Source organism: Rhodopirellula europaea 6C, from assembly GCF_000338295.1.
Taxonomy (GTDB): domain Bacteria; phylum Planctomycetota; class Planctomycetia; order Pirellulales; family Pirellulaceae; genus Rhodopirellula; species Rhodopirellula europaea.
The window spans coordinates 173,015-230,685 of record NZ_ANMO01000097.1 but is presented as its reverse complement, the minus strand read 5'-3'; the positions used below and the strand labels follow the sequence as shown (position 1 = coordinate 230,685).

Below are 57,671 nucleotides of genomic sequence, written 5' to 3'. Positions count from 1 at the left end.
ACCCACGACTGGTCGCCGAGGGTCATGACTTGCACGAACTACACGCTTTGATGGCACCGCGTCCGTTTCTCGTCTCGGGTGGGTCGGCTGATCCGATTCATCGCTGGATGGCACTGAATCATTCCGTCGCGGTCAACGCTTTGCTCGGACACGATGATCGAGTCGCAATGACCAACCGTGCCGATCACTCGCCGAACGAGGATTCCAACTCGGTCTTGTACGCATTCTTCGAAAAACACTTGGCGTCACAAGACACTTCCTTGTGACGGATGCCCCGGGGCGGACCAGCGAATCGAACCACGATTCCGTAAATCCCGTTTCTTCGTCACAGTCGAACCGCACGAACTGTTGCGTCGCGTTTGCTTGAGACCGCACTCGAAAAGACGCACACATCCGAGTGATCCGTGACCAACGCTTCGAAATACAAAGCCTGCAGGCCAGGTCATTTCGAATCAGTTGGATTGTGGAAGACAAATCGATGAATTGCGGATCATGCGGTGCCCCCGTCACACGAATGGGACGATCTGGACGTTACTACTGCGACTATTGCGAATGCGCCGCGGTCGCGAATCCGCTGAATGATTCCATCGATGGGCTCGTGCTGACCGGCACCACCACAGAAACACCCTGTTTGACCTGCGACCACACTCATCTAGAACTCGGATCGCTCGGCAAGCATCCCATCCAAGGATGCAGACGGTGCCAGGGCGTCCTGCTGAATCGCTCCACATTCGCCATGTTGATTCGCGAGCGACGAGAATCTTACGAAGGCCCCGATCGAACCGGCGAGTTTGATCCCGCGTTGGATGGTCCCCGCGATCACCATTCCCGGTTGAATTGTCCCAAGTGCTGCACACTGATGGACTCGTTCTTTTACGCCGGCCCCGGGCGCGTCGCCATTGACTCATGCAGTCGATGCGAAAGCGTTTGGCTTGACTGCGGCGAGATCACATCCATCACCGAAGCCCCCGGACTTCGCTGAGACGACCTGTTTGCGAACGTCTCAACTGAAGCCGCCTGGGCCTTCGCGAGTGGTGAGACAGGCCGTCAGGCACAACCACACTCGCAACCCGGCAGCCAGTCAATCGCGGATCGCTTTACTCTTCGATCCGATAGATCGCATCGGCGGTACGGATGAACAAAGCGTTTCCGTCAACCGCCGCAGATGCAAGCGTGCGTTCTCCAAGATCATTCTCCGCCAAAACCTTGTAGTCAGGCCCCGCCGCGATGACGGTCGTCAGTCCTGATTCGTTGGTGTAGTAGATCTTGTCGTCGACCATCACGGGCGAAGCCGAAAAGCCTCCGCCGACACGCTTTTTGTAAACGATGTCACCGGTGGCGGCCTCCACGCACATCGCGATTCCATCGTCGCTGATGGAATAGATCCATTCCTCATCAGCCAACATGGATGGTGTGTGCGGAACGTTCTTTTTGAGAGACCACTTGAGATGCGTGTCCGTGACATCACCTTCGCCGGTTGGATCGATCGCAAGCATGCTGGGTGTGTCGTAGCTGGTCGACAGGAAAACCAATCCATTGTGATAGATCGGTTTGGGAATCACCGAGTACCCGGAATACAACAATTGCCAAATCACTCGCCCATCGTCGGGAGAGATCGATAGCACGCAGTCGCTTCCTGGTGCGATGACTTGCGTTTGACCATTCACGGAAATCAAAGCCGGAGTGCAGAAAGAAAACTTTCGGCTCGCATCGTTCGGGCGATCCACCTCCCAAACAACCTCGCCCGTGTTTGCATCCAACGCGACCACCTTCGGATCGCTTGCACCATCGCAGGTGAAGATCAACTTGTCATCAACCAACACCGGCGTGCCACCGTTGCCGTGAACCGGTTTGAAGAACAGATCCCGATTCTTCCAAATGACGTTGCCTTCTAAATCAACGCAAGCCGTCCCCTGGTAACCAAAGTGCACAAAAACGCGCTCACCATCAACGATGGGAGTCGGGCTGGCGTGCGAATTCTTCTTGTGAATCTTCGGGCTCTTCTCAGCCGTCTGCCGCATCAGCGAAACGGTCTTCAAGACATCGCCGTTCTTCGCATCCAAAACGATCAATGACAAATCAAAGTCAGGCGATTTGGAATCACCGGCCTCACCAGCCGGGATTGCAGCGGACAAATAAATTCGTCCGTCCGAGACAACCGGCGATGACCAACCCTGGCCGGGCAACGGAGTTCGGAATGCAATGTTCGTATCACGCGACCATTCAGTCGGAACGTTGGAGGTCGCTTCAGCGATCCCGTTGCCAGACGGACCTCGAAATCTCGACCATCCCTCAGCAGCAACCTGAGAGCTGGGCGATCCGAGAATGCCGAAGGAAATCAACAATGAGAAGACAGAGGTTGCGAGATGGAATGAACGGATCTTGGTCATAGAAAGATGGCAGCAAGGATGTTGTAAATATGGAATCGCGAATCGTCGTTGCGAATGCTTCGAGTTCAACAAAAATCAAAACAGTTGGTCGAACCATCATAGCCGATGTTCGGTCGGGTAGAATCAGCATCCCGAGCAAGGAAACATCGCTGCGGGCAGCATTGACCGACACCCCAGTTCAAAAGAATGCTTGATGAGTAAAGAAGCAAACCCGAACGAATCCGTGCCACTGACTCGGCGAAGTTGGTTGCTGGCGACCGCGGCCAGTGGCAGCGTACTGTTGCAAGGAAGCGACGCTGTTTCGGCGGACAACACAGAATTATCTTCGACGCCTCACTTCTGGTACCGGTTGGCGCCCGAGGGGCCCTACATCGATTCCCAAAGAGACAACAAGGCATTTGGATTTGGTCAAGGCAAGATCTACTTGTCCGAAGACAACGGTCACACTTGGCCGCACGACGCCATTTTTCGCGATGCGGAAAACATCACGTTCAGTTGCATCCTCGGGAACGGAAACGTCCTGTTCGCGACACGAACGCGATTGTTTCTCAGCACCGACAAACTGAAAACGTACAAGGAAGTTGTCGTTCAAGACACCGACGGCAGCGACTACGTTCCCCATCAACCGCTCGTTCCGGCAAATCCGGGCTGGTACTTTCATCCGCTCGATGGAGTTCATACCTGGGACGTGAACGGATCGGAAATGTTGGTGTGGGGCAATTACTGCAATGTTCTAGGCGGCGCCGTTCCGGTCAACATTTACTATTCGACTGATCAAGGCGAGACCGTCAAAATTGCCTACTCATTCGGTCAGAGTCCAACGTTCCAACAACCCGGCGCTGGTCCTGACGATCTACTCGGCGATCCAGACAATCCGGTCGTCTGCCGGCATATCCACTGTGTGACTTACAATCCTGCCGAGAACGCTTTCTACGCCTGCACGGGCGACCACGATCGCACCGATGCCGCCGGCAACAACCACCAGGAATGCCACTGGCTTCGCGGCACCTACGACGCAACGAACGATGCGTGGGATTGGACGGTGTTGGTGTCCGTCAATTCGAACTCTCGATACAAATCCGGCGGAATCAACTTCGTCGACGGGCAACTCCACTGGGCCGCCGATGCCAACGGAAAGAACGGCACGATGCCGCACGACCGCGGCATCTTCCGTTGTGCGCCGGAGGATCTCGCGGATCCAACTAAACACGAACTGCTGTTCAACCCGCACTACGAATCCGCCAACATGATCATCGAAGATGGCGTGATCCTGTCGGCCCACTACGCTCCCGCATCGCCTTACGCAACGGGAATCATCTATTCACCGGACTTGGGCAAGACATGGGTTCAATACGACCTCAAAGAGTTCGGCCAAAGAAGTGCAATCCGGTTCCACAAGAAAAACAGCGACGACTGGTTTCGCGTCGATTTACGGAAAGGCTGGATCGAACGCGGCGAAGTCCTGTTCATCAAACCCAAAACAATTTGACGCCGTTCCGGAAAATCTTCCCTGCATCCGAACCACACAAGCGAACCCGATCAGATGGGATTCAAACCTTCCCACCGAACCATGGCAAGAACGGCCTTTGCGTTTCTCGTCTCATTCGCACTCACCTGGCCGATGTTTGCCCATGCGCAAACAGACATCGTCACGTTCGATTCTGTTCCCGACAATCGTGATTCGATCGATGCCGACGAGCCGATCGCGGAATCGTTCTCTGCCAAACAAGCGGCAATCTATCTTGATCGTGCTTCGCTGACTTGGCAGAAAGAAAAGAAGTGTGTCACCTGCCACACCAACATGCCCTACATGTTCGCCCGTCCCGCATTGGCATCGGTGCAAAAGGATTCCGGCGAAGTCCGTGAGTTCTTTGAACGGTATCGAACCGAGCGTTGGAAGAAGAAGGCACCCATGGAAGGACAAGGATTCTGGGTGATCGTTGTGGCCGCCGGGTTGACGTTCAGCGACATGCAAACGACCGGGCACCTGAGCCCGATCACGCGCGATTTGCTCGACTTTTTATGGACCACGCAACGCGCCGATGGCGGATGGGACTGGCCCGATTGCGACTACGCTCCGATGGAGATCGATGATCACTTTGGAGTTACGCTGGCGGCGCTGACCGTTGGCATCGCACCTGACGGATACGCGGAAACGGAAGCCGCGAAGGCGGGCATTGCGAAGTTGCGAACCTACTTCAACAACAACCCGCCAAAGTCGCTGCACCATCGTGCGATGATCGCATGGTGTTCCCGGCGAATCGACGGCCTCATGACTGCGGACGACCGGCAAAGAACCGTGGAGGAATTGCTCTCGAAACAGTTGCCGGACGGCGGCTGGTCCACGGCCGGCTTCTTAACTGATTGGAATGGACTGGAACGCAACGACGGCGAACCACTCGACACACAAATTAGCGACGGATACGGGACCGGATTGGTGATCGTGATCAGTCGGGAATTGGGAAGTCCCGCCAGCGATCGACGCTTGGAGAAGGGAATCCAATGGTTGCTCGCCAATCAACGTCAAAGTGGAAAGTGGTTCACTCGCTCGCCCGTCAACGACGCCGGCAATCTGATTTCCAACACAGGAACTGCCTACGCGGTCCTCGCACTTCAAAGCTGCGGTGAGCTCCCCGGCTGGCCGTTTGAATCTCCAACGTCCATTCCCTCAACGAATTGAACGAGAGCCCAACGTTTTTGCGAATTTTCCGCGAAGGTGGCTTTCGCCCCCATCGTTGTTTTTGCGATTGTCTTGGTTAGGAATCGTGGTAGCCTGCAACGTTGGCCTGCGCGAAGCGTGCATTTAGGTGCCGCCAGCTGTTTCATCGCATCCGCGACTGCAAACTCCCTTTTCGCGATCCGCAGTTCGTTTTTGTCGTAGATTCTCTACGCCAGACAAGCCGCAGCAGGCCTATCGATGGCCTAAGGAGGCGATCTTAGTGGATGGTACTTCCAACACACCACGCTATGTCTTGAACGACGCAGCGTTTCCAGCCTGTCCCTCTCTGACGGAAACTTCGCCGCAGGACCACCCGATCGTCATCTATGGGTTCTCCAACAAGTCCCAATATGACGTCTTCCTCAAAGCGAGCTCATTGGCATTGACGCCATATCCGTTGGTCAAACGTTTTCTAGAAAAGCATGTCGACCAGAACGCGGACGAGATGAAGCTGGTTGTGGTCGACGCAGACTCACCGACTCAGCCGTCCGTCCACGCCGCAACCTTCCAAAATGTTCTCGAAGCGATTCGGCTCGGATCTGAAACGGTCAACCTTACTCATAAGTTGATCCTGGACCCAACAGCCTCGACGTATCGAGTGGAGTCATTCTCGCTCACCGCTTCAAGTGAGCCAGCGGCGTGAACGGCAAACATGCCGCTCATCTTCGGCCCGAAGAACCAGCAAATATGCTGAACCAATCGATCGAACGAATCCGCTCGGTTTGCTTGGCATTGCGTTTGAGCGATCGAAGGTAAGCGTTGATCGAATTCATCGGCGGGCCGTTCGACGGACATCAGCAACCATCGGCACATGGTTTACACGCATCCGAAATCCTGTGTTTCATCACGAAAGACACGTTTAGGCAACTTCATCGCTCTGAAAATCGCGAATCGTCAAGCGGTAGTACGCTGACGAGCGTTGCCCTGTACGAACTCGATGCGGTCTCCGATCCGCCGACTTATCGGCACGCTGGCTCCATCGGCGGCCAATCCTTCGCTGAAGTGATCGCCGAACTCAGTTGATACGAGCACGACTGGCCGCATCAGAATCTCATAGGAAAAATGGAATGGAACGCATGGAAGGGAACTCGCTATCGACCGGACTCGCCAAAGGAGTCGCTGTCGTATTGGGCTATGAACTGCAACGCACGATCACGCTGCCGACAGAGAACACGTCTGACTCCATTTCACGGTCCAAAGTTTCCGACGAATGCGACCGAATGGACGATGCACTTGAAAAGTCCAAACAAGATCTCGACGACCTCAAGTCGATCGCCACAGACAGAACCTCCATCTCGTCGGCAATTGACTTGGTCTCCGCCCATGCGTCGATGGCGGGTGAGATCGCGTCATTGGTTAAAGATCGAATCTCCCACGATCTCGTCGGCGTCGAAGGTGCATTGGACTCTGTGATCTGCCAAACCGTCGGACGATTGGCCAAAATCGACAACGACTACCTTCGCGAACGTGAGACGGACGTGCGTGACATTGGTCAACGCATGAAACGGCATCTCATGGGGATGACAGCGCCCCACCTGGATGCACTTCCCAAAGATGCGATCATCGTCACTCAAGAGCTTGCACCATCCGATGCGATTGCGTTGGCAGACTCAGGGATCGTCACTCAAGTCGGCGGCAATCTCGGGCACACCGCGATCATCGCTCGATCGATGGGAATTCCTGCCGTCTCGGGGATCGCCAACGCGACTCAGCGAATCACGAGCGGGATGATGCTCTTGATCGATGGCGAGGCGGGCATCGTCATCGCCAATCCTGGTGAACAGGAACTGTCTGAATTCGATTCGCGATTGGCTGAAGCGGACCGCGACCTGGATGCACTTCAATCCAATCATTCCGACCCGGCTTCCATTTCTACATGCCAAACGCTCGACGGCATGGAGATAACACTCTATGGCAACGTTGGACTGTCCTCCGATCTCGACCAAGTTCTTGCTCACGGGCTGGCAGGAGTCGGCCTGTTCCGCACCGAATTTCTCTACCTGCAATCTGAACACCGACCAGACACCGAATCCCAACGTCGTATCTATGCGCAGATGTCCGATCGTTTGGGCGACCGACCATTGGTCATCCGGACGTTTGATTTTGGAGGCGACAAGCTGCCTCCGTTTTTGTCGAAAGACGAAAACGTGGATGCATCCAGTCTGAGTCTGCGCGGCCTCCGATTTTCGCTGGCAGAAAAGGATTTGCTGCGTTCCCAACTGAATGCGATCGTCCATGTCGCTCAACAGTCCGACGTCAGCATCTTGTTCCCGATGGTGATCGGGGGCCATGACTTTGCTCAAGCAATCGAGATGGTCGACGATGTTGTCGAAGCGTCCAATGCATTCAGGCGGCCTCAAATCGGTGCCATGATCGAAACGCCCGCAGCCTTGTTCTGCCTGGACGAGATCCTTGAACTGGCTGACTTCATTGCGATCGGCACCAACGACCTGACTCAGTACTTGCTGGCTGCTGATCGAGAGCTTTCGGCCGAAAGCGATCAGGTAACCGCGATGCACCCTGCTGTTTTGCGAGCGATCCATCAAATTGCCGCAGCTGCAAAACGCTGGGACCGGCCCATTTGTGTTTGCGGCGAAGAAGCCGGTGATCCTGAATTCGCTGAACTGCTGATCGGACTCGGAATCCGAGAACTCAGTGTCAGTGCCTCACGGTCCGAAAGTCTTCGAAAGGCCATTGCTCAAATCGATTCAACCAAAGCGTGCGATCTTGTTCAGCGGGCTCAAGACTGTCGCTCTTCAAATGAGGTTCGGAAACTGCTCAGATCAGCGAAACAATCCGAAACGTTTGAAGACTTAGACAGCCAGTCGATCGATGCGATCAAGGCGTGCTCATGATCGAGCGTCAAGCCGAAACCGTGATTCTGCGTCCCAGTGACATTCAACCATCGCAAGATGATCTTCGAGTCGTTGGCGTCTTCAATCCGGCAGTTACGTCGTTCGGCGATCGGCTTGTGATGCTAGCCCGGGTTGCTGAATCACCAACTGAAGTCCGAAAGGGCTGGACACCTTTGCCTCGTTTCGCCCCAACCGGAACAACGCAAATCGATTGGGTTAAGAACGATGACCTAGTGGTCGTTGATGCCCGAGTCGTTGGGATGAAGAGCAACGGTGACTTGCGTTTGACATCCGCTTCTCATTTGCAACTCTTTCAAACAACCAACCAAGACGGCGTGAACTGGCAATTTGTCACGACGATCTTCCCGGATAGTCGTTGGGAAGAATATGGCATCGAAGACGCGCGTTTGACACAAATTGGAAACACCTTTTGGATCACCTATGTCGCGGTCTCTCGATCGGGTGCCGCGACCGCACTGATGTCGTCGAACGACCTAGTGAACTTCCAACGGCACGGGATCATCTTCCCCAGCGAAAACAAGGATGTCGTGCTGTTTCCCGAATTGATTGGGGACGACTTCGTCGCATTGCACCGCCCGAATCCGCACTCCCACTTTCGCCCTCCGCAAATCTGGATGGCTCGTTCGCCTGACATGATTCACTGGGGCCGACACGAACTTGTTCTCGATGGTTTGCATGATTGGGAAGGTGACCGCGTCGGAAGCGGAACGCCACCAATTCTTTGCGACGAAGGTTGGCTGACGCTCTATCACGGTTGCACTCGCCCAAGCAAAGCCGGAACCGTGGGACGCTATTCTGCTGGAGCACTCCTGCTAGACCGCGAGTATCCCGATCGAGTTTTGGGCCGTTCCGCACAACCGGTCCTGCAACCTATCCGGCACCACGAACGCCACGGCTTTGTTCCCAACGTTGTCTTCCCCGCCGCAATGATGGATCTGGGCGACAACCTTCAAATCTTCTACGGAGCAGCCGACGCCTGTGTGGCATCGGTTCAGCTCTCAAAGCAATCCGTTTTGGATTCGCTCGAACGCAATCCCCACGAATAAACAATGTCAATGATTTCCAATGATCTTCCAAAAATAGCCTTCGTTGGCGACTACCTGCCACGAAAATGTGGCATCGCAACGTTCACACATGACCTGCGTCTCGGCGTTGCGAGAGAAACCTGCGCCGAATGCATCGTTGTGACACTCGACGACATCGAAGGCGGCTACGCTTATGAAAGCGAAGTCCAATTTCAAGTCGCCGATCAGGAACTGGATGAATACCAATCGGCCGCTGACTTTTTGAACTTCAGCAACGTGGATGTCATCTCGCTGCAGCATGAATTTGGCATCTTTGGTGGCCCCTGTGGCAGCCATATTCTCGCACTCCTGCAAGACGTCCGGATGCCGGTCGTCACAACCCTTCACACGGTTCTGTCCGAACCAAGCGAAGCCCAGCGTGCCGTGATGATGCAACTCATTCGTCTGTCCACTCGATTGGTCGTGATGACTGAACGAAGCCGACAAACATTGCTGGATACCTATTCGGTCGAAAGCGAACAGATCGACGTGATTGCTCACGGCATTCCGGACGCTCCTGAAACCGATCAAAGCGTTCTGAAGGAACAATTCGGTGTCGAAGACAAACCCGTCGCTCTGACTTTTGGGTTGTTGTCACCGGGAAAAGGGATCGAGCACGTACTCAAAGCCATCCCGGAAATCGTCGCCAAATTCCCGGACTTCATTTACATCATTTTGGGTGCCACTCATCCCAGTCTGCTCCGCGAACAAGGCGAACGCTATCGGATCAGCCTGGAGCGAATGGCAAAGGAACTGGGCGTTTCCAAACATGTCAGTTTCTACAACCGATTTGTCGAATTGGAGGAATTGACCGAATTCATTGGTGCCGCCGACCTGTACATCACGCCCTACCTGAACGTCGAACAAGCCGTCTCGGGAACGCTGGCGTACGCTTTCGGATGTGGTCAAGCGGTCATTTCGACACCCTATTGGCATGCCGAAGAATTGCTCGCCGATGGACGAGGAGTGCTGGTCCCCTTTGCGGATCCATCCGCGATTGCTCGCGAAGTGATCGGACTACTCAGCGATGACGAACGACGCTTGGCAATGCGTGACAAAGCCTACGATCTGGGGCGAGACATGACGTGGGAACACGTTTCTCAGCTATACATCGACTCATTCAACCGGGCTCGTGAACAACGAACTTCGTCGTTGAAACCCTTAGCCGTCCGCACCCTGGACGAGCAACCTTTGGCACTGCCGCAAATGCAGCTCGACCACTTGCAGCACCTCAGCGACTCGACCGGGATCGTCCAACATGCCATCTATTCGATTCCGGATCATGCGCACGGCTATTGCACCGATGACAACGCTCGGGCCCTGATCTTAACGGTGTTGCTAGAAGAACAAGGCAAAGACTCGACCGAAGTACGGTCGTTGGCTTCGCGCTACGCTGCCTTTCTCAACAACGCCTTCAATCGAGAAACCAATCGCTTTCGCAACTTTCTCAGCTTCGATCGGCAATGGTTGGAAACTGACGGTTCAGACGATTCCCAGGGCCGCGCCTTGTGGGCACTAGGAACATGCATTGGTCGATCAAGCAACGCTGGATTGGTTGCCTGGGCGCGAGAAGTGTTTCACCAAGCACTTCCGGCCTGTGAAAAAACCACCTCGCCGCGAACCTGGGCACTCGCGATCATCGGCATTCACGAATACCTCCGCCGTTACAGTGGCGATCGTGTTGCCGCGGCGATGAGCCAGCAGCTCGCTGAACGATTGGCCGACATGCATGACTCCACCGCCACCGACGCGTGGCCGTGGTTTGAAAAGATCGCAACCTACAACAATGCCAAAATTTCTCAGGCAATGATCACGCACGGGCGTTGGTTCGATCATCCACGAGTCGCGGACATTGGTATGAAGTCTTTGCGATGGCTCTGCGAAGTTCAGCTTTCACCACAAGGACGTTTTCGTCCGATCGGTTCGAACGGCTTCAGTCCCGAGGGCGGCGTCGCGGCCGTGTTCGACCAGCAAGCGATCGAGGCTCACGCCATGGTGTCCGCATCCATCGAAGCCTTCGCTGCCACCAAAGACAAGTTCTGGTCCGATCAAGCGCACTTGGCATTCGATTGGTTCCTGGGACGCAATGATCTCGGCCAACCGATTTACGACCCTTCCACCGGCGGCTGCTTCGACGGATTGATGGAAAACCAAGTCAATGCGAATCAGGGTGCCGAATCAACACTCGCGTTTCTTCTTTCACTCGCCGAGATGCGAGGCCTTCATACCACCATGCGTGTCGTCGCCAACCCAACTCACTGAACTATCTTGCCAATCAAACGAACCGGAATCGTTCTCTCGCCCAATAGTCAACGCGTCGTACTGCGACCGTTCCAGCCAACGGGTGACGATCGCGTGCTGCGCATCATCGGACGTGTCTGCACGCTATCCGAATTGGAGGTCAGCCAACAAATCGCTCTCGTGTTGGAAGAGTTCCACGGTCGGCATCAAAAGCCTAAAGCTTACTTCGAACGAAGATTTCGTGACCTCAAGCATCATCTGCTGACCGACACGCCCATGAGTGAGAACCGGCGTTTGCTTTTGGGTGCGTACTTCACTCAAGAATACGCGTTGGAATCGGCTGCCCTGTTCAACCCCTCACTCGTTTGGCACCCCGACCAATCCGATTTGCCCTCCGGTTCGCGTCGCTTTGCGATGAGCCTGCGAGCGGTTGGCGAAGGCCACATTTCATCCATCGTCTTTCGAAGCGGCACCATCGATCGCAATCTTTCCATTGAGATCGACGAACCGGTGCGATTCGTCACGACACCCCGATACGTTCCTGACTCTTGCTACGAAAACGACCTCTTTCGACGCAAGCTGATCGAACTGGGACTCGGTAACACCTTCACCTACGAGGTACTAGCGGCCCTGCCGACCGAATTCACACTCGAGGAACTAGAAACGCGATTGCAAGCATCGCTGCGCGAACACCGTTCGATTCACAACGAACTGGCACCGCTGGTGGACCGCGTTGTGATGCTCGCAAAATCAAATTACGAAATCCAATACACACCGGATCACGAACTCTCCGAAAGGGTCGTTTTCCCATTCAGTCCAACGGAAAGCAATGGAATCGAAGACGCACGGTTCGTGCACTTCACGGAAGACGATGGCAGCACTCGGTATTACGCGACCTACAGTGCTTACGATGGGCAATTGGTACTGCCTCAGCTTTTGGAAACGAAGGATTTTCTTCGCTTCAAGATGCATACCCTCAACGGACCTGCCGTCGCCAACAAAGGCATGGCATTGTTCCCTCGAAAAATCAATGGTCACTACGCGATGTTGGGCCGGCAGGATGGGGAACATCTGTTCTTGATGTACTCCGACATGCTGTATTTCTGGCACACCAGCGAATTGATCATCAAACCGGCGGAACCTTGGGAATACGTCCAAATGGGCAATTGCGGATCACCCATTGAGACGGACGCCGGTTGGCTGGTCCTGACACACGGTGTCGGACCGATGCGAAAGTACTGCATCGGAGCGATGTTGCTGGACCTGAATGATCCATCAAAAGTCATCGCACGACTGCATGAACCCTTGGTCACTCCCAACGAACTCGAACGTGAAGGTTACGTGCCCAATGTGGTCTACACGTGTGGTGCGATCATTCATCAAGACCACCTGGTCATTCCCTACGCGATGTCGGACTACGCGACGACCTTCGCCACCATCGAAATCAATGAACTGCTCGCAATGATGAACTGACAAACTGGTTCTCGCTCGTGGCTACGCAGGCAGCTTGAATTCAGCCATCTCTGTAAAGCGTCTGGCAGCCAACAAGTTCCCGGATCTCACAACCAAGGCATTGCTTCACTATCACGACACAATCAACGATGACCGCCCCGTCACAACCAAGCACACATCGATGGTGGGAATCCGGTGTGATCTACCAAATCTATCCGCGTTCTTTCCAAGACAGCAACGCAGACGGAGTCGGCGATCTCGCGGGAATCGAGCGTCGATTGGACTATCTAGTGGGCCTTGGAGTCGATGCGGTATGGCTTTCACCGATCTTTCCCTCACCGATGATCGACTTCGGCTACGACGTTTCGGACTACTGCGACATCGATCCGCTGTTTGGCGATCTGAAGACTTTCGATCGCTTGCTCGCGGCCATGCATTCGCGTGGACTCAAACTTCTGATGGACTTTGTTCCGAATCATTCATCGGATCAACATCCATGGTTTATCGAGAGTCGTTCCTCTCGCGAAAATCCCAAACGGGACTGGTACATCTGGCGAGATGCTTCGGACGATGGGGGCCCACCTAACAATTGGATCAGCGATTTCGGTGGCTCGTCATGGGAATGGGACGCCGCAACCAAGCAATACTACTTGCACGCCTTCCTTCCTCAGCAACCCGATCTCAATTGGCGTCACCCCGGGCTTCGTGAAGCGATGCTGGACGTGTTGCAGTTCTGGTTGGACCGAGGTGTCGACGGATTTCGTATCGACGTTCTTTGGCACATTATCAAGGACGCTGCCCTTCGAGACAATCCAATCAATCCAGATTGGACTCCGGACCGCACTCAGCGAGATCAGCTGATTCAATTGAACTCAACTGACCAACCTGAAGCCCACCATATCGCGGCGGAGCTTCGCTCGCTCGCGGACAGCTATGGTGATCGCGTTCTGATCGGCGAAATCAGTTTGCCCGACGATCGACTCGCCCGTTGGTTTGGCACAGAGAAACAACCGGAAGTGCATTTGCCGGTCAACTTTCATCTCATCGAAAGCAATTGGAACGCTCAATCCCTCGGTCAAATGATCGTTGACTACGAGGCCTCTCTTCCGAAACATGGATGGCCGAACTGGGTCTTCGGCAGTCACGACGCACCGCGCATCGCCGCCCGAGTCGGTGACGCACAATCTCGAGTCGCCGCCATGTTGCTGCTGACCCTTCGCGGCACACCGACGCTCTATCAAGGCGACGAGATTGGCATCGGCGAGGTCCCCATTCCTCGCGATCGAATTCGCGATCCTCAGCATTTGCTGCAACCAGAACTGAATATCGGTCGAGATCGATCCCGCACGCCGATGCCGTGGGACGATTCCCCATCAGCCGGTTTCAGTTCCGCCGAACCGTGGCTACCGCTCAACCCCGATTCGCGACGGCGAAACATTGCAACCCAGGAACGGGAACCGAATTCATTGTTGAATTTGTACAAAGCACTGCTCTCGCTGCGGCGACGCCAAGCTGCTTTGTCAATCGGCAACTTCACACTCCTCAAAACCGGTGATGATGTGCTCGCTTTCGAAAGAAGGCATGGCGACGAACACCTGTTGATCGCGTTGAACCTCGGCGATCAAGCCCGGTCGTTGCCGGTGCCTTCAACAGCAGGCCTAGTCACGGTGCTCTGTTCCACCGCGACGCCTCGTGCAATTGACGGTACTCTCGCACCCCACGAAGGCCTCATTTTGCAATTGGTAGACAGCGAAGATCAGTCCTCGCGAATTTCATGACCGCAAGGTCGAGCAGCACCGAATCTGTTCCGTGAACGCATGGGGTTTCCCGTTGCTTGCATCTCATAAACTTCTTCGCCCCGAATCCGAAAGCAAACCTCCGATGCGAATTGCCATGCTGGCTCCCATTGCTTGGAGAACACCACCGCGAGCATATGGTCCATGGGAACTGGTCACCAGCATGCTGACCGAAGCACTCGTGAAACGTGGCGTCGATGTGACACTTTTCGCCACGCTCGATAGCGAGACATCAGGCAAACTCGATGGGGTTGTTCCGGCCCCGTACAGCGAAGATCCGTCGATCGACGCGAAGGTTTGGGAGTTTCGACATCTTGCCCACCTGTTCGAACAAGCCGACCAGTTTGACTTGATCCACAATCAAGCAGACTTTCCCGCCCACGCTTTTGCCCGACTGATCGACACGCCGATCGTTACCACCATTCATGGATTCTCATCGGATCGCATTCTACCGATGTATCAGGAATACCAAGATCTGGTTCACTACATTGCGATCAGTGATGCCGATCGCCACCCGAGCCTTCGATACGAAGCAACGATTCACCACGGAATTCCGATCGATGACTTCCCGTTCCAACCCAATCGCGGCGAAGACCTTCTTTTCTTTGGAAGGATTCATCCTGACAAGGGAGCGGCAGAAGCAATCGAGGCGGCACGTTTCAGCAAACGACCGCTCCACATGTACGGGATCGTGCAAGACGAACACTACCACGACATGCATGTCGCACCCGCGGACGACGGCGTCAGCGTGATCTATCACGGTGTCGCCGGCGGTTCGGAACGACTGAATGCATTGGGCGACGCTCGTGCTTTGTTGCACCTGATCAACTTCGATGAACCGTTTGGGCTTTCCGTCATCGAAGCCATGGCTTGCGGCACGCCCGTCATCGCGACCAATCGCGGATCGATGCCAGAATTGATCGAACACGGCGTGACGGGTTTCTTGGTCAACACTGCCCAAGAAGCGGTCCAGGCAATCGAACGCATCGACGACATTGATCGTTTCGCCGTTCGCCAATCCGTCATCGATCGTTTCTCAATCGACCGAATGGCCGACAACTACCTAACCGTCTATCAGCGCATCTGCGATAGACCACAAACGACAGACAATCAGATCGAATGTTGACCGCTTTGGTTCGCCGCGTGCTTGCGTCCAAATTGCTTGGAAATTTGCACGCGATCGTGTAGGTGATTCTGATCGAGTTGCAAAACCTTACGCTGTGGCAATCCCCCATCCCAATTTCCTAACCCAATCCTTCATAGCGCCGAGTACAGAAAATAGCGGCATCCCACAATTGCCCAAGCAAACGGCAGTAGCCTGACGAATGATGCTAGGAAAGTTGGTTCAAATGCCGCCGCAACTGCCGAACTCTTGCAAAAATGTCATGCAATACCAGTCTTTCCCGTCGTATCGGTAGCGAGATTGCGTTTGGAATGGAACACCGGGCCCCGATTGCGAAATTGCCGTGCCAGTGCACTTCAACTCGAACGATTGGGCGTTGTCGACCGCGTTGCTGAATCTAACTTGGGTACGCGCGTCCGAGTAAGGTTTCGACTTGGCGACTGCGAAGGTGCGATCTGAAATTGACTGATTCGCGGCAAGTAGCAATTTGCGCTGCCCATCCGGGTACACCATTTCAATCGAATCGAAAATGGCGGCCTCGAAGTTGGGTGCCCCATCTTGAGACTTCTGATTGTAAAGGTCGATCACCAAATCATGCGGTAAACGCCGATTGTCGATCCGCACAAACGGAAGATAAACCCGGGATAAGCCGCGTTCAATAGTCGCTTCGGTTACGACCGATGGAGATTGTCGAGCCACCTCGTTTGAAGAACGTTTCTCAAGCACAAACTTGTCATTCAAATCCACAGTCATGCAACCGGAACTGAGTGTGGCCAAAAACGCGATGGCACTCATCAACGGTTTTCCCATCACAAGCTCCTTTTGATAGACAAAAGGATTGGTATGGAAAAACGATCGGGACTGTCAAGACAGCATCGTTTGCGTCAGACCGGGCTTCCAGGTACTAGGCTCATTGAGTTTCACGCTGTTGTGTCGCATTCACATCCGAATGTTAAAGATATACTGTACGGTTTGAATGGGGCGAGCCGATGCTGGCTCGTCGCAGATTCAAATCGTTTGCGATCGCTCCACCGTATGGCGGCGGTTGGCTTTCGACAGAGGCCGAATTCAATGTGGTCCAAGATTGGTTGGTCACTGACCTCGCTGCCGCCCGTTCCGTTTTTGATTGCGATGATTCGATGGACATTGACCAACTGAAGTACTTTCAAAGCGTTGCGGAAACAAAAAGCTTCACCGAATCAGCCACGCGAATGAATCTCTCGCAGCCTGCCTTAAGTCGCTCAATCCAGCGACTCGAAGAAGAATTCGGGCAACCATTCTTTGAACGCAAACCTCGCTCGGTCGAACTGACCGACGCGGGGCTGCTGTTTCAGCGCAGTGCCACGCAGATCCTTCGAATCCTGGAAGACACGCGGGCCGAAATCACGGACGACGGTGAAACCGGCAAGATCCGCATTGGGGCGATCCCAACAATCGCACCCTACTTTTTGCCCAACCTGCTAAAGCAATTCTCGAACGCCTTTCCTCGATCGCAACTGATCGTTCACGAAAACACCACCGACGAACTACTCAAGCGAATCAAACAGGGCGAAATCGATCTCGCGATCCTTGCCGAGCCGATCTCAGAGAAGTACGTCGAAGTCAAACCGCTGATGGTAGAAGAACTGTGCTTGCTTCTTCCGCCCGATCATCCGCTCTGCGACAAAGAACGGATTAGCATGAAGGACGTGGAAGAAGAACCGTTCGTAATGCTGGACGAAGCCCATTGCTTGTCCGAGAACATTCATTCGTTTTGCCGGCAGCGTTCGTTCTTGCCCGTCGCGGTCGAACGAGCCAACCAATTGGCCACGGTTCAAGAGTTGGTTTCGCTATCGCACGGAATCTCGATGATCCCCGACATGGCCCGACGCTTGGATCGCAGCAAACGACGAGTCTACAAGTCGTTCGTCAGTCCTCGCCCCACCCGACGCATCGTGTGCGTGACCAACCCATATCGTTTCCAAAGTCGTCTGTTCGCGGAATTTCGCGATCGACTTTGCGAATACTCAAAGAACTTCTGACGCGTAATCCTACGCGTCTTCCGCGGTTTGCTTGTGTTCGACCAAGCGGCGGTTGTAGGCCGCGATCGTTTCCTTGCGACGCAGCATCCCAAGCAACTTGCCCGGCTCATTGATATCAATCACCGGCAACTCTTCCAGGTTCAATGAAGTGAACCGCTTCAGCGCCGTGTTCAGGTCGTCGTCCGGTGTGACACTGACCAAGTCGGTTGTCATGACATCGTTGGCAACGGCCAGTCGCCAAATGGAATCGTTGTACAAGTAGGTCCGCACGTCATCATCGCTGAAGATGCCGACAATTCGCTTCTGCTTGTCCACCACCGGAAAATAATGCTGCTGGTTGTCCGCCAAACAATGAACGATCTCGTCCAAGGTTGTGGCTTCCGGGATTAGCAAGACCTTTCGATCCGGGTCAAACACATCGCCCACCTTCAATCCTTCGAGAACGTCAACGATGAAATCACCACGATGAGCCTTCGAATCCATTCGCGTGGGAACTTGCCAGTGATACAAACGCCACCGGCTGCACATGACAAAGCTCAACGTCGTCACCAACATCGTGGGCACCAGCAACCCAAAGTCACCCGTCAAAGCACGGACCATGATGATCGTTGAAATCGGGGCTCGCGCGACGCCGGCAAAAAAGCCCGCCGTGCCGACCACCGCGTACGCTTCTGGCTGAGTCACAACGCTCGGGAACATCGTTTGAAAACCAAGACCAATCGCGGCGCCCAAGCAACCTCCGATCACCATCGACGGACCAAACACACCACCGGACCCACCCGAACCAATCGTCAATGCGGTGGTCACGATCTTTGCAAACACAATGATCAGCAACATCGGTATACCGAGCTCCGCCGCATTCGTCAGTGCCATCTGCAGCGTTCCGTATCCGGTTCCCAAGACACCCAGCGCGTGCATGTTGTTACCGACCATGCGGAACAATCCGATGCCAACTAAACCGGCCAGCCCAGCTCCGATGGCCGGTTTGATATGCGGCCACAGTGGCAAATCCAAGAACCGCCGTCGCGTGCCAGAAAACAATTTGACGTAGATCACGCCAACGATCGTCACCGCGATTGCCAAGAACGCGTAAGGCAACAACTCCAATGGCGAAGTCAGCGTGTGATGCAGATCGTCACCAAACAACGGCAGATACCGATACTCGATCGGCAACGCTTGAGTGAACAAGCTGTAGGCAACAATCGACGCGGTCGCCGACGGCACGATCACATCGGCTTCCATGTCCGAATCGCTGTACAGAATCTCCGCGGCGAAAACAGCACCCGCCAACGGGGCACGAAAAATTGCACCGACGCCGGCTCCCATTCCCGCGGCCATCAGAATCCGTCGGTCACGCGGTGACAGCTTCAACCGGTCGGCCAACACCGATCCCAAGCCAGCACCGATTTGCGAAATCGGTCCCTCTCGACCGCCCGAACCACCGGTCCCTAGCGTGATTGCCGACGCGATGGTTTTGACCAACGGGATCCGAGCCCGCATTTTCCCGCGACGATTATGGAACGCATCGATGACCGCATCCGCCCCCGAACCTTCCGCTTCCGGAGCGAACCAGTACACGATCGCTCCGGATACCAGTCCCCCCAGGGTCATCACCAGCACCAACATCCATGGCGAGAACACCGAGTCGGGCGGCATCATCACGGCTTCTTCGCCGGCAGCTTCCATCGGGGCGTACCCGGTGAACTGAGCCATCGCGAAACGCACGACGACTCGGCCCAAGCGATCAAAGACGATCGCACCGATGCCGACCAATACACCCACCATGGACGCCAGCACGATCCACTTTCCAGACGATTGCCCGAAGACTTCTAGAAACTCGCGGATCTTTTTCACAAGGCAGTCGGGGTGGTTGTCTCACGGGGGAAAGGACACAAAGTGCGAGCTAGGTGCGTTCCCATCAAAGACAATTCAAGGCTCACCCCAAGCGGCGTTCATTAAACGGCCCCAAGCCAAAATTTTCCAGTGACGCTTTGCGAAACTTATGAAATGAGTCCTCGCCGACATCGCTCGCGGTCACTGTGCCACATCCGCAGCAGCAAACGCATTCGCCCAAGATCAGATCTCCGCCACCCGCCCGAAATCCAACAACGGCCAACGGCTGCGACTATCGATACTGCTCGTGGCAAGCCGCGCAGCTTTGCGACACATCACCGACCGACGCACGCACCCCGTCCCAATCTTGGCGTTCAATTGCACTGACCACCCCGCTGCTGCTTTTCGTCATCGCTCGGCTCAGTTCGGCGTAGTCCGGGTCGTCGTAGTCATCCATTCCTTCTTGCACCAACACTTCGCCCAACATGGCCAGCAACTCCGCTTCGCGTTTGACCGCGTCCAGGTTGTCTTGCGTGGTGGTGGCGTCCCGAGTGTGGTCGCCCAAGGTATCGAGCAACTGTTCCGCGTATTCCATCAACGGCGAACGGTCCGCGATCATATGCCACTCGTTCAGCTTCTCTGATTTCTGCGTCGCTGTGATGCCGGCTCCGCTGACCAGATCTTGCAAATCCGCTTTGCGAAGTTTCGCTTCGTTGTAGACCTGGGTCGATCCCGCCGCGCTGTTGCGAGCGGTTCGGGCCATCACGTCGCGGGCCGTGTGAGCATCCGACTTCCAACGCACATCCTCTTTGTGATCCGAAACGACAGCAAACAACGTCGCCAGCACGGTCAAATTCAATCGAGCGTCTTGATAGCCGCCGCCGTTGAATGCCCCCGGAGTCGTGATGACCGAATCGTATCGCAGCTTGATTCGCTTGATCTCGTCTTCCAACGAAAGAGGCGAAACGAGGTTGCCCCACTTCGCCCCGCCACCCGAACTCTCGTCGGCGGCGGCTTCCGCTTGTGCCATCACCTTTTCAGCACCCGCGTCTCGAAGATTCGCCAGCGACGGTCGCTCGCCTCGAAACGCGGCAGCTGGATCGGCAAAGAAAACTCGCGAAACTTCGTCGGCGTCAAACTTTGGCGGACGAGCCCGCTGTTCCTGAGCGACGGCATCGGATCCCAAACATGCCAAGATTCCAAAAGCGACCAGGATGGTTGGCAAACGATGAAAGCAGCGCGATCGCATGGGGTCTCGATGAAAAAAGAATTTCGAAAAGAGAATTTCGATGAACGGAATCTTTGTCGCTGGTTTCAACCAGACTGTTTCGCGGCCAAGTGATCGGCAACCGCGGCCAGCAACGGATCGATCGTTTGCGACTGAATCTGATGCGGAGGCGACCAGGGCCACCATCGCGACATCTCGTGCTCGGTCAGTTCAATTTTAACGACTTGCGGTAAGAACGCCAAAAAATACCGGACGTGCTTTTGAAACGTTTTGTCTGGTTGCTTGCGATAGGTGACCGGGTAGTGCAGATCAAACTGAAAATCCGGATCAAATTCGCACTCTTCGGCGTCAATCCCGGTCTCTTCAACCAACTCACGTTTGGCCGCCGTCAGAAAATCCTCGCCTTCATCGCAATGTCCCTTCGGCAGGTCCCATCGGTCAGGATGCCGCATCAACAGAAAACGCGGCGACGATTCGCGAGTCAACAACAACACACCAGCCGCACACACCATTTGCGGTGCCGGTTCTTTCTTCCCACTTGCCATCTTGCTCCAATGCAAAACCGGTTCGGGTCGCGGAAGCAGCTCCACGGCATCCAAACCTCGCCTTATCCATTCGTTCAATCAGTCCGATCGCCAAACCAGTCCGAAAAGCGTTCAACCCCGAACAACGTTCAACGGCTCGGTCAACGACCAACGATCATCCTGACCTTCATCCCATCACTGCCACGCAACCATCACGCAACGAATCATGAAAATCTACACTCGCACGGGCGACTCCGGGACCACAGGTTTGTTTGGTGGACCACGGGTGGCGAAGGACGACACTCGCATCGAAGCGTACGGAACGGTGGATGAGCTGAACGCGACGCTTGGCCAAGTTCGCTCGGCTCTGAAAGAACCCGCGGGCCAAACATTGAAAGCAAACGACGGATTGAGCGAACTGGACGCCCGAATCGCCCAAGTTCAACACGAACTCTTTTCGATCGGCGCCGAACTCGCATCGCCGCATCCGGACCAATTCGATCTACGCGTCATCGGCCAACCTCACATTCAACGGATCGAAGATTGGATCGACGACGCTGAGCAGCAGTTGCCGCCGCTAAAGCAATTCATTCTTCCGGGAGGCTCGGTTTTGGCGTCCCATGTGCACCTTTCGCGAGCGGTTTGCCGACGTGCGGAACGGCGGGTCATTTCGCTGGCCGACGCCGTTCAAACGGAAACTCCGATCAGCGACTCCGTGATCATCTACCTGAATCGATTGAGTGACTGGTTGTTCGTTGTGTCCCGATTGGTGAACCAAATTCTGAATGTTCCGGATCAAATCTGGGAAAAACCCTGAGATTGCTCGTCTTCTCCTTGCCCGTCTGGTTCAATGACGTGGCGAGTGTACAATGATCTGAAATTCTCTGTTCGCATGTTTGTCGGAGCCGCTCCTGTGAAAAAAGTCGAAGCCATTGTTCGTCACTTCAAACTCGAAGACGTCAAGAATGCGTTGACCGAGCAGGGGATTCACGGAATGACCGTCAGCGAAGTTCGCGGGTTCGGTCGCCAAAAAGGCCACACCGAAATCTACCGCGGCACCGAGTACGCCATCGATTTCGTCCCCAAGGTCAAAATCGAAGTCGTTTGCACCAGTGACAACCTGCAAACGGTGATCGACACGATTCTGCAAACTGCCCAAACCGGACAAATTGGCGACGGAAAAATCTTCGTCACCAACCTGGAAGACTCAGTTCGCATCCGCACCGGCGAGCGTGGCGAAGAAGCGCTATAAGCTTCCCTGATGGCGTCCTCTGGTTCACTTCCTTCGTTGGCACGGCAATGTCGTGACCGACTGAATGATGGACGCGGTCGTATCGAGTCTCGATTTCGAGCCGGTTTGCCCAGTGTTCAGACGGCAACCGCGCTGACGGATCTCTATGACGATGTCATCGAGAAAATTTGGCAGGATTCGCTTGAGCGTGCCTCCTCGAGTGTCAAAGCTTCGCAACTTTCTCAACTGAGTTTGGTTGCCCACGGCGGCTATGGTCGTCGTGATCTTTCGCCATACAGCGACGCCGATTTGATGTTGCTGACCACTCGGCGAAGTGCAGCCGCCGCGGCTCAAGTCGCCAGCACATTCGTTCGTGACATCACCGATGCCGGCATTGATTGCGGCTTCTCCGTTCGCACGCCTCGCGAATGTTGCACGCTGGCGTGGGCCGACGCGAAAATTTACACGTCGCTGACTGAGTCGCGATTGTGCTTCGGCAACGAACAAACCTATGACCGCTACTTCGATCGTTTTCGCGCCGGTGCCCGTCGCCGCCGAAACTATCTGAATCATCAATCGCTGATGGCTCGTCGAGAAGAACGGCAAAAGTGGGGCGAGACCAACTACTTGTTGCGTCCCAACGTCAAACGCTCTCGCGGTGGCCTGCGAGACATCCAATTGGTTCGCTGGCTCGGGTTTGCAACCCACGGCGCAACCAGTTTGGAACAACTGAACAAACTAAACGCCTTATCGGACGAAGACTACGGAACGTTGCGACGAGCCCACGCGTTCATGCTGCGACTTCGTCATGAACTGCACTTCCGCACCAAACGAGCCCAAGACGTTTTAGATCGGCCAACCCAATTGGACATCGCCGAAGATTGGGGATACCAAGGTCGCTCGGGTGTGTTGCCGGTCGAAGACTTCATGCAGGACTACTTCGAACACACTCGCGGCGTTCGTTACGTCGCCGCTTACTTCCACGACGACACCCGCATCCGTTCGCGCGCCGCCGGCGCAGTGGAATCGGTCATGTCGCGACGGATTGACGAAGACATTCGCATGGGACCGACCCACATCTGGGTCAAATCCAACACACTCGAACGTTTCGCACAAAGCCTGCCGGACGTTCTTCGATTGATTCAATTGGCGAACCATCATTCGCGCCGGATCGCTCACCCGACTTGGCAAGCGATTCGCAAATCGATGCAGGATCGCGAAGCGACTCCGCCGGATCAACCCGCCGTCGATGCGTTCATGGAATTGTTGAAAGATCCAGGACGACTCGCTTCGCTGCTTCGACGATTGCACGAACTTCGCATCCTCGACCAACTGATCCCCGCGATGGGGCGTTGTCGCGGTTTGCTGCAATTCAATGCTTATCACAAATACACCGTCGACGCTCACTGCATTCGAGCGGTCGAAGCGGCAACGGATTTCATCGACGCTGAAAATTCCATGGGCCGTCGTTACCGGCGACTCAAAGACAAAGCCCTGTTGCACCTCGCGTTGCTGATTCACGACCTTGGCAAAGGCTACGAGGAAGATCACAGCGAAGTGGGCCGCCGAATCGCGGGCGACGTCGCCGATCTCTTCCACCTCAGTGCGGACGACAAAGACACGCTGCAGTGGCTGATTCACAAGCACTTGCTAGTCAACGAAGTCGCGTTTCGTCATGACTTGAACGACCCCGAAGTGGTCCACAAATTTGCCGCAGAAGTCGGCTCGATCTCCCGGCTGGAATTGCTGCTCATCCACACGGTCGCTGACTTGCAAGCCGTCGGCCCTGACGTGCTGAACGATTGGAAAATGGGGCTCATCGAAGACTTGTATCTTCGCGCCCGTCGCTACTTCGAAACCGGAAACCTGCCCGGCGAAAACGAAGCCGACTTGGATTCCAAGATCGAACAAGTCAAAGAATCACTCGCCGAGAAGAAGCTCGATCCGTCGTTGATCGAATTCGCCAAAGACATGCCTTTGTCATTGCTGCGGCAACACTCGACTGACGATCTGATTCACGAGATGTATCAAGTCGGCGAATGGTTGACCCAGAACCCCGGGTGTTATTGCGCCGGTGCGGTCGACCCGGCCGCCTCCGCCGTTCGGTACACGATCGTGCTTCGTCAGGGCGAACGACGGGTCGGCGTGTTCGCACGCATCACCGCGGCGTTCAGCGCTTGTGGCCTTTCGATCATGCGAGCCAACGTCGAAACGGTCGGCGAAGACCTGCTGTGGGATCAATTCTGGGTCAACGATCCAGAACTCAAACAACGCCAACCCGAATCGCGGATCGAAGAGGTTTGTCGCGTTGTGACCAAAGCTCTCGACGATCCCGATTCAGTCATGCCGACCCCACGACGAGTCTGGCAGACGCAGGGTTCAAAGGAACCTTCCAGCGTGCTGTTGCTGCCGACCAAAGTGCTCTTTGACAACGACACCTTTGACCATCAAACCATTCTTTCGATGTTTACCTACGATCGCCCCAGTCTGTTGTCAGACATCTCCGGGACGTTGTCGCAGCTCGACGTCGTGATTCAATTCGCAAAGATCGACACGCACCTCGATCAGATTGCCGACGTGTTCTACGTCACCAACTTGGACGGCAGCCCCATCACGGATTCAGACCGACAAGAAACCATCCGAAACGCCCTGGTCGACGCCGTCCGCAAACCAGTCCCCTAAACCTGTTAATCTATAGCACGGTGGTCCCCCACCGTGAATGTGCGCTCGACTTGCTGGGGGCCCCAGCAAGCTACAGATTCCTCCTCGCATAGGAGGTCGTGCAGTTTATCGAGGCCGCGTTTTAGCGGGTTTCAGCATTTGAGAACCTCTCCCGAAACGAAGTTTTTGGGGGAGGTCGAGCGACGCCGTTCAGGCGTACGTGAGGGAGGGGGCCGAGCATGGGAAGCGGCGCGGATTGCCCTCCTCCGGAAATCTCACTGAACGCTCGTTTTCAGACCCCTCCCGCTGCTCGGGCGGGGTTCTTAAGGCGTTACTGGCAGGGCACTTAAAAACTGCACAACCTCATAGCTCGGAGGGATCACAGTCATCCAACCTTTTGCTCGTCGTCCAACTGTAGCTCGGTGCTCCCCCACCGAGACCCAACCAACGTCCCCTCAAACCTCAAGCGCCCCGCGCAGCTCATCCAAGTGCCCTGGAAGAGCCTCCAACACATCAGCGTCTTCGTATTCCAACACCACGTAGCCCTGATAACCCGAGTCACGAAGAATTTTCGCGATGCGTCCGTAGTCCGCCGGAGTCTTCTCGCCCGAAGGCGACTTCGTCACCGGTTTAACTTGCACGTTGACCGCATAAGGAGCACAGGCTTCCAAGTCGCCATACGGATCGTCTGACTCAAAATTGCCCGTGTCGAGATTGATGCCCACCCATGGCGAATCGACCCGATCCATGATTTCCAGCATCTGCGTCGCCGTCAGACGCCCGTGGTTCTCCACGCCCAGAAAGACACCCTTCTTCGCCGCGTGTTCCGCGCATCGATTCACCGCCGCAACGGCTTCATCCATCCGCGTGGGTGACTTGGCAAGCTGAGCCGCTGTACCGGCGAAGAAACGAATGTGCGGTGCTCCCAAAGTCGCCGCCAAATCGATCCAACGGATCGCATCGCGAACCTCTTGCTCATAGCGTTCCCCCAAACCGACCGTGAAGTTATTACCGATCGCGGTTCCGCTGATAACAACACCACGCGTGAACGCTTGCCGGCGAAGTTCGAGCAATGACGCTTCCGTGGGAAAACCATCCGGCCCCGGCGTCATGAAGTAACCGGTCAACTCGGCCGCTTCGACGCCCATCGAAACGCAGTAGTCCAAGAAATCAGTTTGAGTCAAACCGCCGGACACGTCTCGGTCGGTGAACGAAACGTCGTCCGGAATCGGCCGAAACGTTTGTTCCTTGCCCTTCATATAGCGAAAGTAAGGGCGGAGAGAATAACCCGCGATTCCGATTCGAAATCGCGGCGGACCAGAACGCTCAATCGGCCCGCGAGCCTGCGCGATGGACGATGCAGAATGTCCGGCGAGGGTCGCCAGAGTCGCCGCGGCGGTGGTTTTCAAAAACGCACGCCGCTGTGTGACGGCCCCTAAGCTTTGCGTTCGGCGATCAAGACTCGGAACAGAGACAGCGGGTTGGACTTTTGGCATCGCATGACCTGGATTGGCAATTCGTTGAGCAATTCATCGACATTCAAATCCGTCCGCCATCCCAAGTGACGGGTCAAGCTGCCCGCCGAATCAACAACGCGAGCGATCAGTGGGTTCGGGCTTCGGAAATGATTGATGACCAAGATTTTACCACCCGGGCGACACACACGCACAAGTTCTCGCATCATTCGTTCGGGATGCGAAACAACGCTGATCGTGTGAAACGATGTCACCAAATCAAAGCTCGCGTCCTCGAACGTCAACTCCTCGGCGTTCATCGGCTGGACGGAAACATGTTTCCATCCGCGTTGCTCGATCAACTCCTCCGCTTCCGCCAACATGGACTCAGACAAATCCACCCCGGTGACATTCGCGTGCTCGGGATACGCGTCCAACGACAACCCGGTGCCAACCCCGACTTCCAAGACCTTCGTGCCCGCCGCGATGTTCAGCGAATTCAGGTTGTGCTGAATCCGGCGACGAGCCACCGCCGGCCAAAGAGCCTGATAGGCCGGAACGAGATTGTCGTAAAGCTTACTTTCGTGCGGCTTGGGTTTCGCCCCACGCGATTTCTTGGTGGTTCCGCTGCTCATCTTCCCATTTCGATCGCGAACACCCTCCCGAGCGGCCGTGCCCGCCTGGGGTCCCGTCTCCGACGCCTGATTCGAATGTGACTCGGAATCCAACTCTAACATTTCAACCTCGTCCTCAGCGAATCGACCGCGATCCTCAGACTTCCTGCTGAAATCACGAGTTGCAATCGAAAATGAACTTGAATCACCACAGCAGTTTCGCAGATTTCAAACCGCTGTCATGCCCGAACCTTCCCTTGGAGCCCAAAACCTGACGAATTTTGCGCCACAATTACATGAGTTCTTCTTCTAGCAAATGACAGTACGCGTCGTAACGCCGCGCGTCGATTCGTGCGTCGGCCACTGCGTTCTTCACCGCACAATCATCTTCGGCGAGGTGCAAGCAGTCCGGATAGCGACAGCCGCTCACGTAGGGCCTCAGATCGGGCATCAGGCCAGCCACCTCGCTCGCACTGATGTCCCACAACTGAAATTGCCGAATTCCTGGTGTGTCAAAGACCGCCCCACCATCGGCCAACGGAATCAATTGAGACGCCGTGGTGGTGTGTTTTCCCTTGTCGTTGTCACTGCTGACCGCACCGATCGCCAATCCCAAACCCGGCTGAACGGCGTTCAACAGACTGCTTTTGCCAACGCCGCTCTGACCAGCCAAAGCGGTTTGCCGGTTTTTCAACAAAGCCCGCAGGTAGTCGACGTTCTGGCCTGTCTCCGCCGACGTTGGCAAAACGCGATAGCCGAGCGACGAATAGACACCGATCAAAGGCTGCAGATCAACCAAATCAATCAAGTCAACTTTGTTGATGATCACGATCGGTTCGATCTGGCACTGGTGAGCCGTCAGGATCATTCGGTCAATCAACGCCGGCTTGATGCCCGGTTGCTCCGCACTGGCGATGATCAACATCGCGTCAATGTTCGAAACCAACACATGCTGACGACCACGGCTTGTCCGGCTGATCATTCCCGTCCGCGGTTCAACCCGCTCGATCATCCCGTCGGCTTCCGACTTCAGCGACACGCCATCGCGAGACTCCGACCGAAACCAAACCCGATCCCCCGCAACGATCACATTGCGTTGACTGGTGCTCAGCGATTTCAAAACCTGACGAACCGCACACGCATACAAAACGCCGTTGTCGCCCAGCACCTTGCTTTGCAACCCGTGAACACTCAGCACGCGGCCTTGCAACAAGTTGTCTTCATCGACCGACAACTGCACATGCATTCCCGCGGCTGACTCCGGCGTCGAATCCGCACCTTGAATCGTGCGTTTTCGGGTCAGCTCTCCTTTGCCGCTCAGCCGTTCGGATTGAACGGCGTCGTCTTGAGAATCACCTTCGCGAAAATCACGAGTCAAATCACCACGCCGCACTCGGCCCTGGTGCTTCTTACGAAAATTTGCTCGGAGGTTTCCGCTTCGCTTCTTTGCCAAGGGTCAGTCTTCGCGTCGTGCGGAAGCGTTCGAAGACCGCTCGGCGGCCCCTTCGGGAGCCATGATCTGTTCGACCTTGCCCTCTTCGTCGCCCAAACGTTTGTGAATCGAAGGACCAATCAGTTCCGTCAATTCAGCCTCGTTCAGCTCTTCACGATCCAGCAACTCACGCGTGATCGTCTCCAACTGACCGCGATGTTCTCGCAACAGTTGCTCAGCCTTCTGATCCGCTTCCATCAAGATTCGCGCCACCTCTTCATCGATCAATTCTTGCGTGTGTTCGCTGAACTGACGTTGTTGATGAATCTCGCGCCCCAAGAACGGATCTTCGTCGCTCGTCTTGTAACTGACCGGACCAATCTTTGGACTCATGCCCCAGTGCGTGACCATTCGCCGCGCGATACTGGTCGCTCGTTCCAAGTCATTTTCCGCACCCACACAAGTCTCCGTGTAGATGATCTTCTCCGCCGCACGGCCACCGAGCAACACGATCAATTGATGCTCAAGCTCTCGCTTGCTCATGCTCAATCGGTCCTCATTCGGCACATACTGAGTCACACCCAACGCTCGTCCGCGCGGAATGATCGTGACCTTGTGAACGATGTGCGAACCTTCCAAGTGCCAAGCCGTCAACGTGTGTCCGGCTTCGTGATAAGCGGTCTTTTCCTTCTCGCTTTCCAGCAAAACCTCTTCACGCTTCGCACCCATCAAAATCTTGTCGCGAGCGTAATCGAAGTCGCTCATCTCGACGATTTTCTTGTCGCCACGTGCCGCCCAAAGAGCCGCCTCGTTGACCATGTTGCGAATGTCAGCACCCGTCAGTCCAACGGTGCCAGCTGCCAAGCGATGCAAATCAACATCATCACCCAGCGGCACGTCGCGAACGTGAACTTTGAAGATCTCTTCGCGGCCCTTCATCGTCGGACGACCAACCGTCACGTGACGGTCAAAACGTCCCGGACGAAGCAGCGCCGGATCCAGCACGTCGGGTCGGTTCGTCGCCGCGATCACGATGACCGCTTGAGCCCCACCGAATCCGTCCATCTCGCCGAGGATCTGATTCAACGTCTGTTCGCGTTCATCGTGTCCGCCGCCCAAACCAGCCCCACGCTGACGACCGACCGCATCGATTTCGTCAATGAAGATGATCGATGGTGACTGCTCCTTTGCCGTCTTGAACAAATCACGCACACGGCTGGCACCAACGCCAACAAACATCTGGATGAATTCACTACCATTGACGCTGAAAAACGGCACGTCCGCCTCACCCGCAACGGCGCGAGCCAGCAACGTTTTCCCCGTTCCCGGAGGACCATTCAGCAAAACGCCTTTGGGAACTTGCCCGCCAAGCTTTTGAAACTTCTCCGGCGTCTTTAGGAAATCAACGATCTCCTGAAGGTCAGCTTTGACGCCTTCCAAACCAGCAACATCGTTGAACGTGATGACTTTGTCGGTCGCTTCAAATCGTTTCGCCGGACTCTTGCTGAACCCCGACAAAAATCCGCCGCCCATCATGTCATTTCGCGTGCGGCGAATCATCATGAAGATAAAGAAGAAAATCGCCAGCGGCAAACCAACCAGGATCAACAAATTCAAGATCGCAGCGGTGTTGTCCGGCGGCGAGAATTTCCAATCCTTGATGTTCCGCTTCTCGAGGTCTTCGGACAATTGCACGGCGTAATCCGCTCCCGCGGGACGCGTGAACCGAAAACGCTTCAGCAATTCCTTCGGTTTCTCGTCGCCGTCAGCCGATTCACTGGCCGGCATCTGCGGACGAGTCTTGAACGTTCCCGAAACCTCGATGTCGCCGATTTCCACCGACTCGATGTTGTTCTTTTCAAGCTGACTTCGGAAAAAGCTCGCCGAAATCAAAGAGGATGGCTCGGGCTGATTGAAAAACAGCATCGCGGCCAGCACGGTGATCACCAAAGCGATGATCATCGGATTGCCACCACGGCGTCCCGTCGAGAGCTCTTCCTTGTTGGATTTGTCCGAAGAGTTCGATTCGGAATCCTTTTTCATACCGTTTTATCCTCAATAGTCACTGTTCGTTGGCACTGGCGATGGCGAGTTGCGTCTCGCCAGTGCAAGGAGTGTACCGCGATGGCGGATCGTTGCCTAACCGGATGACTCGAGTCGGCCGCTCTGCCTGTCGCATTCCGTCCAACACCGGCCAATTCTCGCAAAAACCAGCGAATGCCGCTGTTCCAAACCAATTCGCGAAACTGAAGTCTAGCCCTCAAACCGCCTGGTTCGCCCAGCCAACCGATTTTTGCAGGGCGATTTCGACCGCCTGCGACAGTTATTCCAAAAGTTGTCATTGAACCGGCTTGAGACGCCGCGCCACATTGGCAGCCACCAGCGGCTGCTATGTCACATTCGCCGACCGTCAACCACCCCAAACAGAACGTTCTGATACACAACCTGTTTCCAGACACTTCAGTCGCAATCGTTCAAGCTCGCTGAGCGTCCTGTTACCTACGTCCACCCAAATCACTTCGTTCGACGATCCGACCGACAGCGGCCGAATGCCGCTGCCCCAATGACGCTCGCCAAATCGATCAACGAGTCAACTTGTAGAGATGGCTTTTCGTCCGCAGCAACAATCCGTCGGCAAACGGTACCGGGCTGGCAACGGTAAATTGCTCGTCATCGTCGACTTGGTTGGTGTGGATCAATTTCGGCTCCGAGTCACCACCGATGTTCTCCAACACCGAAGTCGTTCCCGACTCATCAGTAACGTAGAGACGGTCACCGATGACCAACGGCGAACTGCTGTAACTCGATCGAGTCCGTTCCAAAGAAGAGTCCCAAAGCGTTTCACCGGTCTCTGCCGACAGAGCCAACAACTTCCCTTTGGACTGCTTGCCATCCGAGATCAAATACACGATGCCATCGCGAGCGGCAGGCGTCGGTACATCAGACCCCACATCGTCACGCATCCACAAGATTGCATCATCGGCTGCGTTCTTGTCACTTCCCGCCTCAATCAGCTTGGCCATGTCCACCCCGGTCAATGTCGCGCCCCGAGAGTAAGGGCAAACGATGACGTTGCCCGTGATCACCGGCGACGCAATCGAACGAAAGAACTTCTCTTGACCCGGATTAAAACCACCGAGCGTTCCCAACCGCTTGCCGGTTTTGGCATCGGTCAACGTCAAGTGATCAGCCCCCAACACGGCGACGACCTTCTTGCCATCGACTTCTGTCGCGAGAGGCGTCGAATAACTTTGTGCCGCTTCTTCGGGCGCCGGAACCATCCGGTCGTCTTTCCAAACCACTTCGCCCGATTCAATGTCAATGGCGACGATGTAACTGGGACCGGTTTGCATCACCGCAACGACCACCAAATTATCCACGATCATCGGGGAAGATCCCAAATCCCACCAAAGCGTGTCCTCGCCAAACTGTTCTTGCAAATTGGTGTGCCAGAGTGGCTTTCCATCAACATCACAACACGCCAAATCACCGCTGCGAAAATAAGCCACCACGTTCTTGCCATCCGTCACAGCGGACGGGTTGCTTCCGCTGCCTTTGCGGTGCTTGTTGCCGCGGTCATCGCCCAGCGGCGTTTGAAAAGCGATCTCCATCGAATCGATGTCCACGCCCAACAAGTGATTCTGACCATCAATCCCACTGGTCAAAAACGCGCGGTTGCCCACGATCACGGGAGTACTCGCACCGCTGCCTGGAATCTTGCACCGAGTCGCTTTTTCCTCCGACCACTCCACCGGATAGTCGCCTTCGGGTGCAACGCCCTGTTGCGATCCACCTCGCCACTGCGGCCAAATCACGTCAGCGTTCTTTGAATCGACGGAAAACGATTCCGCCGCTCCAACCGTTGCGGTCGAGCCAACCGGAATTCCCAAACAAACAACCACGGCGCTCAAATGGGCCAACGAAAGCGATGCCAGAAAATGGGGCAGGGACATCAAACGGTCTCCACAAAAATGGACGGAAGGGGCGGGGCGGGAAACGTCATTGTGAAGCACCCAGCGCGCAAATGAAACCACGCAGGCCCGCTGTTCAAAGCAAATCATTCGCGCGGCCGAGGATTATTCACCGAAGTGCGTTCGCACCGGTTTCAACGAGGCAGACGGAACAAACAGCGATCGGCTCATCACCGCGCGTCTAAAAAGTAGTTTGCTCACTTCCGATGCTTCCTAAAGAATCCACCCAATCCCCACTTCCTCCAGCAGTCACACGCCGACCGCCCAATCTTCGCTTGTGGCTTCGGTTTCCCCCTCAATGATACCCCGCCGAACCTCGATGCTGATGGACACATCATTTAATCCGCTTGACCCGCATGAAAGGCGACTGCATGATCGGGAACGAATGCGTCCGTAGCGGATTCAATGCGTCGGGGCGAGCTGCGATCTTTCGATTCCTGAAGTTTGCTTTCCACAATGAACCGCGGGTTCAATGATGTCGATGTGCTCCGCGCACTCAAGGTGGTCAAACGCTGTTCCCGAACCGAATGGTTGCCAAATCATCGGCGGACCACCCTGGCTGCACACGGAGCAGGGATTGCAGCGGGATCTGAAATATTAAACTCCCCTGACCTCGGACGGTGACCACAAAATTTACCCGAATGCACAACTGCAAAGGATTGGTGGATGTCAATCATTTCACTGGTGATCGCCATCTCGATTGGGGCCCCGCCTCAACTCTCCGACAACAGAAATTTGCTTCAGAGGTTCGAGAAAGCCGGAATACAAATCCAAGGACGCGACCCGTTTGACGGCACTGGGTTATGCGGTGCATCGCTGCCCGTCCGCGTGCCGCGTGACGTCTATTACGTCTCGCTGCCGGTCCGTGGATTTACCGATGACCATCTTCGCCTTCTGGGGCGTTTCCCTCATCTCATTCAGGTGCGATGCCAGCGCCCCGTTACTGAGGTGGAGCACGAACTGATTGAATTAAACGTGCCGACGGGGGCGTGGCTGCTGTACGATGTTCGTCTCGATACTGGAGATCTAAAACAGCGGCGTTCGTTCCGCCGCGGCTATCGACTCGTTGATGAGGACGTCAACGGCGATGGAATCATTGACGAGGAAGACGGGGAAATCCTTGATGCAACAAACGTCGAGTAACAAAGTGACGCACAAAGAGTGACGACTTCACATTGTCTGGAGTACTTCGCTTCTATTCGCCAGCGTTTGACCGCCAACGTTCACCAAAAACTCCTCAGCAGAGTCACCACCATGAAGACATGTATCCCGACTTTGCTCGTGTTGGCACTCGCCTCGTTCTCCGCCGCTGATGAACCGGCAACAGAGATCCCGCCGAAAGCCGACGCCGCAATCAGCGTCGCGGACTTTCAGTATGACGGAGTCTGGAAACCAAAAGGCGCAATGCTGAGCGGTACACTCTTGCCTCCACCCGCCCTCGATGCGATCACCCTCACGCTCGCGGACGAAAGCTATGAGGTAACCGTCTCGGGCGAGGATCACTCGGACAAGGGGATTTACATGCTCGACGAAACGGTCACCCCGATGCGGATGGCAATCAAGAGTACGTCTGGTCCTAATCAAGGAAGAATCATACTCGCGGTCTACGAGATCAAAGGGAAAGACGCGATGCGAGTCTGCTACGATCTCTCGGGTGCTTCCTTTCCGAAGGAATTCAAAGCACCGAAGGGATCCGGTCTCTATCTCGCTGGCTACCGGCGTCAGAAACTCGAACCTTCTGACAACCAACGCACTGGCCCAGAACAGAACCGCACCAAAGTCTTTAACGATAAATAAGCGGCACAAGGCCGCAAACCCTCGCGTGCACCGGAGCGACCGTGGCCATTCGATCGCGAAGACGATGGCCGCTTGCCCCGCCCAGTGATGCGGGACGCTGAACCTGAGTGGTTCACGATTGGGTTCTAAAAACGCGGTGGTCGCTGATGTGGTCCGTTCCCCGACTGGCAACCCACCAGACGTTGATCCATGAACAAACGTCGTTTGTTGATCGAGCTACTATCACGATTGGTGCTAGCGATCTTGGCAGTCGCTTTGTTCTCCGCGACACACCTAAGGACAAACCTGAGCGAGCTGCCTGGGATTGCTTGGTACGCTCCCGCCATGCTGCTTCGCGAACCCGTTCTCGTTGCCCCACTTGCCGTTGCCAACGTGGCACTGGTCGTATTGGTATTGATCGCAAAAGTCTCACAATTGCGGTCGATTCTTCGCTGCTACGTCTTTGCGGGCAATAGGCTATGCAATCGGGATCTATCTGATCGGAAACGGTTACGAATTCGCGTTGCCTGTTCCGTTCTACGGGCCTTTGATCGGCTGGGCCATCGCGGTTCTTCAAAACCATTTCGGACCAGCGATCTGGGCGTACATGGTGAACCGAACGCGAACGTCGACGACGAGACCTCGATGCCTGTAGTGATGATCACTTGCACAAGATTCGCCACGTAAACATTGCTGGTGGTTGAATGTAGAATGAGACGTCGAACACTCGCGATCGCTTTCATGCATCAGCCCGGGCTGGAGTAAATGTTTTTCCATATTGTTTTGGTATCCGCGACCCTTTTGTGCTCACTCGTTGCTGGGTTTCTATTTGCGTTTGCTGTCGTAGCGATGCCAGGAATCGGTCGACTTAACGACCGGTCATTCATTCGCGCGTTTCAAGTCATCGATGGCGTCATACAAGACAACCAGCCAATCTTCATGTTCGTTTGGGTTGGGTCTGTTGCCGCGATCGTTTTTGCGGCGGTCATCGGCTTCTCACAGATTGATGGTGCGAATCGATCGATCTTGATTGCCGCTGCGGTTGTTTACCTGTTGGGCGTCCAGCTCCCGACTGTTCGAATCAACATCCCGCTGAACAACAAGATCCAAGCGATTGACGTCGAACGGAAAAATGACCAAGAACTCTTGGCCGCAAGAGGTGAGTTCGAGGACAAGTGGAATCGATGGAACGTTTTCAGGACGGTCGTTTCCATTGCAATCGCGTTGTCGCTGCATGTATTGCTGTTGAGAATTTAAAGGCCGACTGCTGGTAGCAAGGTCTTCATCCGAACGCGACCCAACATTCCTACAAAAGTACTGGCGGATCCGGCTGTTGCGATACGATCTACACGGTCACTGGCCCCGAAGCCGCGTTCGAGAAATCCCCGGTGCATCGGAGGACGTCGTGAATGCTAGCCGCGGTACACTAGAAACTAGGTGGGCAATACTGAGACACGCACGACACAGCGTCTGCGACCGGATCTGAAGGGAACGCCATTGCCTCTTCAGTTGGATTTCGCTCGGACGACGGCAGCTATATTTTCACGCTCTTCGTTGCGGACAAATCAAGGTAGCCAAACTGCACACAACCTTGGATTGCACTAAGTTGGCCATGGACAGGCATTTCGCGGGTGGTTGCTCAGCTGCGATGACTCGGTCAACCTCGATATTCGCAGGAAAGAAGTCCGCCGGTTCGCGATCGAGGAATACCAGATCGATGAGGAAACCCTACACAACCGGTCCCGAAACAGCACGTCTCGAGCACCGTGCGTTTAACGTTGACGACGCCCCTGAGTTCTTTGCCCTCAACAGCAACCCGGAGGTGATGCGTTTGACTGGCGAACCGCTACTCCCATCGCTCGATGCAGCTAAAGAGGCAATCGTGCAATATCCCGATTTTGACGAAGTGGGCTATGGACGTTGGGCCTGCGTTCTTAAACAGACACGGGAAATCATTGGATTTTGCGGTCTGAAGTACCTGCCCGAAATAGACGCGGTCGACCTTGGATATCGCTTCCGTCCTGAATACTGGGGTCACGGCTTCGCAACCGAAGCTTGCGAAGCCTGCCTTGAATTCGGTTTCGACACTCTTCTTCTTCGCGAAATTTTTGGGTTTGTGCATCCAGAGAACGTCGCATCCATCCGTGTGCTAGAAAAGGTTGGAATGCAGTCAGATGGAGACGTGATATACGACGGGTTGCAGGCGCTGCGGTACGTCAAACACGCCCCAGAAATCGGCGGATGACCGTGTGCAATAGCCAACGTCTGACGATTGTTGCGTAACGAAGTTTTCGTCTCACGACAGCAACTCGAAGTACGCTCACAATTGTCAAATGCCGAACCTGGTCGTTCTTTAACGTCGTCCGCTGAACGCGTCTCGCGGCAACGTTGCCTGTCTATATTTGTTCGTGAATTTCGAAACGGGACTCTCTGTTCAATGTTGGTTTCGATTCCCACGACCTACGTGATGCGTGACTTTTTGGCTCGCGATTTCAACTGACGTTACAATCTTCCGATGCGCAGGGTGAGCTTCAAATGGGCAGGGTCGAGATCCTCGAGCTCACAACCTTGGAGATGCTACGATTTTCGCTTCAAGCAGGAGTGATCTCTTTGTGTGTCGTCACTCTTCCGTGGGCGGTCTCTGCGAACAGGGCAAGACTGCCTTCAGAGCTGAAGAGACGTCTGAATTGACACCCGCCAAAAATGATCGAACGTTGCCCGATACAAATCCCTACGAAACGCCAGATCACACCGCTTCCTCGAACTCGTTTTCCGGAGCGGCTGGCAGAGACGGAAGTCCAGGACGGTTTGGAGGCGTTCTCGGTGTCGCGTCGCTGATCGTAGCGATCAGTTTCGTTTGCTGGATGTTCATGCTGACCAGCGGCATGTCAGTCTTTGTCTTGGTCATTGGTGGACTGGTCGCTGCACCGTATCTGCTGATTTGGCTTGCCTGCCGGAGCCTCCGTTTTTGGGTCGCGCGTCTCGTGATCACAGTCGCTCTTGCTGGCTGCTGCTTGCTCGGATTTTATGCTTTCAGCACTGTTGCTGACGATGCTCAAGGCGGGCTCAACCTTCTCTTTGGCCCCGTTTATCAACTCGTTGGCGTGTTTGTTTTGCTGACCTTGGCTACCGCGATCCACCTCGTTTGGCAACGGTATTCAGTCCGTTCCGCGATTCGACGGAACGCCAAATGAACGTGATAAGATGGTGGCTCGATGACGAGCGATGTTTCCCGCGGGAAAGCCAAGCGTCACTCGCTCGCCACAACGTTTACTCAACGAAAAGCCTTTTCACGCATGCCGCAGATTCGCCAACTTTTCGATGCCGATTGGCCAAAGACCTGGGAGATGATCGAACCAGTGTTTCGTGCCGGGGATACCTTCCCATATCCAAGTGATATCACGATGGATGACGCGTTCGACATCTGGGTTTCGGATCCGGCGAAATCTTTCCTCGCAGTGGATGGTGCGGGTTCGGTTGTTGGAACCTACTACTTGAAAGCCAATCAGCCTGGTCAAGGTTCGCACGTGTGCACCTGCGGGTACATCGTTTCACCCGCAGCACGCGGAGTTGGTGTCGCGTCCGCGATGTGTCAGCACTCACAACGGGAAGCCATCGCGGAAGGTTACCGCGCGATGCAATACAATTTGGTCGTGGCGACCAACACCAACGCCCTTCGACTATGGCAGAAACTTGGGTTTGATATCGCCGGAACGCTTCCAGATGCGTTTGACCATCCGCAGTTGGGGTACGTCGACGCACACGTCATGTACAAACAACTCGTCTGAGTCTGGTGATTGAACAAGTTCTTCATTCGGATTGAGTAGGCACTGCGTGCTAGTATCATTCACTGCGGTAGTTCGATCGAAGATGTCCACGTGACCGAGACGAAGTTGGACCTCGCATTTGCGAGTGGCAAAGCGATTGGTCCGAGCAAAGTTCATCGGGCATATTGAAGTGAAGTGAATCGGAAAACCGGTACGCAACCGTGATTTCCATCGACACGACAGCCATTTTCGAAGGCGAAAAGCAACCTTGGTTCCATGTCGCTCAGCTGAATAGACCGATTGTCAGCTTCGAACGAGTCTCATGAAATGGCTTCGCAACGCTTCTGGGACGCCTGATGGATTTGGTGGTGGACTCGTTGCCTTGTCCACTACGTCTTGAAATACTCGCCACGTAGATGAGGGGATCGTTCATTGCTTCGTTATCGGTTGAGGACTCTACTCGTCGCGACATTGGTTGCCGCTGTATCGTTCTCGTATTTAATTTACGTGAAAAATCGCGATCAACGGCGACTGGAGACAATCCGAAGTGATTTCGTCGACTGGACGAAAAACACGGACTTTGGTGACGGGAAGATCCATACGTATACGCAACTCAATCGAGACATTGCACCAGATTCCGTTTCACAAATTCAAGACAAACGAACCTTCATCGTTTCCAACACAGCTGCAGTGCATTGGCCCACAGGGCTTTTCCATGATCCGAAAACCATCTCGCCAGATCCGGATCGGTTCTATCTGCTGCCGGCGAAGAAGTGGGTTTCGTCACCGGAAGAGGTGCTTGAAGAATGGGAACTCTGGCGTGCGAGAACCTTTTAGAATCGCCTTGCAAACCTCTTCGACCATTCATCGAGATGTCGATCGAGGAACTGAAAGACCTGCAAACGGTGGTGAATGCACGTTTGGCGGAACTGCAAGCTTAAGAACCTAACAACGAATGGTACAACCGGTCTCGCGACCGATGCTAAACACCGTCGTTGGTTCAATGCTCGCCATCGTTCGGCGAAGTAACGGGCTTTATGGATCGGCGGATCGCAAATAGCTGACGCGGCAACCATTCGGCGGCTGCTTGGCGGTTTAAAAGGATAATGAGACGCCGGCAGGTATTTCCGTGCTTGTGCAATTTTGCTGCGGTAGCACGGGATGCGGGCAAACTCGATCTCGCGAGTTGGCTTAGCGACGGAAGACGAAGAACGATCCGTTGTCAGCAACATTGAAGAGTGGGTTGCGGTAGCGTTGCTTTGGTCCAGTGACGCCCGGTCGGAATGCGAAGCCAATCGACAAGTTCCAACCTTCGGCTTCGTTTGCATCCAACGCCGCATCGTCACCGGGGCTGAAGTATGCCGATCCGACCAACAGCGACCAATTGGTTTGCAACGGGATCTCCATCTCGCTGCCCCAAATGAAGTGTTCTTCGCTGGTGCCACCGAGAAACGCGGTCATGTGTCCCGTCGTGCCCATCGCTCGGCGATAGAATGCTCGGTACTGGTCGACTGGTTCAATGGTCTCCGAACTGGTGAAGCCGCCGGCTTCCGTGGTCACGATCTGATCAGTGACTCCCGCCATGAATTGAAATCCGAATTCGTGGCAAGCGGAAACCTTCCAGCTCAACTCGCCGCGTAGTTGCAACAGATCACTTTGGTAGTACCAGTCTTGGTTCAGGTAGTCGACGACCAATCCGTATTGCAGGCCGTAGTCGACGCGACGAAACAGACCGCCGGTCACGAAGACTTGGTGCATCCGTCCGCTTGTGAACTCTTCGCCGTCCAGATTGGTTTGCGTGGCTCGCACACCGAGTTGCGCGGAGAGATCCAGCCCCAACCAGTTGCGAAGATCACGACCTTCGTTGAACCCTTGGTAGTAACCAAAACTTCCGCTGCCACCGCGAGGTTGGCCGGCAACGTCCAAAGCGGGGTAGTTCATAGGCGACTTGAATGCCTGCGATCCAGCGAAGAACGAGAAACGGCTCCAATCGACTCGCAAGATTGGCAGGAACAGCGGGAAGCAATCGATTTCGGCTCCGCCGCACATCCCATCGCATCCGCCATCGCAAAAGCCACTGTCGCAGCCCGACATCAAATCACCGCTGCACGCATCGCAACTGCAGACTCCGTATTCTTCGAGTCCACACCCGACCTCGAGTCCGCAGCTGGCTTCCATCCCGCAACCGGGGCCGCCGAGGACACCCGCCGAAGAGCATTCGGCGCAATCGCAACCACCGTCCAGGTAGCCGACTTGCTTGACCGATCCGTTCGCTGGCCGTGAAACCGAAGTCGGCTTGCGATTTGAAGCCGCTTGGTGTCGCTGGACCGACTGGCTGTTACCTTGTGGCGACCATCCGGAGTGCGTCGTCGAAGTCCGCGTCGCGACCGTGTTTCCCTGTGAAACGGGCCGGCTGCGAATCAATTGGTCTGCGGCTTCGGCTTGAGACAACGTCATCGACGCAATCGCACCAATGAAACAGGCGAACAAGCACAACAATCGACGGGGAATGGTTATCATGAGACGTCATTGCCGGAATTGGGACATGGAACTTCTTACTTATCGGACGTCATAACCCTCCCCATGAATAAATCTTGCCCAACCCGAATTTTCGATTTCATCTTCCCAAAAGCCCACCGCAACACCCCATCGTGTTTCACAGGATTTACTGAAGGTCGCTTTGGAAGCGTGCGTGGGCTGCTGATCGCTGCCATCGTTTCGGGAACTGTTCTGCAGGCTCACCCGGCGACTGCTCAAGACGCGGCGGAGACCGAAGCGGCCGCCGCAGAGACCACGGCCGAAGCCAAGACCGAGACCTACCCGGACGATTTTTGGACGGAAGCCGAGCGTCCCGTCTATCCGCGCGGTGCGGTGATGTCGGATGACAAGTTGTTCGTGCTCGATTCGGATGCTCCGGGCGTTTGGACGGTGCCATGGCCAGCGACGGAAGCGGCCAAGCCCGAGCGATTCGTGACCGGATCACGGTATCTTCGCAAGACAATGAATCGCCCTTACAGCGCCACGCCTCACCCCGGTGGCGGCGTCCTGGTTGGCGATTCGGCAACACGTGAGATCTATCACGTGACGCCCAACGCGGATGCTCCCGGCGGGCAAGATGCCAAACCGCTCAATGGTGGATTCCTTGGAATCCCGATGGCGCTGGCCGTTTCACCCGATGGCAAAACAATCTACGTCGGCGATGCCGAACGACGCGCCACGTTTGCATTGCCCATCGAAGGCGGCGAGCCCGAGTTGATCGTCCGCGTGAACGCCCGCGGTTTGGTCTTCGACGATGAGGGTGCCTTGTACGCAGTCACGCCTGATGCCGATGCGGTCGTGAAAATCAACGTCGCAGAGAAAACCAGCGAGCCGGTTGTCACGGATCGCCCCTACGGTTTCCCAGGCGGGATCGCTTGGCACGACGGCACCGGTTTCGTTTCCGACGTCTACGGGAAATGCATTTGGCAATTCACCGCCGATGGCAAAACCGAGAAATGGTTCGACGAAGAACTGTTGCTTGGCCCAGTTGGCTTGAGTGCGACCGCCGACGCGGTGATCGTTTCCGATCCGAAAGCCAAACAGGTATACCGGATCGATCGCGAATCGAAAGAAGTCACGAAGCTGTTGGCAGAGTGATTCGCAAGTGTCCCGGCGTGTCGATTGAGTCATCAACGAGGTTTTGAAGCAGGTAGGATGGGCACTCTTGCCCGTCCGAGTGGATGTCGGCCAAGAGTGGCCAACCTGCAGCAAATCCGACAAACCGGTCAGCGCGGGTCCAGCTCAATTCCACGACGGCCCCATCCGGGGCGAGGCAGGCAGATGCCGCCTGCGAGTGCTCTGACGGTGAGCCCGCCGTCTACTCTTGGTTGAACGGTTCCGGTTCGATTTCCGGCAACGGACTGTCGTCGCGGGCGAAGAACATCAGGTGCTGCCACGGCAAAGCGTTGTATTCGCGAACGAGCTTCAAATCCGAGGCTTTGTATTCCTGCATGATTTGCGACTTCGACATTTTGTGAAGCGGCTTGATTGGAACGGCTGGATCTTCGGCTCGGTATTCGAGCAGAGCGATCACGCCGTCGGGTTTGAGCGATTGTCGGATCGACCACAGCATCGATTCCGGATGCGAAAACTCGTGGTAAACATCAACCAAAAGAACCAAGTCGACCTTGCCGGCTGGCAACTTGGGATCGTCGATCGCACCGAGAATCGGTTGGATGTTGTCCAGTTTTGCTCGAGCGGCATTCCGCTGCAGCATCTGCAACATCTCTCGTTGGATGTCGACCGCCAAAACCTGACCATCCAGCGATTCAGCGTCATCATCCGCATCCGCCGCGTCGTTGGACTCCGCCGACGAAGCATCCGCGTCGGGTGAGTCGGCTTGTTTCTTGACCGCCACGGAACGAGCCATCGGGATGGTCCAGTAACCGTTGCCGCATCCGAGATCGACGACCGTCATGCCAGGCTTCAAGCCCAGGCGGTCAAATGATTCGCCGGCCTTCTCCTCGTCGTCTCGTTCCGGGCGAACCAACCAAGCGGCACCGCGGTGCGACATCGGTTGGGCGACGATCCGGCCCATGTAAGTTCGGCGAGCATTTTCCTTTGGCCGCGGCTTCTCGCTTTGGCGAGCGACATCGGTCGTCGCCTCGCCGGTTGTCGCCTCACCCGTACCCGCGTCAGCGGCGTTTACGTTTCCGACGTGGATGGTTGCCGAACCAATCAACATCCAAAGTGCGAGCAAGGAAGAGAAACGCATGATGCTTTTTCGCGGAGTGAAAGGAAGGAGCTTCGCGTTCGATTTCAATCAGTCCTCGTCGCTGAGAGCCAATTCGAACTTGGGTTGGAACGCGTTCTCAAAATCATAAACGTCGTCAAAATCTTCTCGGCGATCCGATTCGCTTTTTCGCATTTGCTCGATCCGGATCAGGTTGTAAACCAATTCACCGAAATCGCCGGTTCGTCGCAGGCCCCAATTCTCCAGCACCATTTGGGCTAGATAACCGAATTGGTCGATGGCGTACAAACGGCATGCCTCGCAGAGTTGTTGTCCGGTCAAATGACGCGGCGCGTCGCTGCTTGGGTCATCAGACGGACCAAATCCGAGCGGCCCGATCGCGTCCAAATTCTCGTGAGCGTATTGCAACGCTTCGCGAATGAATTGATACGCCTCGAGTTTGTATCGAGTGTCGTCTCGCAGGAGGTCCTGCATCGCTTTGACAGGAGATGGCATGGCGAAGGATCGAGGAAAAGAAAAGGAAGTGTTTCGAGTGGGCTCAGCGTTTACGTTGTTTAGTGGGTTCCCCGGAACCCCGCTTTGTCACGCTGACAACGTCACCCGCAGGAATCATAACGCGTCGATGGTCATCGGTCTTGACCACCAATTGCCCGGCCAAGATGTCTTGGGCGAGAACCTTGGCGGATCCATCACGGGTCAGAATTTCGCTGCCGATCGGGGGGAGCTCCTCTGCCATTTCCTCGTAGGTTTCGAATTCGTAACGCAGACAACATTTTAATCGCCCGCATCGTCCTGAGATTTTTGCCGGGTCCAACGAGGCCCGCTGCAGTTTTGCCATTTTCATCGAAACCGGCGGCATCTTGCTGAGAAAACGGCTGCAGCAGACCTTTTGCCCGCAATCGCCGTAATCGGCCAGCAATTTCGCCTCGTCCCGGATACCGATTTGACGCATTTCGATCCGCGTCTGAAATTCGCGGCCGACCAATTTGACCAATTCGCGAAAATCGACTCGGCCATCGGCGACGAAGTAAACAATCACACGCTCGCCGCCGAGCAATCGCTCAACATCGATCACTTGCATCGGAAGTTTCAGCTGGTCGACGCATTTCTTGGCCGCCAGCAGATCCTTGCGAGTCATTTCTGACATTTGCGACCAATCGCCTCGATCCGTCGTATCGAGCCGGCGAATGATTTTCCCCTGAACCGGCTCCGCGTTGCCCTTCGTGGGAACCTGCCCGACCGCTTCGTTGGTTGCCTCGCACAGCACGGTGGCAATCTCGGTGCCGCGATCGCTGCGGATCACGACTTCATCGCCATACCGAAAACACTCGGTCGCGGTCATCACGCCCATCAACCTCATGGAGCCATAACGGCACACGTACCCATCGCGGGGCACGGTCGGCCGATTCGTTTCGGCATCATTCGGTGGAGAGGTCGAGGATTTAATGGGTCGGTCCGTCGGTGGCGATGCAAATTGGATATCCCAATTGTACGCGATCGGACGGGCTCGCCTAGATTTGTTGTTCTTCAATCGCGTGGAACCCAAACGCCACGGACCGAAATGGCAAATCGGCGACAAACCAATCCGCGGAAAGTGATCCGCCAAGTGGATCGCCGCCGCTGACCAAGTCGCTCGTCCGTGAAAATTGAGAACGCGGACGAGCTATCGAGAAGACTCGTTTACTTGCGAGCGTGCTTGAGTGCGAGCAAGCAGTAAGCGGTGACGAGCTGGCGATCGCCTTCCATCCAACGCTCGGCTTCGCGGTTCACCCACGAGCCATCTTCTTGTTGCTCCGCTTCGAGCTTGTTGATCAGATCCGTTCGCCAATCTCGCGGTCCCGCATCGGTCGACTCGACCACTTCCAATCCAGCCACATCCAATGCTTTGGCAAATGTGTGGTAGTAGTAATACTGACCCTGGGCACCCATGCCTGGGTTGTTGTCCAAGGTGTAGTGATTGCGAATGAAATCGAGCGCGGCGTTGACGCGTGGATCCTCGGGTGTCAGCCCCGCATAGATCATGCTTTTCAAGCCAGCGTAAGTCATCGAGCCGTAACTTCGCAGGCCGCCGTCCGCGGACTCACCTGCTTTGCTTTGACCACCCGCGGCAGGTGTGTAATAGAAACCACCGTCGCCGATCTTGTCGGCATGTTGGGTATCGTTGCCGTGTTGAGTCAGGTTCTGAGTCCGGCTGACAAACACGAGAGCCTTTTGAATCGATTCGTCTTGAGGATCCGTTCCAAGATCGTGAAGGGCTTCGATCAAAAACGCGGTGTTTGACAAGTCGGGACGCGAGTGGCTGCCATAGCCGGCCCCGCCATACGCGGTGTCACCCGGTTCGGCACCTTCCTCTTCGTCCCACTGGATGTCTTTCAAAAAGTTCTTCGCCCGCTCAAGTTGGCTGTCGAAACGGCCGTCTTGGTTGGCTTTGTTCAAAGCCATCGCGGCGGTGGTGGTTTCGTAGTTCCGATGCTTTGACCCGGTCGCGTAGATGCCACCGTCAGGTTGGACTTTCGATTCCAAGTACTTGATCGCTTTCGCAATCACCGGGTCAGTCGAAATGGCTTCGGGGCGATGTTCCAAGATCGCTCGCACGCACAATCCCGTGACGGCAGCTCCGGTTTCACCACTGAATGCACCCTCGTCGCTCTGACCGCGAGTGCGCAAGAACTCGATTCCGCGATCGACCATTTGATCGATTCGCTGATCGGCCGTCCGTGTGTCTTTGGCCGCGGCTTCTTCCGCCATCACGGGCGATGTGACCACACCCGAAACGCAGAATGCGGAAGCGAACAACAACCCCATAGCGGTCAAGGCGAAAGTGCGAGTGGACGTTCGAGAGATCCAATCCAATTGCATGTTGGGTTTCCTACGAAGGTAGAGATGTGGGGAATTTTAGAACGCGAATGTGATCGCGAAATGTTTTTGAGCGCCGCCAAAAGAATCGGCCGAACACTCCTAATTGTCGCTGCTCGCCCATGAACGATCAATCGTCTTCCATCCCAACCGATGGATGGAAATAGCGTCACCGATGGCGGTTTCTTCACCACCTCGCGTATTCCTCGCGACCATGGAGAGCGCAGGACGTTGATTCAGTCAAACGACGACCGAGGTTGTCACCAATGCAACGGTCATGCCCAAGAGGACAGTGAAAGCTCTATCGTTTGACGCATCGATAAACAAACGCCGGTGGCATATTTCGCCAAACCGTCGGGCTGCGATGCACCTCGGTGAAAGCCCCTCGAAGCTTTTTCGAAAAACGCTGGCCCGCGGGCAAAACGACGCCCTGCCAATACGCAAAGGTCGCGAACTGACCACCGGGAGCCAACACGTCCAGAGTGGCTTCCAGGATGCTGGTTTGCAAACTGTCGGGAAAAGACGCCCAAGGCAAACCGCAGATGATCGCGTGGACCTGGTCGATCTGATTGTCCCGGCAAAGATCTGCAACCGACTCGGCCGAATCCTCGACCACATTGACTTGCGGGCAACGGCCTCGCGTGATCGCAGCCAGCTCGGGCGACCGCTCAATTGCAAAGAATTTTGCGTCTTCGTGCAGATGGTTCTGAATGGCTTCGGTGAAGACGCCGGTCCCAGGCCCGAATTCGACGACCCCGCGAGCGTTTTCCCAGTCAAACCATTCGACCATTCGTTTGACCAAACCGGGGCTGCTGGGCCAAACCGCCCCCACCTGGTTCGGGTTTCGGGCGAAATTTTTGACGAACGTCCAGGCACCACCACGCGGAACTTCGGGACAATCTGGCGTGTCTTGTGAAAGCGACGAGGAAGATTCCGAAGTCATGCAATTTTTCGCGTGAAAAACAAATGTAGAATTTGCACTACGATAGTGGTCTGGAACCGTCGTGACTATCTCGCTCATCTCATTCTCCCATGCGTTCACCCAGCCAATCCATTCAAAACGGTCGTCGGGTGGACGAGATCAACATGACACCGATGATCGATGTCGTGTTTCTGCTGATCATCTTCTTCCTCGTTTCCAGTCACTTGGCTCGCCAAGAAAACCGGCATGCCGTCGACTTGCCATCAGCCCAGTCATCGATCGAAAGTGATCCCAACGCGGCGCCGATCAATCTGACCATGGACTCATCCCATCAGCTGTGGCTGGGAGCGACCCAGGTGAACCTGGACGAGATGATCACTCGGCTCAGTCAAACCAAATCGATCGTTGAGACGCCCGTTCGTCTGCGAGTTGATCAAAGCGTTGCGTATCAATTTGTCGAACCAGTGCTGCATCGCATCAACCAAATCGGTATCCGCGACTTATCAATCGCGACGTTGCCATCATCCAGTCGGCCGGGAGCGTCACGATGAAGCGACCCGCCATCCGAAGCAATTCACAACAGAGCGTCGGGATGACTTCGATGATCGATGTCGTTTTTCTGTTGCTGGTGTTCTTTGTCTGGACCAGTAGTTTCGATGCGCCCGAGCAAGACATGCCGGGCGGGTTGGCAGTTGCTGCGGAGTCGACGTCCGTTTCGTCCGAGACACTGCCTCCCGAAGAAACGACCGATGTTCCGATGGAGGAACTGATTCTGAAGATCGAAAGCGCCGGTTCCAAATCCGTGCGATATGTTCTGGGGACGACGCAATTCAATTCCGTGATCTCATTGCGGGAACGGTTGGATGCGATCGCGGAACTAGGAATTTCGCCTCCCGTGATTGTAGATCCGGACGGCGATGTTTCGATGGCAGCCACCGTTGCGACCGTCGACATGGTTCGATTGTCAGGGTTCGATCGAGTTCACCTGGCGGTTTCAGCTGACAGTTCATCGCAATCGGTGGACGACTCGGCGGAGCCCATCACGCCATGAGTGCCTTGCTTAGATATTTAGATTTTGTCGCAGTTGTCATCGGTCTGTTGTTGATGCTTTGGCCCTCGGTCGGTTTGGCTCAAACGACATTTGACGCCGCAAATGCGAACACGACAAGTCGCACTTCTCGGCTGGTGGATTCAAGTTCAGCCGACAGCCATGTGCAGTCGACTCGGAACGATCTGATCGAGGTCATCGCGAGACCGATCCCTGACGACAAACTCTCGATCTTGCTGACAAACGTTGGCGAAGCCGATGGGAAGTTGCAGTCACGACTGAATGAATTGCAGCCATCCGAGTCACCTCGCGAAGTGAGCTTACTGTGGCTTTCCCGAGTGGAATTGGCGGTGCTCAAGTCCGAACTGTTCGCCGAAGGAAGCGGCGACGGGGTCGCATCGGCCGCCGAAGCGGTCAAGGTCGCTGAAGCAGCGTTGCTGGCGTTGCCCGCTGAAGGAATCGCTCGCGCGGAAGTCTTGCGATTGCTCGCCGAAGCTCATCTCCGCCAAGGCGACGCACGATCGGCAGCGGCTGTTCTTCGTGAATCGGCGAGTGTCGCACCAACGGGTTCCGATTCAAACTCATCGGCCGAATCCGCACGAGCTCTGCGGGTCCGAGTCGCGCTGTCGGCCGGCGACATGGAAACAGCAGAACAGATGCTTCATTCCGTCTATGGAAGCGACCCATCGGTGACAAACGCCGGCGTCGGCATGGACTTGGTTCGACTGCGTTACCTGCTCGCGCAAAAGGATGAAGAAGCAATTGCCGATTGGTTGGAAATCATTCGCGAGCGTCACGGTGCCAACGCGAAAGATCGGGCGGACACGATCGTGGCGCAAACACGTTTGCAATCAGGCATGGACTCGGCCACACCACCGGGCGACGGATCCGATCCACGGTTGTGGATCGCCGATGCGATGTACTACCTGCGACGCGGCCAGTCGATGCAAGCCGCATTGCACTTTGCCAAAGCTGCCGTGTCTGACGATGTCGCCCGCCGCAGTGTTGACTCAGCAATGAAAGCGGCGGCGATCCTTTCTCGGCAATCGAATTCGAAAGCTGCGATCGAGTTGCTTCGTCGGATCAGCCAGCGACACCCCCATTCGACAAGCTCCGCTGACGCGTTGTTGCAGGCGGCCACCATCGGTCAGGCTGCGGGACCAACGACTGCATCGGATGCCGACATCGAAGCGATGCTGATTCAGATCGCGAATCAATGGCCGGAATCGCAATCCGCTTTTGCCGCGACGCGTTGGCGAATGGCTTGGGCCGAACGACAATCGAAATGGCTCGAGGCTGCGAAGATCTCCGTGCAATTTGCAAACGTTCACTGGATGAACGAATCCACCGCTGATTCGGTGCGTGTTCAGGCGATCCAAGCTTGGGCGAAAGCGTGGATCGACCAACCAAGTCCGGACGTCGTCGCGTCAATGCACCAAGCGTTTCAAGAACACGATGCGTCGGAGATCGTTCGGCGAACTCATGCGGACCTGACAGTGTTAATTGCAGAAACCTCCGAATCGCTGTGGAGCGAACTGCAGAAGGAAACCAGCGATGGTTTCTTTCAACAACTCGCATCCTTTCGTCAAAACCAAACGGATGTCATCGAGGCTTCACCACCGGCTGGAGTGAATGACGCCTTGGCGATGCGGCTGGAAAAGGATGTTGTTCAGAATCCGATTCGCCGAGTCGACATTGGGCGTTGCCTGCTGTCACTCCCATCTGATGGAAACTTCCCCACCGATATGCAGCGTGCCGGTTGGCTGATTTGGGCAGGCCAGCGTGATGCCGCAGATTCGTTGATAGCAACCGAATTGCAACGAACACCTTCCGAAGCGGATGAATGGTGCCGGAGAGCGGCGACGTCCTACGCCGTCTCCCATTCGAAATCGGATCAGAGGCATGCTGCGAGATGGTGGAAGCGACTGGCAGACGGACTTCCCCAAGGCAACCCAAGTTGGCATGCAGCAATGATTGGATGGATCAAATCCGTCGCGGCGTCCGGAGAGCCAGACAAAGCAAAAGCATCCGCGAAAATGATTTTGCTGACGATTCCACCGACAGACCGAATGACGCGGGATGCATACGAACGCCTTTCGGAGCAGTGATTTCATCTCGGTTCAACGGACGGCACCGAATCCCAGAGATCATTCAATCCAAGCGACGCATTCAGATCTCTTCGTCGACAAAGATGATGTGACGAAAGTAGTGTTGTGACTCGAAGCTGGTACCCAACGCACCAATCATCAACCCCAGCGATGCGCTGAAGGTTGACATCGAAAAACGTTCCGCCCATCCGATTTGCGACGCTGGTTGCGAAAGTGAAGCGGCCCATTCGGCAATCAGGGTGGGACCAAACAACAGACCGGCGATTGCCAGCGCGGCCGCCGTTAGCGTCAACCAAGTCACCAACATTCCGGCAAACACGATTCCAATCGCGGACAGATTCGTGACGACCATCTGCTCGCTTTGCCGTGTGCGATTGGGAACTATCAATTGCTGACGAAAGACGACGTAGGTGGTTGTGCCGATCCAGGAGACGAGCACCAAAACCGTGGTGCTGGCGAAGCTTTGCGATAAAGCCAAGTCCCACGATTCAGCCGTCAGCAGCAAAACGACCAACGTGGACACGGCCGCCAAAGTCAGACCGCTCAACCGCCGCGGAAATTGCCATGGCCGAGCCGCGAAAATGGCTTGCCAGATTTCACGGGCGTTGATCACCGCCGATCGCAGCATGAAGTTGATCCACGGCGTTGAACTACCCGATCGTTCTTCCAGACGTTGATCGGCAATTTCCGCGAGCGCCGCGATTTGTTGTTCCGCTTGCAAATCGGTCAGCTCTTCCATCTCATCAAGCTGCTCTGCCGATGAAGGATGAAACAGCAAGTTCTTCGGATTTGAATCGCGTCCGAGCCCGAGCAGGTGCGAAAGCGCATGCAACATCAAACGGCTCAACCGATTGGCGATGGTGGCGATTCGTTGTTCCGATTCCGCGTCGTGGCCGATTGCTCGTGGGTCGATCAATGAAAGCGAAAACACAGCGGAATCCAGTGGTCGACTCAGCGCCGCGAAACAGTGATGCGAGTAGTGGCTTTCAAGTTCTGCGGCGGTGATCGCGAACGCAAAATCCCAGTGTTGTTCGTCTCGCTCATTCAACGCTTGTTGCAACAAAGCACTCGGCGCGGTTCGCTTCGCCGCGACCGCTTCCGGACGCCTCGTCGTTTTAACGTCCCATCTGAATTCCGGGAAACGATCCTTCACAAATTCGCGAAACTGATCGAGCCCACGACGCACCGCGGCTTCGTCCACCGCGTCCAGAGTTCCTGTGACGATCACTCCGATATCGACGAGTCGATCGCTCACGGGCATTCATCGCTCGCGGGGAATTTCCGCCACGCTCGGGGTGGCAAAGAAGCTTCGTTGGGAATCAACGCCATCATCGAAAGAAAGATCCCAACGAAGATGTGATTTTGGTGGGCGGGAGTTGGCGGCAGGACCGCGAATCGCCCCCAAACAATCAATCCAATTGAGACCAGCAGGATCAGCAAATGAGCGTGACGTGTTGGAGGCCAATAGGACAACGCAGAGAGCACACAGATCAGCAGAGCGACTCCAAGGTCCGCCCACAGCAAGGTTGGATCTGCCTGCACACCAAACACGAATGGGCTGGCCGCCAACCAAACCGCCGTCATGATTTCGATCACTCGCCCCCACATCAGCGTACCTCGCGAGAAAGTAGTTGTTCACCGGCAGCGTCCAATCGTTCCGAACGAACGCCCCAAATCGCATCCCAAAGCAGCCGCTTGTCGTGATGCTCTTTCCAAACAATGCGCAGATACGCCAGCGACACTCGCACTTCGTCCCACGCCCAATAGACGAGCACCAACGAGATCGCTGCGGTCACTAGGCAGAGAAAGCACCATTCCCCAACCAGGAAGGCTTGGCAGATCACCAAGATCACGCTCACGATACCGAGTGGGATGACATCGATGCCGAACAGGATGACCAACCAGGGTCGGTACTGCCAACGTCTCGTGGATCCGGCGAATCCCAAAATGGCGTCACCGAGATAGGCCAACACGCCCAGCGAAGCGTCATGAATGCCAAGGATGCCGTACATCCTTTTCGCGGTATCCGACGTGAGCACATCGTTGCTGCTATCGCCGAACACAGGATCATAGGCACTTTCGATCAATTCCCATTGATAGAGCGACAAATGGGCAGAGATTGCCGCCGCAACAAATGCCAACAAACAGATCGGAATCCGCTGACTCCAAGCCGACGGGTTGTGATTGTAAGGTGGGACGTTTCGGTTCAGATCGTCCACCGGAATGGTGACTTGCGACATCACTTCAACCCATTCTTTCGATACCAAGTGTCTGGGTCGGATTTGAGCTGACCGGTTATCGTCGACAGCGTCTCCGAAAGACTGCGTTGCGGTTCCCAACCCAGCAACTCTTTGGCCCGAGAAATGTCGAGCGCATAGTGATCGTCGGCCATGTCGATCATGAATGGTTTGATGAACGCGTCGCCTCGTTGGACCACATCCGTCACCGCCGCCCCGACCTTTGCAAGCGCGGAAGGAACATACAGCGTCGCCCAATCTTTGCCGTGAAGTTCCATTCCGATCCGGTCTTGGAGAGTTCGGTACGAAAGCGGATCTGGCTCGCCGATCAGAATGGCCGTTTTGGCTTCGATGTCAGCCCGTCGCTCCACCGTGCGCACGATCGACTCGACCGTGTCATCCAAGTGCACCGCGGATTGGCCAGCCTCCGGATCGCCCGGGAAGAAGTGCCCTTGGAAATCTTTTTCATAGATGCGTTTGATCTGTTGGACGAGCGTCGGTTGTCGGCCATAGTCCGTGTACACTCCGCCGATTCGTAAGAAAACGGAACGGACGTTCGGGTGCCCCTCGCGAATCAATCTCTCGGTCTCGAGTTTGCTTTGGGGATACGGCCACTTGGCCTCCAACGGATCGTCTTCGCGAATTCGTTCACCGACCTCACACGGTTTGTGGATGAGCATGGTGCTGGTGAATACGAACTGATCAAGTTCAAAGTCTTCGAGTTGATTGAGAAGCCGGTCGGTTCCATTGACGGTGACCTTCTCGTACAGATCGCTGTCCTCACCGGAAAAGTCATAGTACGCCGCCATGTGAACGACACTGGCAAGGCGACCGCCGGTCAATTCATGGACCTTCTTCATCGCGGCACGGACAGACGCGGAGTCAGCCATATCGCACTGGATGTCGCGAACGAATTCATGTTGCTTGGGTGGTTCGGGAAGACCGACCCGATCGAATCCAAAGACTTGGTAGCCAGCATCAGCGAGCCGCAGGCAAACCGGATATCCCAGCATTCCCGTGCTGCCGGTCACGATCACGGCGGGGCGCTGACTCGTGGTTTGTTGTTCTGACATGATGCTCCTAACAACTGAGTAGACGTCGTCGTTTGAGACGCACTGCACGCAAGCGACATGCCAAAAACTCAGCGAGAAAAATCACAACGTCCAGTAAATCGCTAAGCCGCCGAGATACACGACCATAACCGCGAACGAATCGACGCCCATGCCGAACACTGTCTTGTCGCGTCGTTCCAAGATTCCCCACAAATACACGCCGGTCACAACAATTCCGATGGCGGCCAAGAAAGCGTCCGAAGGATTCATCGCGTCGAAAATCGCTCCATCCCGGTAGGCCATGTCCGCAGGCAAAAACAACGCGACTTCCAGGCTGTTGGTGCCCAAGATATTCGCGGCGGCCATGCTATACGCCCCGAACCGGACCGCCGAATACGTTGTGCTGACCTCCGGCAGACTCGTCGCCAGTGCCACCAACGTTGCGCCGACAAAGCTTTGCCCGATCCCGGTTTGCTCGGCAATCGATTCACCGGTTTTCGCAACAAGAAATCCGCCCACCAAAACGACGGACGATGCGGCGAAGAACAGAGCGATCAATTTTTTCGTCGAAACGGACTCATACGCCGATTGATAGGCATCCTTCAAATCTCGAGCCGACTCGGGCGGTTGAGCAATTTCGCCGCGAGGTTGCCATCGCGGGTCGCCTTCGTAGCGATAGATCACCCAGATAGATCCGACATACGCGAGAAACAAGGCGACCGGCCAAAATCCGATTCCTGCAAACGAAAAGAGTTCGCCCGCCGAGACCGCCGCTGACGCCAAAGCGACCAGCGCGATGAGTAAGACTCCGGCCATCAACAACGACGAGTTCGGTGAAAACAGCGTGAGCGGCCGACCGCGCAAGACGGCAACGTCAATCAACGCTAACACGGCGATTTGCATCACCACTCCGCCCAATAAGTTTGCACCGGCGAGCTGGGCTGCCCCCGACCAGGACGCCGTGATCGTTGTCGCCAGTTCAGGCAAGCTGGTCGCTCCACCTAGTAACAAGGCTCCGGCGAACGCTTTGCCCATCCCAGTTCGATCCGCGAAAAGATCGACGTATTGACTGAGCTTGGTGCCAGCGAACCAGACCAAAGCTGCACCAATAGCGAACACAACAACGTTGAGCGGCAACGACAATTCATTCAACACAGACATGATTTCACGCGGAGCAAGTGGCGCGCCGTGTGCAATCTCGGCGGAGCGCAGTGATGTTGCCTGAATCGCCGGTACACTCGTTGTCATCGGGCCCCGGGCTTTTGAAATGCTCACTGCCTTTGAAACGCAGCGTCACGGGAAGAGACGCAACAACTCACCTCGGCAAACACGTTCACACTCATGATCGATTGGCTGCAACAACAGACTCCTGTCCTCCAAGCCTTGTTGGCCGGCGTATTCACATGGGCGCTCACGGCACTCGGCGCGGCGGTGGTGTTCGGGCTGACCAATGTGCCTCGCAAACTTTTCGACGCGATGCTGGGGTTCGCCGGCGGCGTGATGTTGGCAGCGAGCTATTGGAGCTTGCTCGCTCCATCGATCGAGGCCGCTTCCGAACAAGGATGGCCAAGTTGGTTGCCTGCCGCGGTCGGCTTTCTCGTTGGAGGTGCATTCCTGTATGGCTTGGACCGCAGTCTGCCGCACCTGCACCGTGGTCTGCCAACCGAATCCGCAGAAGGCCCCAAGACAGCATGGCAACGAAGCGTCCTGTTGATCGCAGCGATCACACTGCACAACATTCCCGAAGGGCTCGCGGTGGGAGTCGCGTTTGGCAGCGCAGCCGCTGAGATTGAATCGGCCACGTTGAGTGGAGCGACGGCACTCGCGATTGGAATTGGTCTTCAGAACCTTCCCGAAGGCATCGCGGTCGCCGTGCCTCTGCGTGGCGAAGGTATGACTAGGACGAAATCTTGGTTGATCGCTCAAGCCTCCGCAATCGTTGAACCGATCGCCGCGGTCTTTGGAGCAGCAATCGTTGTCTACGCGGCCCCCGTGCTGCCGTTTGCCCTCAGCTTTGCCGCCGGGGCGATGGTGTATGTCGTCGTGGAAGAACTCATTCCCGAAACACACCAAGAAGGCAATGAAGATCTGGCAACGCTCTGCCTCATGATCGGGTTCACCGTGATGATGATCCTCGATGTCTCATTGGGATAGCCAAACGCACAGCAGATCGAAACAGTTGATCTGAAATGATCGCGTGACTCGTTTGGGAATTCGCCACGGTTGTGCATGGGATCGTGGCGTTCGCTGCAACGATCTAGATGCCGCATGGCCCCTGCCTACCTAACCATCGATTGGGTATTCGGCTGCCACAGGTGCACATGCAAGTTGCAAAGCCTCAGCGGATTGGTTTCGAAAACGATTGAATCGTCGATGCAGGATCGGCCAAGCAATTTTCGCGGCCAGCGTGTTCGGTCGAAAGAACGCCGCGACTTCGTAATCCACTTTGCAGTCATCGTCCATCTCAATCAAAAACCGCTCTTCGCCCTGCTCCGGATGTTCCATCAATGTCCCCACTGAATACCCGAAGCGATGGCAATTCTCCTTCTGCTCGTCAAAGACATCGACGATGCGGTCAAACGCGACCGCCCACACGCCGAAGATCCGCACGCGAATCGCAATCGTATTTCCGACAGTGATGGCGGTGTTCGCAGGAAATGCCTCCACCCATCCGACATCGAACTGACGCCAGTTCTCAAGTGCCGCCTTCGCACTTTCGAAGATTTCTCGTCCGTTTCCTAGTGAAACTCGATGTCGATGGTGTTCATACCCATCTGGGAATGCCCTTTGACTCGCACCGACGTCGGGGTAGTTAAACGATGACCGTGACTGCTGTGAGATTCTGTGCAAAAGCTGTTGATGGGTCGGCTTGGCCAAAGTGAACATTGAGACTTTTCGGCAATGGTAAGCGTTGCAAGGGAATGTCACGGCACAGGACGATCAAACCGTGGCGACATCTTCCAGACAACGCGAATCACTCAATCATCAGTGTTGTGTAGAAAATCCAAACGGCAGAGCGTAAAGATATCGCATGCGGTCTGATCGAAAATCAAATACTCATTCGCGTCCGAGATTGATCGGATTGCAGTTGCTTAGCAGCGGTCGTCGACGAAGACAAAACGACTTGTGCACCGATGCTTCTGGCCCGCGTGCGGCAGTGCCCCAATCAAGTTGGCTAAACGGCATCGCGTTTGAATCACAGGAAAGCGACAGCGCAATGCAATCTGCTTGCTCCTCGCGACGTTGAAAACAGTTGAATGGATCCGCCCAATTCCAATCTTTCAGATGCCAAACAAAAGTCATGCAAACTCGCGATTCCTGGGAAAAAACCAGATTTTTCGCGATTTCACACCGAAAGACTTAGCAAGCAGACTCGAAATGAAGCGGTGAGCCGGTTGTCAAAATGACGATGTTTAACGAACCACTGCAAACAATCGTCAATTCCTTCTATCCAAACAACCCTGGCATGAAAGCTCTCCGCGACTACCTCCAGTCCCACGGGGAACTCTTCTTCGATGTGCTGGAACTTGCTACCTGCGGTTTCTACTTGCGTCCATTGCAGGCCGAGGAAGACGACAGATCGCACCCTCCACTGTTTAGTCAACTGTGCTTTTCTTCGCTCGGCCATGATGTTCCCGAAGCGGAGCAGGCATTTCAGGTTTGGTGTGGCCTTGTTCACCCGGATGACCGGGCGGTATTCATGCAGCATGCCAGCTGGGATGGAACGGTCAGAAACGATCAGCAATATCGCTTGCAGTATCGCTTGAGACGTGATGACGGAAGCTATCGATACACGGAGGAAGGCGGTCGCAAGATCGCACTACGAGACCGACAAGAGATGTTTTGGTTGGGGGTCTTGCACGATGTGGACGAGCGTCTGCGGGGCAAGCAAGAACTTGAGGCGAGTCATCGAGAGATTCAAACAATCCTGGATACCATTCCAACCTTCGTTTGGATCAAGGATGAGTCCCATCGGATTCTTCGGGTGAATCGTGCCGCCGCCAATGTCACAGGAATGACGCCCGAGCAAATCGAAGGCCGCCTCACTAGCGAAGTGTATCCCGTACAGGGTGATCGCTTTCAAGCATCCGATCGCCAACTACTGCGCGGCAATCGTCCCGTTCGACGCATTCCTGAAACGTTGGAAAATAAAAATGGCGATGACTACAAGATGTTGATCGACAAATATTCGCTGCCATCACTCAACAAGGATGACAAACGAATACTGGTCGTCGGAACTGACATCACAGAAATCGAACAAACTCAGCTCGCGCTGGCCAGCCAGGAAGAACAGTTCCGAAACCTGTTCGAGCGAAGTCCACTGGGTAGCGTCTTGATCGATTCAAACCGGCAGCTTCGATTGATCAATTCGCGGATCGAGGCGATGTATCAACTGAGCCCGACCCCAGGACGGCACATCCAGCTGATCGATCTGGTTCCATCGGAATTTCACGAACAGCTAACACCACCGAAAGATCGATGTTCGATGAATCAGTCAGCGAACGCACAGTTCGAGTTCGAGGTCGTGCGTGCCGATGGGAAT

The 57,671-nt window shown here is 55.3% G+C and carries 50 protein-coding genes (2 of these 50 running past the window's edge); 28 read left to right on the top strand and 22 right to left on the bottom strand.

Annotation, left to right across the window (positions count from 1 at the left end):
* Both RE6C_RS09550 and RE6C_RS09545 read left to right on the top strand, forming a co-directional pair.
* A protein-coding gene (locus RE6C_RS09550; protein ID WP_008656025.1) for an exo-alpha-sialidase crosses the window boundary here: on the top strand, window positions 1-266 show its final stretch. The gene continues 3,196 nt to the left of window position 1, outside the view; 266 of the gene's 3,462 nt are visible here — the last part of the coding sequence; its start codon lies beyond the left edge, outside the window; the stop codon is at window positions 264-266.
* Between the two features lie 212 nt (window positions 267-478).
* Window positions 479-982: a TFIIB-type zinc ribbon-containing protein gene (locus RE6C_RS09545; protein WP_236618069.1), complete on the top strand. Its 504-nt coding sequence runs from the start codon at window positions 479-481 to the stop codon at window positions 980-982.
* A 115-nt stretch (window positions 983-1,097) separates the two neighbouring features.
* On the opposite strand, the gene RE6C_RS09540 is transcribed toward RE6C_RS09545, so the two are convergent.
* The gene (locus RE6C_RS09540; RefSeq protein WP_008656023.1) at window positions 1,098-2,390 is read right to left on the bottom strand and encodes a PQQ-binding-like beta-propeller repeat protein; all 1,293 of its coding nucleotides are present in this window, start codon (window positions 2,388-2,390) and stop codon (window positions 1,098-1,100) included.
* 193 nt (window positions 2,391-2,583) lie between these two features.
* On the opposite strand from RE6C_RS09540, the gene RE6C_RS09535 reads away from it, so the two are divergent.
* The 10 genes from RE6C_RS09535 to RE6C_RS09490 all read left to right on the top strand — a co-directional run bounded on the left by RE6C_RS09535 (window position 2,584) and on the right by RE6C_RS09490 (window position 15,664).
* Window positions 2,584-3,879 (top strand): beta propeller repeat protein, encoded by a 1,296-nt coding sequence (locus tag RE6C_RS09535; RefSeq protein WP_008656020.1) that lies wholly within the window; start codon window positions 2,584-2,586, stop codon window positions 3,877-3,879.
* Window positions 3,880-3,933: 54 nt separating this feature from the next.
* Entirely contained in the window at window positions 3,934-5,070 is a 1,137-nt protein-coding gene (locus tag RE6C_RS09530; protein WP_008656019.1) for a prenyltransferase/squalene oxidase repeat-containing protein, read from the top strand.
* A gap of 259 nt (window positions 5,071-5,329) precedes the next feature.
* Complete coding sequence (locus RE6C_RS09525; RefSeq protein WP_008656016.1) at window positions 5,330-5,752, top strand: hypothetical protein; 423 nt, start codon at window positions 5,330-5,332, stop codon at window positions 5,750-5,752.
* 116 nt (window positions 5,753-5,868) lie between these two features.
* Window positions 5,869-6,132, top strand: a complete 264-nt coding sequence (locus RE6C_RS09520) for a hypothetical protein (protein ID WP_008656015.1) — start codon at window positions 5,869-5,871, stop codon at window positions 6,130-6,132.
* A gap of 44 nt (window positions 6,133-6,176) precedes the next feature.
* Window positions 6,177-7,964, top strand: a complete 1,788-nt coding sequence (ptsP, locus tag RE6C_RS09515; protein WP_008656014.1) for a phosphoenolpyruvate--protein phosphotransferase — start codon at window positions 6,177-6,179, stop codon at window positions 7,962-7,964.
* Window positions 7,961-9,031, top strand: a complete 1,071-nt coding sequence (locus RE6C_RS09510) for a glycoside hydrolase family 130 protein (protein WP_008656013.1) — start codon at window positions 7,961-7,963, stop codon at window positions 9,029-9,031. The genes ptsP and RE6C_RS09510 overlap by 4 nt, the downstream gene beginning before the upstream one ends.
* A gap of 3 nt (window positions 9,032-9,034) precedes the next feature.
* Complete coding sequence (locus RE6C_RS09505) at window positions 9,035-11,311, top strand: glycosyltransferase family 4 protein (RefSeq protein WP_052034938.1); 2,277 nt, start codon at window positions 9,035-9,037, stop codon at window positions 11,309-11,311.
* Window positions 11,312-11,317: 6 nt separating this feature from the next.
* Window positions 11,318-12,763, top strand: coding sequence for a glycoside hydrolase family 130 protein (locus tag RE6C_RS09500; protein WP_008656010.1), 1,446 nt, complete (start codon window positions 11,318-11,320; stop codon window positions 12,761-12,763).
* Between the two features lie 128 nt (window positions 12,764-12,891).
* Complete coding sequence (locus RE6C_RS09495; RefSeq protein ID WP_008656008.1) at window positions 12,892-14,520, top strand: alpha-amylase family glycosyl hydrolase; 1,629 nt, start codon at window positions 12,892-12,894, stop codon at window positions 14,518-14,520.
* A 103-nt stretch (window positions 14,521-14,623) separates the two neighbouring features.
* Window positions 14,624-15,664, top strand: coding sequence for a glycosyltransferase family 4 protein (locus RE6C_RS09490; RefSeq protein WP_039961696.1), 1,041 nt, complete (start codon window positions 14,624-14,626; stop codon window positions 15,662-15,664).
* A gap of 219 nt (window positions 15,665-15,883) precedes the next feature.
* Here RE6C_RS09490 and RE6C_RS09485 read toward each other — a convergent pair whose 3' ends face one another.
* Window positions 15,884-16,471, bottom strand: coding sequence for a hypothetical protein (locus tag RE6C_RS09485; RefSeq protein WP_008656006.1), 588 nt, complete (start codon window positions 16,469-16,471; stop codon window positions 15,884-15,886).
* 329 nt (window positions 16,472-16,800) lie between these two features.
* On the opposite strand from RE6C_RS09485, the gene RE6C_RS09480 reads away from it, so the two are divergent.
* Window positions 16,801-17,682, top strand: a complete 882-nt coding sequence (locus RE6C_RS09480) for a LysR family transcriptional regulator (protein ID WP_039961695.1) — start codon at window positions 16,801-16,803, stop codon at window positions 17,680-17,682.
* A gap of 9 nt (window positions 17,683-17,691) precedes the next feature.
* Here the strand turns inward: RE6C_RS09480 and RE6C_RS09475 are convergent, their stop codons facing one another.
* The 3 genes from RE6C_RS09475 to RE6C_RS09465 all read right to left on the bottom strand — a co-directional run bounded on the left by RE6C_RS09475 (window position 17,692) and on the right by RE6C_RS09465 (window position 21,288).
* Window positions 17,692-19,536, bottom strand: coding sequence for a chloride channel protein (locus RE6C_RS09475; RefSeq protein WP_008656000.1), 1,845 nt, complete (start codon window positions 19,534-19,536; stop codon window positions 17,692-17,694).
* A gap of 271 nt (window positions 19,537-19,807) precedes the next feature.
* Window positions 19,808-20,764, bottom strand: a complete 957-nt coding sequence (locus tag RE6C_RS09470) for a cytochrome c (protein WP_039961694.1) — start codon at window positions 20,762-20,764, stop codon at window positions 19,808-19,810.
* Between the two features lie 65 nt (window positions 20,765-20,829).
* Window positions 20,830-21,288 (bottom strand): bis(5'-nucleosyl)-tetraphosphatase, encoded by a 459-nt coding sequence (locus RE6C_RS09465; RefSeq protein ID WP_008655994.1) that lies wholly within the window; start codon window positions 21,286-21,288, stop codon window positions 20,830-20,832.
* 205 nt (window positions 21,289-21,493) lie between these two features.
* Here RE6C_RS09465 and RE6C_RS09460 point away from each other — a divergent pair, with 205 nt between their 5' ends.
* The 3 genes from RE6C_RS09460 (at window position 21,494) to glnD (ending at window position 25,180) form a co-directional block, all read left to right on the top strand.
* A complete protein-coding gene (locus tag RE6C_RS09460) occupies window positions 21,494-22,084 on the top strand; it encodes a cob(I)yrinic acid a,c-diamide adenosyltransferase (protein WP_008655992.1) in 591 nt (196 codons plus the stop codon).
* A gap of 75 nt (window positions 22,085-22,159) precedes the next feature.
* Entirely contained in the window at window positions 22,160-22,519 is a 360-nt protein-coding gene (locus RE6C_RS09455; protein WP_008655991.1) for a P-II family nitrogen regulator, read from the top strand.
* Between the two features lie 9 nt (window positions 22,520-22,528).
* Window positions 22,529-25,180 (top strand): [protein-PII] uridylyltransferase, encoded by a 2,652-nt coding sequence (gene glnD / locus RE6C_RS09450; protein ID WP_008655988.1) that lies wholly within the window; start codon window positions 22,529-22,531, stop codon window positions 25,178-25,180.
* Window positions 25,181-25,614: 434 nt separating this feature from the next.
* Here the strand turns inward: glnD and RE6C_RS09445 are convergent, their stop codons facing one another.
* From RE6C_RS09445 to RE6C_RS09420, 5 genes are all read right to left on the bottom strand, one after another.
* The gene (locus RE6C_RS09445) at window positions 25,615-26,568 is read right to left on the bottom strand and encodes a sugar phosphate isomerase/epimerase family protein (RefSeq protein ID WP_008655986.1); all 954 of its coding nucleotides are present in this window, start codon (window positions 26,566-26,568) and stop codon (window positions 25,615-25,617) included.
* A gap of 26 nt (window positions 26,569-26,594) precedes the next feature.
* Entirely contained in the window at window positions 26,595-27,350 is a 756-nt protein-coding gene (locus RE6C_RS09440; RefSeq protein ID WP_039961659.1) for a class I SAM-dependent methyltransferase, read from the bottom strand.
* Window positions 27,351-27,519: 169 nt separating this feature from the next.
* A complete protein-coding gene (gene rsgA / locus RE6C_RS09435) occupies window positions 27,520-28,680 on the bottom strand; it encodes a ribosome small subunit-dependent GTPase A (RefSeq protein WP_008663989.1) in 1,161 nt (386 codons plus the stop codon).
* Window positions 28,681-28,683: 3 nt separating this feature from the next.
* Window positions 28,684-30,702 (bottom strand): ATP-dependent zinc metalloprotease FtsH, encoded by a 2,019-nt coding sequence (gene ftsH, locus RE6C_RS09430; RefSeq protein WP_008655981.1) that lies wholly within the window; start codon window positions 30,700-30,702, stop codon window positions 28,684-28,686.
* A gap of 539 nt (window positions 30,703-31,241) precedes the next feature.
* Window positions 31,242-32,612 carry an outer membrane protein assembly factor BamB family protein gene (locus tag RE6C_RS09420; protein WP_008655972.1) on the bottom strand — a complete coding sequence of 457 codons (1,371 nt, stop codon included), beginning with the start codon at window positions 32,610-32,612 and terminating at the stop codon, window positions 31,242-31,244.
* A 684-nt stretch (window positions 32,613-33,296) separates the two neighbouring features.
* Between RE6C_RS09420 and RE6C_RS32800 the strand changes: the two genes are divergently transcribed.
* The 6 genes from RE6C_RS32800 to RE6C_RS09380 all read left to right on the top strand — a co-directional run bounded on the left by RE6C_RS32800 (window position 33,297) and on the right by RE6C_RS09380 (window position 38,194).
* Entirely contained in the window at window positions 33,297-33,773 is a 477-nt protein-coding gene (locus RE6C_RS32800; RefSeq protein ID WP_236618066.1) for a hypothetical protein, read from the top strand.
* Between the two features lie 18 nt (window positions 33,774-33,791).
* Window positions 33,792-34,427, top strand: a complete 636-nt coding sequence (locus RE6C_RS09410; protein WP_008655969.1) for a TIGR03067 domain-containing protein — start codon at window positions 33,792-33,794, stop codon at window positions 34,425-34,427.
* A 744-nt stretch (window positions 34,428-35,171) separates the two neighbouring features.
* A complete protein-coding gene (locus tag RE6C_RS09395; protein WP_008655967.1) occupies window positions 35,172-35,663 on the top strand; it encodes an anthrone oxygenase family protein in 492 nt (163 codons plus the stop codon).
* Between the two features lie 460 nt (window positions 35,664-36,123).
* Window positions 36,124-36,651, top strand: a complete 528-nt coding sequence (locus RE6C_RS09390; RefSeq protein ID WP_008655966.1) for a GNAT family N-acetyltransferase — start codon at window positions 36,124-36,126, stop codon at window positions 36,649-36,651.
* 469 nt (window positions 36,652-37,120) lie between these two features.
* On the top strand, window positions 37,121-37,600 hold the full coding sequence (locus RE6C_RS09385; protein ID WP_236618065.1) for a hypothetical protein: 480 nt from the start codon (window positions 37,121-37,123) through the stop codon (window positions 37,598-37,600).
* A gap of 21 nt (window positions 37,601-37,621) precedes the next feature.
* Window positions 37,622-38,194: a GNAT family N-acetyltransferase gene (locus RE6C_RS09380; RefSeq protein WP_008655954.1), complete on the top strand. Its 573-nt coding sequence runs from the start codon at window positions 37,622-37,624 to the stop codon at window positions 38,192-38,194.
* A gap of 1,170 nt (window positions 38,195-39,364) precedes the next feature.
* On the opposite strand, the gene RE6C_RS09370 is transcribed toward RE6C_RS09380, so the two are convergent.
* Window positions 39,365-40,693 carry a DUF6666 family protein gene (locus RE6C_RS09370; protein WP_008655948.1) on the bottom strand — a complete coding sequence of 443 codons (1,329 nt, stop codon included), beginning with the start codon at window positions 40,691-40,693 and terminating at the stop codon, window positions 39,365-39,367.
* 63 nt (window positions 40,694-40,756) lie between these two features.
* Here RE6C_RS09370 and RE6C_RS09365 point away from each other — a divergent pair, with 63 nt between their 5' ends.
* Window positions 40,757-41,809, top strand: coding sequence for an NHL repeat-containing protein (locus tag RE6C_RS09365; RefSeq protein ID WP_236618064.1), 1,053 nt, complete (start codon window positions 40,757-40,759; stop codon window positions 41,807-41,809).
* A 220-nt stretch (window positions 41,810-42,029) separates the two neighbouring features.
* Here RE6C_RS09365 and RE6C_RS09360 read toward each other — a convergent pair whose 3' ends face one another.
* The 5 genes from RE6C_RS09360 to RE6C_RS09340 all read right to left on the bottom strand — a co-directional run bounded on the left by RE6C_RS09360 (window position 42,030) and on the right by RE6C_RS09340 (window position 46,704).
* The gene (locus RE6C_RS09360; protein ID WP_008655944.1) at window positions 42,030-42,926 is read right to left on the bottom strand and encodes a class I SAM-dependent methyltransferase; all 897 of its coding nucleotides are present in this window, start codon (window positions 42,924-42,926) and stop codon (window positions 42,030-42,032) included.
* A gap of 48 nt (window positions 42,927-42,974) precedes the next feature.
* Entirely contained in the window at window positions 42,975-43,400 is a 426-nt protein-coding gene (locus RE6C_RS09355) for a Minf_1886 family protein (RefSeq protein WP_008655943.1), read from the bottom strand.
* A gap of 43 nt (window positions 43,401-43,443) precedes the next feature.
* Window positions 43,444-44,265 (bottom strand): PSP1 domain-containing protein, encoded by an 822-nt coding sequence (locus RE6C_RS09350; protein ID WP_037252507.1) that lies wholly within the window; start codon window positions 44,263-44,265, stop codon window positions 43,444-43,446.
* 320 nt (window positions 44,266-44,585) lie between these two features.
* A complete protein-coding gene (locus RE6C_RS09345; RefSeq protein ID WP_008655941.1) occupies window positions 44,586-45,764 on the bottom strand; it encodes a prenyltransferase/squalene oxidase repeat-containing protein in 1,179 nt (392 codons plus the stop codon).
* A 298-nt stretch (window positions 45,765-46,062) separates the two neighbouring features.
* A complete protein-coding gene (locus RE6C_RS09340; protein WP_008655939.1) occupies window positions 46,063-46,704 on the bottom strand; it encodes a class I SAM-dependent methyltransferase in 642 nt (213 codons plus the stop codon).
* Between the two features lie 89 nt (window positions 46,705-46,793).
* On the opposite strand from RE6C_RS09340, the gene RE6C_RS09335 reads away from it, so the two are divergent.
* From RE6C_RS09335 to RE6C_RS09325, 3 genes are read left to right on the top strand one after another with little or no spacing between them, the layout of a single operon-like run.
* A complete protein-coding gene (locus tag RE6C_RS09335) occupies window positions 46,794-47,234 on the top strand; it encodes an ExbD/TolR family protein (RefSeq protein WP_008655938.1) in 441 nt (146 codons plus the stop codon).
* Complete coding sequence (locus RE6C_RS09330; RefSeq protein ID WP_008655937.1) at window positions 47,231-47,734, top strand: biopolymer transporter ExbD; 504 nt, start codon at window positions 47,231-47,233, stop codon at window positions 47,732-47,734. Before RE6C_RS09335 ends, RE6C_RS09330 begins: the two co-directional genes overlap by 4 nt.
* A complete protein-coding gene (locus RE6C_RS09325; RefSeq protein ID WP_008655936.1) occupies window positions 47,731-49,839 on the top strand; it encodes a tetratricopeptide repeat protein in 2,109 nt (702 codons plus the stop codon). The genes RE6C_RS09330 and RE6C_RS09325 overlap by 4 nt, the downstream gene beginning before the upstream one ends.
* 61 nt (window positions 49,840-49,900) lie before the next feature.
* Here the strand turns inward: RE6C_RS09325 and RE6C_RS09320 are convergent, their stop codons facing one another.
* The 5 genes from RE6C_RS09320 to RE6C_RS09300 form a co-directional block, all read right to left on the bottom strand.
* A complete protein-coding gene (locus RE6C_RS09320; RefSeq protein ID WP_236618063.1) occupies window positions 49,901-51,100 on the bottom strand; it encodes a hypothetical protein in 1,200 nt (399 codons plus the stop codon).
* Window positions 51,091-51,447, bottom strand: a complete 357-nt coding sequence (locus tag RE6C_RS09315; protein ID WP_008655933.1) for an SPW repeat domain-containing protein — start codon at window positions 51,445-51,447, stop codon at window positions 51,091-51,093. Before RE6C_RS09315 ends, RE6C_RS09320 begins: the two co-directional genes overlap by 10 nt.
* Window positions 51,447-52,079 carry a vitamin K epoxide reductase family protein gene (locus RE6C_RS09310; protein ID WP_008655931.1) on the bottom strand — a complete coding sequence of 211 codons (633 nt, stop codon included), beginning with the start codon at window positions 52,077-52,079 and terminating at the stop codon, window positions 51,447-51,449. The genes RE6C_RS09315 and RE6C_RS09310 overlap by 1 nt, the downstream gene beginning before the upstream one ends.
* Window positions 52,079-53,149 (bottom strand): NAD-dependent epimerase/dehydratase family protein, encoded by a 1,071-nt coding sequence (locus RE6C_RS09305; protein ID WP_008655929.1) that lies wholly within the window; start codon window positions 53,147-53,149, stop codon window positions 52,079-52,081. The genes RE6C_RS09310 and RE6C_RS09305 overlap by 1 nt, the downstream gene beginning before the upstream one ends.
* An 81-nt stretch (window positions 53,150-53,230) precedes the next feature.
* The gene (locus RE6C_RS09300) at window positions 53,231-54,289 is read right to left on the bottom strand and encodes a sodium:calcium antiporter (RefSeq protein WP_052034939.1); all 1,059 of its coding nucleotides are present in this window, start codon (window positions 54,287-54,289) and stop codon (window positions 53,231-53,233) included.
* A gap of 180 nt (window positions 54,290-54,469) precedes the next feature.
* Between RE6C_RS09300 and RE6C_RS09295 the strand changes: the two genes are divergently transcribed.
* A complete protein-coding gene (locus RE6C_RS09295; RefSeq protein ID WP_008655924.1) occupies window positions 54,470-55,282 on the top strand; it encodes a ZIP family metal transporter in 813 nt (270 codons plus the stop codon).
* Between the two features lie 129 nt (window positions 55,283-55,411).
* Here the strand turns inward: RE6C_RS09295 and RE6C_RS09290 are convergent, their stop codons facing one another.
* On the bottom strand, window positions 55,412-56,014 hold the full coding sequence (locus RE6C_RS09290; RefSeq protein ID WP_008655922.1) for a DUF1990 domain-containing protein: 603 nt from the start codon (window positions 56,012-56,014) through the stop codon (window positions 55,412-55,414).
* 517 nt (window positions 56,015-56,531) lie between these two features.
* Between RE6C_RS09290 and RE6C_RS09280 the strand changes: the two genes are divergently transcribed.
* A protein-coding gene (locus tag RE6C_RS09280; protein ID WP_008655919.1) for a PAS domain-containing sensor histidine kinase crosses the window boundary here: on the top strand, window positions 56,532-57,671 show its 5' portion. The gene runs 840 nt beyond the window's last position; 1,140 of the gene's 1,980 nt are visible here — the first part of the coding sequence; its start codon is at window positions 56,532-56,534; the stop codon falls past the right edge of the window.

Bases quoted from the DNA above. Each gene is read 5' to 3' on its own strand.
- RE6C_RS09355 (WP_008655943.1), bottom strand. From the start codon at position 43,400: ATGCCATCTCCTGTCAAAGCGATGCAGGACCTCCTGCGAGACGACACT.
- RE6C_RS09490 (WP_039961696.1), top strand. From the start codon at position 14,624: ATGCGAATTGCCATGCTGGCTCCCATTGCTTGGAGAACACCACCGCGA.
- RE6C_RS09325 (WP_008655936.1), top strand. From the start codon at position 47,731: ATGAGTGCCTTGCTTAGATATTTAGATTTTGTCGCAGTTGTCATCGGT.
- glnD (WP_008655988.1), top strand. From the start codon at position 22,529: ATGGCGTCCTCTGGTTCACTTCCTTCGTTGGCACGGCAATGTCGTGAC.
- RE6C_RS09370 (WP_008655948.1), bottom strand. From the start codon at position 40,693: ATGATAACCATTCCCCGTCGATTGTTGTGCTTGTTCGCCTGTTTCATT.
- RE6C_RS09330 (WP_008655937.1), top strand. From the start codon at position 47,231: ATGAAGCGACCCGCCATCCGAAGCAATTCACAACAGAGCGTCGGGATG.
- ftsH (WP_008655981.1), bottom strand. From the start codon at position 30,702: ATGAAAAAGGATTCCGAATCGAACTCTTCGGACAAATCCAACAAGGAA.
- RE6C_RS09380 (WP_008655954.1), top strand. From the start codon at position 37,622: ATGACGAGCGATGTTTCCCGCGGGAAAGCCAAGCGTCACTCGCTCGCC.
- RE6C_RS09300 (WP_052034939.1), bottom strand. From the start codon at position 54,289: ATGTCTGTGTTGAATGAATTGTCGTTGCCGCTCAACGTTGTTGTGTTC.
- RE6C_RS09440 (WP_039961659.1), bottom strand. From the start codon at position 27,350: ATGTTAGAGTTGGATTCCGAGTCACATTCGAATCAGGCGTCGGAGACG.
- RE6C_RS09365 (WP_236618064.1), top strand. From the start codon at position 40,757: ATGAATAAATCTTGCCCAACCCGAATTTTCGATTTCATCTTCCCAAAA.
- RE6C_RS09460 (WP_008655992.1), top strand. From the start codon at position 21,494: ATGAAAATCTACACTCGCACGGGCGACTCCGGGACCACAGGTTTGTTT.
- RE6C_RS09310 (WP_008655931.1), bottom strand. From the start codon at position 52,079: ATGTCGCAAGTCACCATTCCGGTGGACGATCTGAACCGAAACGTCCCA.
- RE6C_RS32800 (WP_236618066.1), top strand. From the start codon at position 33,297: ATGTCAATCATTTCACTGGTGATCGCCATCTCGATTGGGGCCCCGCCT.
- RE6C_RS09335 (WP_008655938.1), top strand. From the start codon at position 46,794: ATGCGTTCACCCAGCCAATCCATTCAAAACGGTCGTCGGGTGGACGAG.
- RE6C_RS09530 (WP_008656019.1), top strand. From the start codon at position 3,934: ATGGGATTCAAACCTTCCCACCGAACCATGGCAAGAACGGCCTTTGCG.
- RE6C_RS09390 (WP_008655966.1), top strand. From the start codon at position 36,124: ATGAGGAAACCCTACACAACCGGTCCCGAAACAGCACGTCTCGAGCAC.
- RE6C_RS09505 (WP_052034938.1), top strand. From the start codon at position 9,035: ATGTCAATGATTTCCAATGATCTTCCAAAAATAGCCTTCGTTGGCGAC.
- RE6C_RS09455 (WP_008655991.1), top strand. From the start codon at position 22,160: ATGTTTGTCGGAGCCGCTCCTGTGAAAAAAGTCGAAGCCATTGTTCGT.
- RE6C_RS09315 (WP_008655933.1), bottom strand. From the start codon at position 51,447: ATGTGGGGGCGAGTGATCGAAATCATGACGGCGGTTTGGTTGGCGGCC.
- RE6C_RS09320 (WP_236618063.1), bottom strand. From the start codon at position 51,100: ATGCCCGTGAGCGATCGACTCGTCGATATCGGAGTGATCGTCACAGGA.
- RE6C_RS09420 (WP_008655972.1), bottom strand. From the start codon at position 32,612: ATGTCCCTGCCCCATTTTCTGGCATCGCTTTCGTTGGCCCATTTGAGC.
- RE6C_RS09345 (WP_008655941.1), bottom strand. From the start codon at position 45,764: ATGCAATTGGATTGGATCTCTCGAACGTCCACTCGCACTTTCGCCTTG.
- RE6C_RS09360 (WP_008655944.1), bottom strand. From the start codon at position 42,926: ATGCGTTTCTCTTCCTTGCTCGCACTTTGGATGTTGATTGGTTCGGCA.
- RE6C_RS09340 (WP_008655939.1), bottom strand. From the start codon at position 46,704: ATGACTTCGGAATCTTCCTCGTCGCTTTCACAAGACACGCCAGATTGT.
- RE6C_RS09465 (WP_008655994.1), bottom strand. From the start codon at position 21,288: ATGGCAAGTGGGAAGAAAGAACCGGCACCGCAAATGGTGTGTGCGGCT.
- RE6C_RS09535 (WP_008656020.1), top strand. From the start codon at position 2,584: ATGAGTAAAGAAGCAAACCCGAACGAATCCGTGCCACTGACTCGGCGA.
- ptsP (WP_008656014.1), top strand. From the start codon at position 6,177: ATGGAACGCATGGAAGGGAACTCGCTATCGACCGGACTCGCCAAAGGA.
- RE6C_RS09470 (WP_039961694.1), bottom strand. From the start codon at position 20,764: ATGCGATCGCGCTGCTTTCATCGTTTGCCAACCATCCTGGTCGCTTTT.
- RE6C_RS09395 (WP_008655967.1), top strand. From the start codon at position 35,172: ATGTTTTTCCATATTGTTTTGGTATCCGCGACCCTTTTGTGCTCACTC.
- RE6C_RS09295 (WP_008655924.1), top strand. From the start codon at position 54,470: ATGATCGATTGGCTGCAACAACAGACTCCTGTCCTCCAAGCCTTGTTG.
- RE6C_RS09545 (WP_236618069.1), top strand. From the start codon at position 479: ATGAATTGCGGATCATGCGGTGCCCCCGTCACACGAATGGGACGATCT.
- RE6C_RS09290 (WP_008655922.1), bottom strand. From the start codon at position 56,014: ATGTTCACTTTGGCCAAGCCGACCCATCAACAGCTTTTGCACAGAATC.
- RE6C_RS09510 (WP_008656013.1), top strand. From the start codon at position 7,961: ATGATCGAGCGTCAAGCCGAAACCGTGATTCTGCGTCCCAGTGACATT.
- RE6C_RS09350 (WP_037252507.1), bottom strand. From the start codon at position 44,265: ATGAGGTTGATGGGCGTGATGACCGCGACCGAGTGTTTTCGGTATGGC.
- RE6C_RS09305 (WP_008655929.1), bottom strand. From the start codon at position 53,149: ATGTCAGAACAACAAACCACGAGTCAGCGCCCCGCCGTGATCGTGACC.
- RE6C_RS09540 (WP_008656023.1), bottom strand. From the start codon at position 2,390: ATGACCAAGATCCGTTCATTCCATCTCGCAACCTCTGTCTTCTCATTG.
- RE6C_RS09495 (WP_008656008.1), top strand. From the start codon at position 12,892: ATGACCGCCCCGTCACAACCAAGCACACATCGATGGTGGGAATCCGGT.
- RE6C_RS09480 (WP_039961695.1), top strand. From the start codon at position 16,801: ATGGACATTGACCAACTGAAGTACTTTCAAAGCGTTGCGGAAACAAAA.
- RE6C_RS09485 (WP_008656006.1), bottom strand. From the start codon at position 16,471: ATGGGAAAACCGTTGATGAGTGCCATCGCGTTTTTGGCCACACTCAGT.